At 64.1% G+C, this 57,299-nt stretch carries 50 protein-coding genes (2 of these 50 cut by a window edge); 24 read left to right on the plus strand and 26 right to left on the minus strand.

What is annotated here, in order from left to right; genetic code table 11:
• Positions 1–1,059: the 3' portion of a 4-hydroxyphenylpyruvate dioxygenase gene (hppD, locus tag CAF70_RS07290; protein WP_085623173.1), read on the plus strand. 18 nt of this gene lie to the left of the window's left edge; 1,059 of the gene's 1,077 nt are visible here — the last part of the coding sequence; its start codon lies beyond the left edge, outside the window; the stop codon is at positions 1,057–1,059.
• A gap of 22 nt (positions 1,060–1,081) precedes the next feature.
• Here hppD and CAF70_RS07295 read toward each other — a convergent pair whose 3' ends face one another.
• Together CAF70_RS07295 and CAF70_RS07300 are read right to left on the minus strand one after the other, a co-directional pair.
• Positions 1,082–1,888 (minus strand): CSS-motif domain-containing protein, encoded by an 807-nt coding sequence (locus CAF70_RS07295; protein WP_085623172.1) that lies wholly within the window; start codon positions 1,886–1,888, stop codon positions 1,082–1,084.
• A 133-nt stretch (positions 1,889–2,021) separates the two neighbouring features.
• Entirely contained in the window at positions 2,022–2,708 is a 687-nt protein-coding gene (locus CAF70_RS07300; protein ID WP_085623171.1) for a type 1 glutamine amidotransferase domain-containing protein, read from the minus strand.
• Positions 2,709–2,884: 176 nt separating this feature from the next.
• Between CAF70_RS07300 and CAF70_RS07305 the strand changes: the two genes are divergently transcribed.
• Positions 2,885–4,942, plus strand: a complete 2,058-nt coding sequence (locus CAF70_RS07305) for a PAS domain-containing sensor histidine kinase (RefSeq protein ID WP_085623170.1) — start codon at positions 2,885–2,887, stop codon at positions 4,940–4,942.
• 6 nt (positions 4,943–4,948) lie between these two features.
• Here the strand turns inward: CAF70_RS07305 and CAF70_RS07310 are convergent, their stop codons facing one another.
• From CAF70_RS07310 to gspG, 7 genes are all read right to left on the minus strand, one after another.
• Positions 4,949–6,565, minus strand: coding sequence for a response regulator (locus CAF70_RS07310; protein WP_085623169.1), 1,617 nt, complete (start codon positions 6,563–6,565; stop codon positions 4,949–4,951).
• Positions 6,566–6,645: 80 nt separating this feature from the next.
• Entirely contained in the window at positions 6,646–7,701 is a 1,056-nt protein-coding gene (locus CAF70_RS07315) for a tetratricopeptide repeat protein (protein WP_085661645.1), read from the minus strand.
• A gap of 275 nt (positions 7,702–7,976) precedes the next feature.
• Positions 7,977–9,392 carry an efflux transporter outer membrane subunit gene (locus CAF70_RS07320; RefSeq protein WP_085627006.1) on the minus strand — a complete coding sequence of 472 codons (1,416 nt, stop codon included), beginning with the start codon at positions 9,390–9,392 and terminating at the stop codon, positions 7,977–7,979.
• Entirely contained in the window at positions 9,389–12,568 is a 3,180-nt protein-coding gene (locus tag CAF70_RS07325) for an efflux RND transporter permease subunit (protein ID WP_085627008.1), read from the minus strand. The genes CAF70_RS07320 and CAF70_RS07325 overlap by 4 nt, the downstream gene beginning before the upstream one ends.
• A gap of 12 nt (positions 12,569–12,580) precedes the next feature.
• Positions 12,581–13,822, minus strand: a complete 1,242-nt coding sequence (gene mexE, locus CAF70_RS07330) for a multidrug efflux RND transporter periplasmic adaptor subunit MexE (RefSeq protein WP_085627010.1) — start codon at positions 13,820–13,822, stop codon at positions 12,581–12,583.
• A gap of 303 nt (positions 13,823–14,125) precedes the next feature.
• Entirely contained in the window at positions 14,126–15,316 is a 1,191-nt protein-coding gene (locus CAF70_RS07340; protein ID WP_085627014.1) for a type II secretion system F family protein, read from the minus strand.
• A gap of 11 nt (positions 15,317–15,327) precedes the next feature.
• Positions 15,328–15,753, minus strand: a complete 426-nt coding sequence (gspG, locus tag CAF70_RS07345) for a type II secretion system major pseudopilin GspG (RefSeq protein WP_085627016.1) — start codon at positions 15,751–15,753, stop codon at positions 15,328–15,330.
• 185 nt (positions 15,754–15,938) lie between these two features.
• Here gspG and CAF70_RS07350 point away from each other — a divergent pair, with 185 nt between their 5' ends.
• From CAF70_RS07350 to CAF70_RS07365, 4 genes are all read left to right on the plus strand, one after another.
• A complete protein-coding gene (locus CAF70_RS07350) occupies positions 15,939–16,523 on the plus strand; it encodes a lytic transglycosylase domain-containing protein (protein ID WP_085627018.1) in 585 nt (194 codons plus the stop codon).
• A gap of 237 nt (positions 16,524–16,760) precedes the next feature.
• Positions 16,761–18,224, plus strand: a complete 1,464-nt coding sequence (locus CAF70_RS07355) for a HAMP domain-containing sensor histidine kinase (protein ID WP_085627020.1) — start codon at positions 16,761–16,763, stop codon at positions 18,222–18,224.
• Between the two features lie 293 nt (positions 18,225–18,517).
• Positions 18,518–20,011, plus strand: a complete 1,494-nt coding sequence (locus tag CAF70_RS07360; protein ID WP_085627022.1) for a HAMP domain-containing sensor histidine kinase — start codon at positions 18,518–18,520, stop codon at positions 20,009–20,011.
• Positions 19,980–21,407, plus strand: a complete 1,428-nt coding sequence (locus CAF70_RS07365; RefSeq protein WP_085627024.1) for a sigma-54 dependent transcriptional regulator — start codon at positions 19,980–19,982, stop codon at positions 21,405–21,407. Before CAF70_RS07360 ends, CAF70_RS07365 begins: the two co-directional genes overlap by 32 nt.
• A gap of 11 nt (positions 21,408–21,418) precedes the next feature.
• On the opposite strand, the gene CAF70_RS07370 is transcribed toward CAF70_RS07365, so the two are convergent.
• Positions 21,419–21,619 carry a hypothetical protein gene (locus CAF70_RS07370; RefSeq protein WP_085627026.1) on the minus strand — a complete coding sequence of 67 codons (201 nt, stop codon included), beginning with the start codon at positions 21,617–21,619 and terminating at the stop codon, positions 21,419–21,421.
• Between the two features lie 132 nt (positions 21,620–21,751).
• Here CAF70_RS07370 and CAF70_RS07375 point away from each other — a divergent pair, with 132 nt between their 5' ends.
• Complete coding sequence (locus CAF70_RS07375) at positions 21,752–22,111, plus strand: hypothetical protein (protein ID WP_085627028.1); 360 nt, start codon at positions 21,752–21,754, stop codon at positions 22,109–22,111.
• Between the two features lies 1 nt (position 22,112).
• Here the strand turns inward: CAF70_RS07375 and osmE are convergent, their stop codons facing one another.
• Together osmE and CAF70_RS07385 are read right to left on the minus strand one after the other, a co-directional pair.
• The gene (gene osmE / locus CAF70_RS07380) at positions 22,113–22,469 is read right to left on the minus strand and encodes an osmotically-inducible lipoprotein OsmE (protein ID WP_085627030.1); all 357 of its coding nucleotides are present in this window, start codon (positions 22,467–22,469) and stop codon (positions 22,113–22,115) included.
• Positions 22,470–22,663: 194 nt separating this feature from the next.
• Positions 22,664–22,870: a hypothetical protein gene (locus CAF70_RS07385; RefSeq protein WP_085627032.1), complete on the minus strand. Its 207-nt coding sequence runs from the start codon at positions 22,868–22,870 to the stop codon at positions 22,664–22,666.
• 229 nt (positions 22,871–23,099) lie between these two features.
• On the opposite strand from CAF70_RS07385, the gene CAF70_RS07390 reads away from it, so the two are divergent.
• The 7 genes from CAF70_RS07390 to CAF70_RS07420 all read left to right on the plus strand — a co-directional run bounded on the left by CAF70_RS07390 (position 23,100) and on the right by CAF70_RS07420 (position 29,536).
• Positions 23,100–24,080, plus strand: a complete 981-nt coding sequence (locus CAF70_RS07390; protein WP_085627034.1) for a quinone oxidoreductase — start codon at positions 23,100–23,102, stop codon at positions 24,078–24,080.
• A gap of 13 nt (positions 24,081–24,093) precedes the next feature.
• Positions 24,094–24,942, plus strand: a complete 849-nt coding sequence (locus CAF70_RS07395) for a TauD/TfdA family dioxygenase (RefSeq protein ID WP_085627036.1) — start codon at positions 24,094–24,096, stop codon at positions 24,940–24,942.
• A gap of 54 nt (positions 24,943–24,996) precedes the next feature.
• Complete coding sequence (locus CAF70_RS07400; RefSeq protein ID WP_085627038.1) at positions 24,997–26,049, plus strand: 3-keto-5-aminohexanoate cleavage protein; 1,053 nt, start codon at positions 24,997–24,999, stop codon at positions 26,047–26,049.
• Positions 26,050–26,236: 187 nt separating this feature from the next.
• A complete protein-coding gene (locus CAF70_RS07405) occupies positions 26,237–27,550 on the plus strand; it encodes an MFS transporter (RefSeq protein ID WP_085627040.1) in 1,314 nt (437 codons plus the stop codon).
• The gene (locus CAF70_RS07410) at positions 27,547–28,200 is read left to right on the plus strand and encodes a DsbA family protein (RefSeq protein WP_085627042.1); all 654 of its coding nucleotides are present in this window, start codon (positions 27,547–27,549) and stop codon (positions 28,198–28,200) included. Before CAF70_RS07405 ends, CAF70_RS07410 begins: the two co-directional genes overlap by 4 nt.
• Positions 28,197–28,523 (plus strand): Rieske 2Fe-2S domain-containing protein, encoded by a 327-nt coding sequence (locus CAF70_RS07415; protein WP_085627043.1) that lies wholly within the window; start codon positions 28,197–28,199, stop codon positions 28,521–28,523. The genes CAF70_RS07410 and CAF70_RS07415 overlap by 4 nt, the downstream gene beginning before the upstream one ends.
• Positions 28,520–29,536 (plus strand): YeiH family protein, encoded by a 1,017-nt coding sequence (locus CAF70_RS07420; RefSeq protein ID WP_085627045.1) that lies wholly within the window; start codon positions 28,520–28,522, stop codon positions 29,534–29,536. Before CAF70_RS07415 ends, CAF70_RS07420 begins: the two co-directional genes overlap by 4 nt.
• Positions 29,537–29,607: 71 nt before the next feature.
• On the opposite strand, the gene CAF70_RS07425 is transcribed toward CAF70_RS07420, so the two are convergent.
• The gene (locus tag CAF70_RS07425; RefSeq protein WP_085627047.1) at positions 29,608–30,636 is read right to left on the minus strand and encodes an AraC family transcriptional regulator; all 1,029 of its coding nucleotides are present in this window, start codon (positions 30,634–30,636) and stop codon (positions 29,608–29,610) included.
• 221 nt (positions 30,637–30,857) lie between these two features.
• Here CAF70_RS07425 and CAF70_RS07430 point away from each other — a divergent pair, with 221 nt between their 5' ends.
• The 8 genes from CAF70_RS07430 to CAF70_RS07465 all read left to right on the plus strand — a co-directional run bounded on the left by CAF70_RS07430 (position 30,858) and on the right by CAF70_RS07465 (position 42,640).
• Complete coding sequence (locus tag CAF70_RS07430; RefSeq protein ID WP_085627049.1) at positions 30,858–31,436, plus strand: alpha/beta hydrolase; 579 nt, start codon at positions 30,858–30,860, stop codon at positions 31,434–31,436.
• Positions 31,437–31,511: 75 nt separating this feature from the next.
• On the plus strand, positions 31,512–33,467 hold the full coding sequence (locus CAF70_RS07435; protein ID WP_085627051.1) for a DUF1302 domain-containing protein: 1,956 nt from the start codon (positions 31,512–31,514) through the stop codon (positions 33,465–33,467).
• Between the two features lie 38 nt (positions 33,468–33,505).
• Complete coding sequence (locus CAF70_RS07440) at positions 33,506–34,864, plus strand: DUF1329 domain-containing protein (protein WP_085627053.1); 1,359 nt, start codon at positions 33,506–33,508, stop codon at positions 34,862–34,864.
• Between the two features lie 21 nt (positions 34,865–34,885).
• Positions 34,886–35,881, plus strand: a complete 996-nt coding sequence (locus CAF70_RS07445) for a YCF48-related protein (protein ID WP_085627054.1) — start codon at positions 34,886–34,888, stop codon at positions 35,879–35,881.
• Positions 35,882–35,896: 15 nt separating this feature from the next.
• Positions 35,897–38,461, plus strand: coding sequence for an RND family transporter (locus CAF70_RS07450; RefSeq protein ID WP_085627056.1), 2,565 nt, complete (start codon positions 35,897–35,899; stop codon positions 38,459–38,461).
• A complete protein-coding gene (locus tag CAF70_RS07455) occupies positions 38,454–40,232 on the plus strand; it encodes an acyl-CoA dehydrogenase C-terminal domain-containing protein (protein WP_085627058.1) in 1,779 nt (592 codons plus the stop codon). Before CAF70_RS07450 ends, CAF70_RS07455 begins: the two co-directional genes overlap by 8 nt.
• Before the next feature lie 11 nt (positions 40,233–40,243).
• Positions 40,244–41,884, plus strand: coding sequence for a fatty acid--CoA ligase (locus tag CAF70_RS07460; RefSeq protein ID WP_085627112.1), 1,641 nt, complete (start codon positions 40,244–40,246; stop codon positions 41,882–41,884).
• Positions 41,885–42,139: 255 nt separating this feature from the next.
• Positions 42,140–42,640, plus strand: a complete 501-nt coding sequence (locus tag CAF70_RS07465) for a methylated-DNA--[protein]-cysteine S-methyltransferase (protein WP_085627060.1) — start codon at positions 42,140–42,142, stop codon at positions 42,638–42,640.
• 4 nt (positions 42,641–42,644) lie between these two features.
• Here the strand turns inward: CAF70_RS07465 and CAF70_RS07470 are convergent, their stop codons facing one another.
• From CAF70_RS07470 to CAF70_RS07480, 3 genes are all read right to left on the minus strand, one after another.
• A complete protein-coding gene (locus CAF70_RS07470) occupies positions 42,645–42,887 on the minus strand; it encodes a hypothetical protein (RefSeq protein ID WP_085627062.1) in 243 nt (80 codons plus the stop codon).
• Entirely contained in the window at positions 42,884–43,627 is a 744-nt protein-coding gene (locus CAF70_RS07475) for a carbon-nitrogen hydrolase family protein (RefSeq protein ID WP_085627064.1), read from the minus strand. The genes CAF70_RS07470 and CAF70_RS07475 overlap by 4 nt, the downstream gene beginning before the upstream one ends.
• A 75-nt stretch (positions 43,628–43,702) precedes the next feature.
• Complete coding sequence (locus CAF70_RS07480; RefSeq protein ID WP_085627066.1) at positions 43,703–44,218, minus strand: DUF3016 domain-containing protein; 516 nt, start codon at positions 44,216–44,218, stop codon at positions 43,703–43,705.
• Positions 44,219–44,292: 74 nt separating this feature from the next.
• On the opposite strand from CAF70_RS07480, the gene CAF70_RS07485 reads away from it, so the two are divergent.
• Positions 44,293–45,018 carry a metallophosphoesterase gene (locus CAF70_RS07485; protein WP_085627068.1) on the plus strand — a complete coding sequence of 242 codons (726 nt, stop codon included), beginning with the start codon at positions 44,293–44,295 and terminating at the stop codon, positions 45,016–45,018.
• On the opposite strand, the gene CAF70_RS07490 is transcribed toward CAF70_RS07485, so the two are convergent.
• Positions 44,966–45,580 (minus strand): LysE family translocator, encoded by a 615-nt coding sequence (locus tag CAF70_RS07490; RefSeq protein ID WP_085627070.1) that lies wholly within the window; start codon positions 45,578–45,580, stop codon positions 44,966–44,968. The genes CAF70_RS07485 and CAF70_RS07490 overlap by 53 nt on opposite strands.
• A 116-nt stretch (positions 45,581–45,696) precedes the next feature.
• Positions 45,697–46,506 carry an AraC family transcriptional regulator gene (locus tag CAF70_RS07495; protein WP_085627072.1) on the minus strand — a complete coding sequence of 270 codons (810 nt, stop codon included), beginning with the start codon at positions 46,504–46,506 and terminating at the stop codon, positions 45,697–45,699.
• 132 nt (positions 46,507–46,638) lie between these two features.
• Here CAF70_RS07495 and CAF70_RS07500 point away from each other — a divergent pair, with 132 nt between their 5' ends.
• On the plus strand, positions 46,639–47,262 hold the full coding sequence (locus CAF70_RS07500; protein ID WP_085627074.1) for a LysE family translocator: 624 nt from the start codon (positions 46,639–46,641) through the stop codon (positions 47,260–47,262).
• Here CAF70_RS07500 and CAF70_RS07505 read toward each other — a convergent pair.
• From CAF70_RS07505 to CAF70_RS07540, 8 genes are all read right to left on the minus strand, one after another.
• A complete protein-coding gene (locus CAF70_RS07505; protein WP_085627076.1) occupies positions 47,259–49,745 on the minus strand; it encodes an autotransporter outer membrane beta-barrel domain-containing protein in 2,487 nt (828 codons plus the stop codon). The genes CAF70_RS07500 and CAF70_RS07505 overlap by 4 nt on opposite strands.
• Before the next feature lie 114 nt (positions 49,746–49,859).
• The gene (locus CAF70_RS07510; RefSeq protein ID WP_016715601.1) at positions 49,860–50,135 is read right to left on the minus strand and encodes a peptidylprolyl isomerase; all 276 of its coding nucleotides are present in this window, start codon (positions 50,133–50,135) and stop codon (positions 49,860–49,862) included.
• Positions 50,136–50,339: 204 nt separating this feature from the next.
• The gene (locus CAF70_RS07515; RefSeq protein ID WP_085627078.1) at positions 50,340–52,289 is read right to left on the minus strand and encodes an acetoacetate--CoA ligase; all 1,950 of its coding nucleotides are present in this window, start codon (positions 52,287–52,289) and stop codon (positions 50,340–50,342) included.
• Between the two features lie 148 nt (positions 52,290–52,437).
• The gene (eco, locus tag CAF70_RS07520) at positions 52,438–52,917 is read right to left on the minus strand and encodes a serine protease inhibitor ecotin (protein ID WP_085627080.1); all 480 of its coding nucleotides are present in this window, start codon (positions 52,915–52,917) and stop codon (positions 52,438–52,440) included.
• 55 nt (positions 52,918–52,972) lie between these two features.
• Entirely contained in the window at positions 52,973–53,743 is a 771-nt protein-coding gene (gene hbdH, locus CAF70_RS07525) for a 3-hydroxybutyrate dehydrogenase (RefSeq protein ID WP_085627082.1), read from the minus strand.
• A gap of 10 nt (positions 53,744–53,753) precedes the next feature.
• A complete protein-coding gene (locus CAF70_RS07530; RefSeq protein WP_085627084.1) occupies positions 53,754–55,145 on the minus strand; it encodes a GntP family permease in 1,392 nt (463 codons plus the stop codon).
• Between the two features lie 278 nt (positions 55,146–55,423).
• Positions 55,424–56,824, minus strand: coding sequence for a sigma-54-dependent Fis family transcriptional regulator (locus tag CAF70_RS07535; RefSeq protein ID WP_085627086.1), 1,401 nt, complete (start codon positions 56,822–56,824; stop codon positions 55,424–55,426).
• 135 nt (positions 56,825–56,959) lie between these two features.
• Positions 56,960–57,299, minus strand: partial view of an ABC transporter permease gene (locus tag CAF70_RS07540; protein WP_085627088.1) — the 3' end only. 677 nt of this gene lie beyond the right edge of the window; 340 of the gene's 1,017 nt are visible here — the last part of the coding sequence; the start codon falls outside the window, past its right edge; its stop codon occupies positions 56,960–56,962.

A 57,299-nucleotide genomic window follows, 5' to 3' on the forward strand; every position in this document is an offset into this window, starting at 1 on the left:
AATCCGATGGGCCTGATGGGCTTTGAATTCATCGAACTGGCTTCGCCGACGCCTGGCGTACTCGAGCCGGTATTCCAGATGCTGGGCTTCACCAAGGTGGCTACCCACCGTTCCAAGGATGTGCACCTGTATCGCCAGGGTGATATCAACCTGATCCTGAACAACGAACCCAAGAGCATTGCCTCGTACTTCGCCGCCGAACACGGCCCGTCGGTATGCGGCATGGCGTTCCGCGTGCGCAACGCCCATGAGGCCTATGCCCGCGCTTTGGAGCTGGGCGCCCAGCCGGTGGAAATCGAAACCGGCCCGATGGAGCTGCGCCTGCCGGCGATCAAGGGTATCGGCGGTGCGCCGCTGTACCTCATCGACCGTTTCGAAGAGGGCAGCTCGATCTACGATATCGACTTCAAGTTCATCGAGGGTGTGGACCGCAACCCGGTGGGTGCCGGCCTGAAGATCATCGACCATCTTACCCACAACGTCTATCGCGGACGCATGTCGTACTGGGCCGGCTTCTACGAGAAGCTGTTCAACTTCCGTGAAATCCGCTACTTCGACATCAAGGGTGAGTACACCGGCCTGACTTCGCGGGCCATGACCGCACCGGATGGCATGATCCGCATCCCGCTGAACGAAGAGTCCTCCAAGGGCTCCGGGCAGATCGAAGAGTTCCTGATGCAGTTCAACGGCGAAGGCATCCAGCACGTGGCCTTCCTGACCGATGACCTGCTCAAGACCTGGGACGCCCTCAAGGGCTTCGGCATGCGCTTCATGACTGCACCGCCGCAAACCTATTACGAAATGCTCGAAGAGCGCCTGCCAGGTCACGGCGAGCCGGTAGACCAGCTGCAAGCACGTGGCATCCTGCTTGATGGTGCCTCGCAGCCGGACGACAAGCGCCTGCTGTTGCAGATTTTCTCCGAAACCCTGCTGGGCCCGGTGTTCTTCGAGTTCATTCAGCGCAAGGGTGATGACGGCTTTGGCGAGGGCAACTTCAAGGCCTTGTTCGAATCCATCGAACGCGACCAGGTGCGCCGTGGTGTGCTGAGCACCGACTGATCCACTTGGAGTACCGCCGCTGTCATGCATGGGTGGCGGCGGTACCACGCCGGTTGGCCCGCGCCCTGAACAGGGTCAGATAGACAATCGAGCCCGTCACGATGCCCACCAGCATCAGCGAAGGCAGGATTTGCAGCATCGACTGGCGGGCCTCGCGTGCGGTATAGCCGTGGCCGTAGCCACCCTTGACCTGATATCCATATTTGGCCGAAAGCGCACTTTCAGGGAATTCGGACTGGGAGGGCGGTTGCCGGCCGCGGCTGTCCCCATGGCTCCAGATGTACCGCTCGCCAAACTCCAGCAGCAGCGTGAAGCCGTCCTGGAACCCGTCCAGTTCGTTGCGCAGTTGCATGGCATAAGCGGTCACTATGACGCCGTTATCGTTGCTACCCAGGTAAAAGTTGACCAGCAATTCGCTGGCCTCAGCCCCTGAGTCATAGGCCAGTTCGACCTGGCGGCCGGACGCGGCAAAGGACGACAACTCAGCCAGTGAATCCGATGTGGTGCTGCAATAGGCCTGGTTGCCCTTGATCAGGGTCAACGAGCGCACCAAGGAGCGGCTGGCCACCTGGTCCAGCAACGTGCCGATGACGTTATCGCAAGGTCTGCCCGTGAAGGGCAGGGCTTGAAGCGCGGTTTCGTGCAAGCGGTTCAGCGCCTGATCAACACTGTAAACTGCCTCCTGGACCGAAATTTTCGCGTTTTCCGCGAGTTTCGCTTCCAGCTGGAAAACCATCACCAGCAACCCGGAAATCACAGGCACCAGGCCCAGGGCGATGAGCAGCAGCAGTTCCAGCAAGCTGCGCCCGGCATGCATGATTTTAGACATAGGCCAATTGCTCTCCGGTCCGAAACTGTTCGTGGTGAACAGTTGAACGGTGAGCCTATGTATTCAATGACCGGCCGGCTGTAGGCCGGATGCAGTGCGCATTATGGGAAAGCCGGAAGCCCGGGGTAGGCCGCTAACAGCCCTTGAGTTTCGCGAGCACTTTCTCGGCCAGCAATGCTGTGGAGGCAGGGTTCTGCCCGGTGATCAGCCGACCATCGGCAACCACGTACGGCTGCCACGGGTCATCATGCTTGCCGTAGTTGCCGCCGCGGGCGCCCAGCTCGTTTTCAGTGAGAAAAGGGACCACCTTGTCCAGTTCGGCCAGTTTTTCCTCGGTGTTGGAAAAACCGGTCACCTGACGGTCCTTCAGCAACAGGCTGTTGTCGCTAAGCTTGATGTTCAGCAGGCCGACAACGCCATGGCAGACTGCTGCGACAATACCCTTGTTCTCGTAGACCCGGCGCGCCAGCTCTTGCAGCGGCTGATTGTCGGCAAAGTCATACATTACCCCATGCCCGCCGGTGTAGTAGATGGCGCAGTATTCTTCGGCCTTCACCTGGCCAGGGCTCAAGGTGTTGCCCAGGCGGCTCATGAAGCGCTTGTCGTCATACCACTGCCAGTCCAGGTCAGGGGCCATTTGCAGGCTGTGCGGGTCGACAGGTACGTAGCCGCCCAACGGGCTGACATAATCGACTGTATAGCCGGCCTTTTCGACTTTTTCGACAAAGTGCACGGCTTCCCCCAGCCACAAACCGGTCGCCCGCTTGAGGGTCGGGTACTTGGCTGTATTGGTCAGCACCACCAGCATTTTCTTGCTCATGAGCACGCTCCCGTCGCAACCTGAAAGGGCCGTTGCTCCCTGGCCCGAGGGAAAACCTAATGAGCATAGCTGCCAGGGGCGAGGACGCCATAATTGCGTGGCGTGTGTTGTGCTAACGTGAACCACATCCATGGGGGCGCCCGTACGCGTTCCTGAACCATTCTGGAGTCACGATAGTGGTCGTAAACGGTACGCCGCAGGAGCAGGTCATCCAGCAACCGCCTGTGTTGGAGCCGATCGACCGAATGGGCGAACGGATTGCACGGTTCGACTGGGGGCGTACATCGCTCGGGCCATTGCCGCGCTGGCCGGCCTCGTTACGCATTGCCGTCGATATCATGCTCTTGTCACCGTTCCCGTGTGCCGTGGTGTGGGGGTCGGACCTCAGCGTGGTGCACAATGATGGCTACCGGACGTTGCGGCCCATTGCCCCGGACGGGTTGGGCAAGGCCTTCGATACGCTGTGGAGCGATGTCTGGCCGGCGATGGGGCCTTGGGTGTTCAAGGCGCTTGAAGGGCACTCGAGTTTTGTCGAGGACCCATCACTGCGTATCACCTGCGGCAAGGGCATGGAACCGTTGTGGTGTGCGTGCGGTTATGCGCCAATACGTGATGAGCTGGGCAGTGTGGCTGGCTTTCTGCACACGGTGATCGAGACCACCGCGAGCATTGAGGCGTACCACCATTGGCGCGAGCAGGCGCAAGGCTTCGAGCGACAGGTCGAACAGCATGTGGCCGAGCGCGAGCAGTTCTGGCAATTGTCGCGTGATGCGATGATGACGGTTACTCCCGAGCTGAAGGTGCATGCCGCCAACCCCGCCTGGTACCGCATTCTGGGATGGACCGAGGAGCAGGTACGCGGCGCACCGGTACTGGAACTGGTGCATCCGGCGGATCGCGCCGAAGTGCAGGTGGCGGTATCCGGGTTCCTGCAGTACAGCAACACCGAGCAGTTGGAGACCCGCCTGCGTCATCGCGATGGCCATTACCACTGGTTCCGCTGGAGCGCGCGCTTCGATGGCAGCCTGCTGACTGCGGTCGGCCGCGACATCACCGAGGACCGTGAAGAGGCCGCTCGTCAATCCGAAGCCCTGATGCGCAACAACGAACGCCTGGAGATGGTTGGCCAGTTGGCCGGCGGCATGGGCCATGAAATGAACAACTTGCTGTCCGGGATCGGTGGCAGCCTCGAATTGCTGCAACGGCGCCTGCAGGAAGGACGACTGGAGCGGGTAGAGGCCTATGTCGCGGTGGCGCGCGACTCGGTGCAGCGTGCCATGGAGCTGACCCATCGCTTGCTGGCGTTTTCCCGCTTTCAACCATTGGCACCCAAACCGCTGGATCTCAACCGTCAACTGAGGCTGATCGAACCACAGTTGCTGAGGACGCTAGGCCCCGAGATGCGCCTGGACTGGCAGCTGGATGTCACGCCGTGGGCAGTGAACCTGGACGTACCCCAGCTGGAAAATGCCTTGATCAACCTGTGTACCAATGCCCGTGAAGCCTGCCTGGAGCGCGGTACTGTCACTCTTCACAGCGTCAACAGGCGGCTGACGGCGTGGTTCCCGGATGAAAGCGGCCTGCCGCCAGGCGATTATGTGGCCTTGCATGTCGAGGATGATGGGCACGGCATGTCGGCGCTGGACATTGCCAGGGCCTTTGAGCCGTTCTACACCACCAAACCTGTCGGGCGTGGGTCAGGGCTTGGCCTTTCAATGGTGTATGGCTTTGTCGGCCAGTCCGGGGGCTACGTGTGGATCGAGTCGACACAAGACCTGGGGACCAAGGTGTGCATGCTGTTCCCAAGGTGCCATGATCCGGTACCCGAGGAGCCCAAGCTGTTGCAGCGTTCACAGCGCATGGCCCGGGGCGAGCGGTTGTTGCTGGTCGATGACGAGCTCGGATTGCGTACAGTCATGCGCGAGTACCTGACCGAGTGTGGTTTCGATGTGACCGAGGTGGGCGACGCCAATAGTGCGCTGGAGCGCTTCCGTCATGGCGGCCCGTTCGACCTGGTGATCACTGACATCGGCTTGCCGGGAGGTTTCAGTGGTCGCCAGGTGGCCAAGGCCATGCGCATGCAGCTGCCGCAGCAGAAGATTCTGTTCATCACCGGTTACGCTGATCAGTCGATCGAAGCGCAGTTGCTCGATCAGCCGGGCACGGCATTGATGAACAAGCCGTTCCCGCTGGCGGACCTAGCCGACCAGACGTTACGCATGCTTGAGGCGTAATGCGTTTCAGGGCTTGCCCAGAATCTGCGCCACCTGCGCCTGCAGTTGCTTCAGCTCGAAGGGTTTGCAGATCAGGTGCATGCCCGCCTCGAGAAAGCCCTCGCGGGCCATGGCCGTTTCCGCGTAGCCGGTGATGAACAGCACCGGCAAGCGTGGGCGCAGGCTGCGCGCAATCTCGGCCAACTGGCGGCCATTCATGCCGGGCAAGCCGACATCGCTAACCAGCAAATCCACCGGTTGTGTCGAGCGTAGCACCTTCAGGCCTTCGCTGGCGTTGGCGGCGCTGTGGCAAGCGAAGCCATCCTCGCGCAGGGCATGGCACAGTAATTGGCGAACATGCGGGTCGTCCTCGACCATCAGCACGTGATGGCCCCGGCTACCTTGCACAGGCTGCACGGGTTTGTCCGGCGCCTGGGCCTGGCCGAGGTGGCGCGGCAGGTACAGGTCCACCCGGGTCCCTTGGCCGATCTGGCTGTGCAAGCTGACATGGCCATGGGACTGCTTGCTGAAGCCATACACCATCGACAGGCCCAGGCCGATGCCTTGGCCGATGGCCTTGGTGCTGAAGAACGGCTCGAAGGCATGCTCCAGCGTGCTTTGCGCCATACCCTGGCCGTTATCGATGATGCGCAGGAGCACATAGTCACCGGCGCACAGGGCGCCGCCAGAAAATTGCCCGGCACCGATCTGCTGGTTGCTCGCCTCGATGCGTAGCTGGCCGCCACTGGGCATGGCTTCGCAGGCATTGAGCAGCAGGTTGTCGAGGGCTTCCTGTAATTGCTGGTCATCGGCTTCAACTGGCCACAGGCCCTTGGCGATCTGCACCTGCAGGGTCACTGTCGGGGTCAGGCAAGTCTTCAGGCGCTTTGCCTGGAGCAGCTCGTGCAGGTCGACCTGCTGGCTGTGCAGCGATTGCCGGGAAGAAAAAGCCAGCAGGCGGTGGGTCAGGCGGGCGGCGCGGGCCACCGCCTCACGACCCATCTGCAGCACACTGTCCAGGCCATCGCTGCGGCCTTGGCGCAGGCGCCGGTCGATCAGCTCGAAACTGCCGCCGATGCTGGTGAGCAGGTTGTTGAAATCGTGGGCGATGCCCCCGGCCAGTTGGCCAATGGCTTCCATCTTGCGCGTCTGGTGGCGGGCAAACTCGCTGCGCTCATGGTCTTCGCCGAGAGGCGTGGCTTGGGCGTCCAGGCGTTGCTGCAGGTCAAGCAACTGCCCGCGTGCCAGGTACTGCCGGCGTCTGCTGCGCTGGGCGGACTGGGCCATGTGCAGCAGTTGGGCGTCTTCGAACGGGGTGGCCAGCTGTAGCACGTTACCAACCGGGTGGTTGGTCGAACCCATGGTTGCCTGGTGGCCTTGGGTGAGGAGCACGATGGGCAGGTCCGACCAGCTCGGTTGCTGGTCGAGAAATTCCTGTAGCCATGCGCTTGGCCCTTGGTCGAACACTGACTCGGCAATGATCACCAGGCCTGCGCCTTCGGCCAGGCAGGCGTGCAGGTTGGCCTGGTCGATCGCGCACAGGCTGCCGATGCCGACAGAGGCGAGCACGCGGGCAGTATCTGCTGCCAATGGGGGCGGCGCCAGGATCAACGCACGTTCGTCCAGCGCCAACGAACTGGCCAAGACGGCTCTCCTGTAGGGTGGTCCGATATCCACTGGACCCAGGGCGCCGTACCAAGGTTCAACAAAATTGCGGGCGTTGCCTACAGGCCCTGTTGCAGCACGGGATCGTCCGGGTTCTGCCGCTCCAGTTCGGCCAGCAGCACCTGCACGTTCTGCAGCTGGCCGGTTTCCTTCCAGTACCGGATCAGCAACACCCGTGCCCGGCGATTGGCCGGTTGGCGGCTGAGCACGGTTTCCAGTTGTTTTTGCGCGGCGTCGATTTGCTCCAGTTCATGCAGGGTAACTGCCAGTGTATAGCGGTAGTCGGTGTTGTCCGGGTCCAGCTCGACGGCGCGGGAAAAGGCCAGCAAGGCGTATTCGCGCTGCTCGTGGCGGTTCAGCCAGAGCCCTAGCTCGTACTGCAGAAAGGCTGAAGCGGGGCTCAGTGCCAAGGCTTTGCCCAGCACCTGGCGCGAAGCGTCGTGATGGCCCTGGCGCTCCAGCAGGCGTACCTGGGTAGCCAATGCGTCGAGGTTGCCGGGGGCTACCGCCAGGGCTCGTTGCAGGGCGCTGGCAGCTTGGGTGTAGTCGTTTTCGTGCAGGTACAGACGCGCCAGGTGCACCTGGGCGTCGGCGTCTTCGGGTTGTTGTTCCAGGGCCTGCTGGTATTGCTCCAGGGCGACCTGCAGGGGGCCGAAATACAGGCCGATGTCATCCGGGTCGAGACCGAGCAGGGCATCTACTGCGGCAAAACGCACGCTTTGCTCGTCGTCGTCCAGCAGTGGGCCGAGTACCAGGCTGCGCTGCGCTGCCGGCAGCAGGCGACGGATACCGCCGATGGCAGCACGGCGCACCAGCGGGTCGGCATGCTCCAGGTCCTGGCGGGCGAGTTTCAATGCCTGCGGCGAGGGGTAATTGGGCAGCTCGGCGTACAAGGCTGCGCGGCGGATGGGTGGCAGGTCGGTGCGTTGCAATTGTTGGTACAGCACCCGCGCAGCGCCGGGTTCGCCGTCATGGGCCTGGCGCAGGGCCTTGGCGTAGCTATGCGCAGGGAGGGTGGGCTGGGCTGGCGGAGTGTCGCGCCACAGGTAGCCGAACAGGGCCGATACCAGGATCAACAGCACAAGGGCGATCAGGTAGCGGTTGCGTCTGGGCATCGGACGATCCGTGGCGGCGGGAAGGGCAGAGCTTGGGCTAGCCGGGGGGTAAATGCAACCGAGTGGGGGCTGACAGGTGCTTGTCTCGGGTTATGCGGTGGGGCACAAATCGAGCGCCGCCCGCGCGGCGCTCGATCTCACAGGCAATGAAAAACTTGTGGCGAACACCCCAAAAACACACACTTCCAAAAACATAAAAAAGCCCCGCGGACCAAGGCCTGCGGGGCAAACGGTTGGGGGAGGAGCCAACCAAAGGAGTCGTCGAAACGGGGTATTCAGTGCGCGCTGGCTACGGTCTCCGGCTGCCAGCCGCCACCCAGGGCCTTGTAGATCGAGACGATGCCGCGGTACAGCTCGACCTCACCCTGGGCTTGCGCATCTTCGGCACTCAGCCGCTCACGCTCGGCGTCGAGCAACACCAGGTAGTCCACCGTGCCCTCGCGATAACGAATCGAGGCCAGGTCCGCCGCCTTGCGGCTGGCGTCGCTCTGGCGTATCAGCGACAACAGCCGCTGCTGGGTCTTGTCGTAATCGCTGAAGGCGTTGGCCGATTCTTCCAGGGCCAGCAGAACTTGCTGTTCATAGTTGGCCAGCGCCCCTTCGGCATCGGCCTTGGCACCGCGCAGGCGGGCGCGCACGCTGCCCAGGTCGAAGGCGGCCCAGGTGATGCTCGGGCCCAGCGCCCAGGCATTGGCTGCCGAAGAGCCGATCTGCGAGCCGCGGGCGGCAGTAAAGCCAAGGAAGCCGCTGAGGCTGACACGGGGGAACAGGTCGGCGGTGGCCACGCCAACATTGGCAGTGGCGGCCGCCAGCTGGCGTTCGGCGCTGCGGATGTCCGGGCGGCGGCGCAGCAGTTCGCCCGGGTCACCCACCGGCAGCGCCTTGGCAATCGCCGGCAGGGCTTTGGGCGACAGGTCTACACTGAGCGCATCCGGGCGCTGGCCGAGCAGGGTGGCAATGCGGTGCCGCGCACGCGCCTGTTCCGCCTGCAGTTGCGGTACGGTGGCTTCAACCCCGGCCAGGCGCGCATCGGCACGCACCACGTCGAGGTCGTTGCCGACACCGGCATCGCGCAGGGTTTCGGTGATGGCCCGCGATTCCTGCTGGGTCTTGAGGTTGGCCAGGGCGATCTTCTCGCGCAGCTGCGCGCCGCGCAGCTGGCCATAGGCATCGACCAGCTCGGCGATCAGGCTGACCTGCAACTGCTGCAGGTCGGCCGCGGCCACCGCTTCCTGGGCTTCGCTGGCTTCGATCTGGCGCTGGATGCGGCCAAACAGGTCCAGCTCCCAGGCCATGTCCAGGCCCAGGTCGTAGCGCTCACTGTTCACCCGTTGTGCGGTCTGGCCGGGGATCTGGCCCTTGCCGATGTCGCTGCTGACGCGGCTGGTGACCACCGGGAACTGATCGTTCTCGGCGTCTTCACGGATCGAACGGGCCACTTTCAGGCGGGCGAAGGCCACGCGCAGGTCACGGTTGCCATCCAGCGAAGCCTGCACCAACTGATTCAGCACCGGGTCGTCGAACTGCTTCCACCACAGGCTTTCGAAGCGGCTACGGTCGTAGGCCTTGGCCTGTACATCGCTGGCCAGCTGCGCGGGCTCGGTGGCCGGGGCCTGGTAGTCCGGGCCTACCGCGCAGGCCGCCAGGGCCAGCGCCAGCAGGCTCGGGGTCAAGGGTTTGAGCAGGTTCATGCATGGTTCTCCAGCACTTGAACGTGTCCGGCCTTGCGGGCCTGGCGACGCTCGACGAAACGGCGGATCAGGAAGAAGAACACCGGGGTCAGGAACAGGCCGAACACGGTCACGCCGATCATCCCCGAGAACACCGCCACACCCATGGCATGGCGCATTTCGGAACCTGCACCGGAGCTGAACACCAGCGGCACCACACCCATGATGAAGGCGATCGAGGTCATCAGGATCGGCCGCAGACGCAGGCGGCAGGCTTCCAGTACCGCAGCCAGCGGGTCGAGCCCCTTGGCCTGTTCGTCCTTGGCGAACTCGACGATCAGGATGGCGTTCTTGCACGCCAGGCCGACCAGTACGATCAGGCCGATCTGGGTGAAGATGTTGTTGTCACCACCCGACACGATCACCCCGGTAATGGCCGAGAGCAGGGTCATCGGCACGATCAGGATCACCGCCAGCGGCAGGCTCCAGCTTTCGTACTGGGCGGCAAGCACCAGGAAGGCCAGCAACACGCACAGCGGGAAGACGAACAGTGCAGTGTTACCCGAGAGGATCTGCTGGTAGGTCAGGTCGGTCCACTCGAAGGTCATGCCGTTGGGCAGTTCCTCTTTCAACAGCTTCTCGATTGCGGCTTCGGCCTGGCCGGAGCTGTAGCCCGGTGCCGCGGCGCCGTTGATCTCGGCGGTAATGAACCCGTTGTAGTGCATCACCCGGTCAGGCCCGGAGGTGTCGCTGACCTTGAGGAAGGTCGCCAGCGGGATCATCTCGCCGAGGTTGTTGCGCACCTTCAGCTGGCCGATCTGCTCGGCATCGAGGCGGAACTGCTGCTCGGCCTGGACGTTGACCTGGTAGGTACGGCCAAAGCGGTTGAAGTCGTTGGTGTACAGCGAGCCCAGGTAGACCTGCAGGGTGTCGAAGATGTCGGTGATCGCCACGCCGTGGGTCTTGGCCTTTTCCCGGTCGATGGCTGCATCGACCTGGGGCACGTTGACCTGATAGCTGGTGAACAAACCCGCCAGTTCCGGCACGTTGTGGCTCTTGGCGATGATGTTCTGGGTTTCCTTGTACAGCGCTTCGTAACCCAGGTTGCCACGGTCCTCAATTTGCAGGCGGAAGCCGCCAATAGTGCCCAGGCCTTGTACTGGCGGAGGCGGGAAGATGGCGATGTAAGCGTCCTGGATGTCGGCGAACTGGGCATTCAGTGCGGCAGCGATCGCGGCGGCCGACTGGCTTGGGTCCTTGCGCTCGTCAAACGGTTTCAGCGGGGTGAACACGATGCCGCTGTTCGGGCTGTTGGTGAAGCCGTTGATCGACAGGCCCGGGAAGGCCACCGAGTCGGCCACGCCAGGCTGCTTCAAGGCGATTTCACTCATGCGCTTGATCACCGCTTCGGTGCGGTCGAGGCTGGCGGCGTCAGGCAACTGGGCGAAGGCTACCAGGTACTGCTTGTCCTGGGCCGGCACGAAACCGGTCGGGGTGGACGAGAAGCCCAGGTAAGTCAGGCCCATCAGGCCGGCGTACACGAACAGGGCAATGCCGCTGGAGCGGATGACCCGACGCACGCCGCCGACGTAGCGGTTGGAAGCGCGGTCGAAGAAACGGTTGAACGGGGTGAACAGCCAGCTGCCCAGCAGTTTTTCCAGAAACCGCGAGAAACGGTCCTTGGGCGCGTGATGGTCCTTCAGCAGTACGGCAGCCAGGGCCGGCGACAGGGTCAGCGAGTTGAACGCCGAGATGACCGTGGAAATGGCGATGGTCAGGGCGAACTGCTTGTAGAACTGCCCGGTAAGGCCGGAAATGAACGCGGCAGGTACGAACACGGCGCACAGCACCAGGGCGGTGGCGATGATCGGCCCGGTCACTTCGCCCATGGCCTTCTGCGTGGCTTCCAGCGGCTTGAGACCCAGGCCGATGTTGCGCTCGACGTTTTCCACCACGACGATGGCGTCGTCCACCACGATGCCGATGGCCAGGACCAGGCCGAACAGTGACAGCGCGTTGAGCGAAAAGCCGAACAGGTGCATCACGGCAAAGGTACCGATCAGCGATACCGGCACGGCCATCAGCGGGATGATCGAGGCGCGCCAGGTCTGCAGGAACAGGATGACGACCAGCACGACCAGCACCAGCGCTTCGAACAGGGTGTGCACCACTGCTTCGATGGAACCACGGACGAACACGGTCGGGTCATAGACGATGCTGTAGTCCATGCCCTCGGGGAAGTCCTTCTTCAGCTCGGCCATCTTCGCCCGCACTTCGTCGGAGATCTCGATGGCATTGGAGCCTGGGCGCTGGAAGATCGGGATGGCCACCGCCGGCTGGTTGTTCAGCAGCGAACGCAGGGCGTACTGGCTGGAGCCGAGTTCGACCCGGGCGATGTCCTTCAGGCGGGTGATTTCGCCATCGGCACCGGCGCGGATGATGATGTTCTCGAACTCTTCCTCATTGACCAGGCGGCCCTGGGTGTTGATCGACAGCTGAAAGCTGGTCGAACCCGGGGCGGGCGGGGCGCCCAGCTGGCCGGCGGCCACCTGACGGTTCTGCTCGCGGATCGCAGCCACCACATCGCTGGCGGTGAGGTTGCGCGAAGCGGTCTTGTTCGGGTCCAGCCATACACGCAGCGAGTAGTCGCCCATGCCGAACAGCTGCACGTCACCCACGCCGCCCAGGCGCGCCAGTTCGTCCTTGATGTTGAGGATGGCGTAGTTGGACAGGTAGAGCATGTCGTAGCGGTTGTCCGGCGAGGTCAGGTGCACGACCATGGTCAGGTCGGGCGAGGCCTTGTCGACGGTGATACCGATGCGGGTCACTTCCTCCGGCAGCTTGGGCTGGGTACGGGTGACGCGGTTCTGCACCTGCACTTGGGCGTTGTCCAGGTCGGTGCCCAGGGCGAAGGTGATGGTCAGCGTCAGCTTGCCGTCAGCGGTGGACTGCGAGGACATGTAAAGCATGTTCTCCACGCCGGTAATCGCCTGCTCCAGCGGCGCGGCGACGGTTTCGCCGATGACCTTGGGGTTGGCGCCAGGGAAGTTGGCGCGCACCACCACGGTGGGCGGCACCACTTCGGGGTATTCGCTGATCGGCAGCTGGAACAGCGAGATCGAGCCCGCGATCAGCAGCACCAGCGACAGCACCGCGGCGAAGATCGGCCGGGTAATGAAGAATTTCGAGAAGTTCATCGGTATGGTCCCTTAACCGCGTGGCGCCTGGGCGCTGGCGACTTTCACGTTGTTGCCCGCCACCTTCGGCGCCGGGTTGCTGGCCTCCAGGGCCTGGCGCTGCTGGGCGAGGGCGGCGAGGGTCTGTTCGCTGGCCATCGGCGTCTCCTCCGGGGTCACCGGTGAGCCAGGGCGCACGCGCTGCAGGCCCTTGACCACGATGCGGTCATCCTTGCCCAGGCCGCTGCGCACGATGCGCAGGCCTTCCAGCTTCGGGCCCAGCTCCACGGCGCGGTAGGCGGCCTTGTTGTCCTTGTCCATGACCAGCACGAACTTCTTGCCAAGGTCGGTGCCCACGGCTTCGTCGTTGATCAGCACGGCCTGGTACTGGGCGCTGCCCACCAGCTTCAGGCGTGCGTACAGGCCCGGGGTGAACTGGCCGTCGCGGTTGTCGAACACCGCACGGCCACGGATGGTGCCGGTGCGCGGGTTGACCTGGTTGTCGACGAAGTTCATCTGGCCCAGGTGCGGGTTACCGGTTTCGTTGGTCAGGCCCAGGTACACCGGGGTGCTTTGGCTGCGCTGGCCTTCTCGGGCCAGCTGGGTGTACTTGAGGTACACGCGCTCGTCGGCGTCGAAGTAGGCGTAGACCTTGTCGGTGGAGACCACGCTGGTCAGCGGGGTGACATCGGCGGTGACGATGTTGCCGGCGGTGAACTGGGCGCGGCTGACACGGCCACTGATGGGCGCGGTGACGCGGGTGAAGCTGAGGTTCAGGCGTGCCAGATCGAGCTGGGCCTGGATCGCATCGACCCCGGCGCGGGCTTCGGCGGCGGCACTGCTGCGCGATTCGGCCAGTTCTGCGGAAATGGCGTTGCTGTCACGCAGGCGTTCGCCACGGCGGGCTTCGTTGGCGCTGCGGATGGCGGTGGCCTTGGCCTGCTGCAGTTGGGCTTCGAGGCGGCGGACCTCGGCCTGGAACGGGCGTGGGTCGATCTGGAACAGCAGGTCGCCTTTCTTGACCTGGGCGCCTTCGGTGAAGGCCACCAGATCGATCTGGCCGGAAACCCGTGGCCGCACCTCGACGGTTTCCGGGGCTTCGAGGCGGCCGGTGAACTCGTCCCATTCGTTGATCGGTTGCTCGATCACCTTGGCCACACTGACCTTCGGCGCGGCGGGAGCCTGCACCGCGTCGGGGGTTCGACCGCAAGCGCTGATCACCACCACTGCCAGGGCAGCGAGGGGCAAGCGCAAGGGTTTGAGTGATTGTTCCATGGAGAACTCCGCCAATGTATTAGTAGTGGGCGGAGTGTGAGTGTGTTGCGCGTGATGCACGAATCGAACGGGCCGAAGGTTATTATCACGATGAATGATATGTGTGGATCAGTCATCGATGCGCGGCATGGTTGCGCAAGATCTGAAAGCTTGTGCAATCTTTGTGGGAGCGGGCAAGCCCGCGAAAAAGGCGACGCAGTGGCTGACACCGGCTTTGCCGGTGTTCGCGGGCACGCCCGCTCCCACAGGGTACCGTGCAGGGATTTACGTCGGCGATACCCGCCTTCAGGGCAGTTCAGCAATTCAATGAATACTTGAGGCCAGCTCGAAGATCGGCATGTACATCAGGATCACGATCACACCGATCAGCAGGCCGATGAAGGTCATCAGCAGCGGTTCGAACAGCTTGACGAACCATTCCACCCAGCGGCCGATTTCCTGGTCATGGAAGTCGGCGCAGCGCTCCAGCATTTCGCCCAGGTTGCCGGACTGCTCGCCGGCCCGCAGCAGGCGCAGCGATACCGGCGTAACCAGCTGCCCGGCCTCCAGTGCGTCGGACAGCGGCAGCCCTTCGCCGACCCGCTGGCTGGCGTGTTCCAGGCGCTCGGCCGCCGCGCTGCCGAGCAGGCCGCGGACCATGCCCATGGCGGTGAGGATGGGGATACCGCCTTGCAGCAGGATGCCCAACGAGCGATAGAAGCGCGCCAGTTCGTACATCATCAGGCGTTGGTGAAGTGCCGGCAGGCGTCGCAGCTGGCAGGCTGCCCAGCGCCGTACCCATGGCTGGCGGCGCAGCAGCCACAGCGCAGTGACCGCACCGAGGGCGCCCAATGCCAGCGGTAGTTGTCGGGCATGCAGGAACAGGCCGATCTGCATCAGCAGCCGAGACAGCCACGGCAATTCGCTGCCCATGCCCTCGAATACCTGGCTGAAACGCGGCACCACGTAGCCGAGCAGGAACAGCACCACGCCACCGCCCACCAGCAAAAGCAGCAACGGGTACACCGAGGCGCCCACCAGTTTCTGCCGTACCAGGTCCAGGCGCTGGCGGTAGCTGATGTAGCGGGCCAGGGCATCGCCGAGCGCGCCGGTACGCTCGCTGGACTGCACCAGCGCCACGTACAGTGGCGGGAACACCCGTGGCTGCTGGCCCAGGGCCTGGGACAGCGAACGGCCTTCGTACAATTGGCGGACCAGTTCGGCGAGCACCTTGCGCGTTGCGGCTGCGGGGGCCTTTTCGGCCAGGCTTTCCAGTGCGTCGATCAGCGGCAGGCCGGCGTTGAGCAGGGTCGAAAGTTCCTGGCTGAACAGCACCAGGTCAAAGCTGGCTGCGCGGCGCCAGGCCAGGCCGCGCAAGGCGCCGCCGTGGCCGTGAAGGCTTAGCACGCGCAGGCCTTGGTCCTCCGCCTGGCGGCGGGCCTGATCGGCGTCCTCGGCGTCGATCTGCAATTGCACCACACCCTGCCTGCCCAGGGCCTTGAGGCTGTAGCGCATGGCCGTTCTCCTTACTGCCAACTGGTGATTTCGGCGTTTTCCCCGTCGCCACCGGGCTGGCCGTCCTTGCCCATCGACAGCAGGTCGTACTCGCCGCCGTTCTCGCCGGGTTGCCGGTAGATGTAGGGGCGCCCCCACGGGTCTTGGGGCACGGCTTTCTGAAGATACGGGCCGGTCCAGCGCGCCTCGCCACTGGGGGCGACCACCAGGGCCTGCAGGCCTTGCTCACTGCTGGGGTAGTGCCCGACTTCCAGGCGGTACAGGTCCAGGGCCTTGCTCAGCCCCTCTATCTGCGCCCGCGCCACCTTGGCCTCGGAGCGGCCGAGCTGGCTGAAGTACTTGGGCGCGACGATACCGGCCAACAGACCGAGCACCACCAGTACCACCAGCAGTTCGAGCAGGGTGAAGCCACGTTGAGGGTTGTTTCTGCGCTGCATGGTGAAGCCCTCCGCTGCATGGGGACAAGCTTTTGCAGGCTCCATGCAACAGCCGTGCACGCCTGCCCCGGCACCTTGCAGCATGCGGCACGCAAAGCGGCACAGTGCTTGCGTCGTGGTCATCGACCCCGGGATTTCCGGGGTATATCCCCCAACATCGGGGGAACCACGAAGAGGCGACCGACATGCGTGGACTCATTCTCGGTTTGATCTGGCTGGTGGCAGGTGCTGCCCAGGCCGATGTGTACATTTCCATCGACGCCAAAGGCAGCTACATACTGACCAACGTCCATCGACCCGGGCGCCTCTATGAAACGGTGATCAGCGAGCCGAAGGCCCAGGCCGGCCCGGCCAACGCGCAGCTCATCACCGGCCGCCCCTACGCCAAGCTGGTCGCCGCGGCGGCGCGCACCCACGACGTACCCCCGGCGTTGCTGCATGCGGTGATCAAGGCCGAGTCCGGCTACAACCCCAAGGCCCGTTCGCCAGCGGGCGCGGTGGGACTGATGCAACTGATGCCGGATACCGCCCGCGAGATGGGCGTGGAAAACCGCCTGGACCCGGAAGACAACGTGCAGGGTGGGGCCCGCTACCTCAAGCGCATGCTCGACCTGTTCGACAATGACATCACCCTGGCCGTGGCGGCTTACAACGCCGGCCCCGACGCGGTACTGCGCCGGGGCGGCGTACCGCCGTTCGCCGAGACCCGGCGCTATGTGCCCAATGTGCTGCGCGAGTACCGCAGGTTGCAGGGGGTGGTGGGTGATTAGCCTCTGCAATTTTCTCTGTGGGAGCGCGCGTGCCCGCGAAGCAAGCGACGCGGTAAAAGGCACCGGCTGCGCCGGTGTTCGCGGCGGTTCGACGCCTCGACACGCCCGCTCCTACAGCGTCGACGTACTTCGAATGACCGTGAACCATACCCTTCGGCGGATGCCAGCAAGCCGACCCGATGGTTTCCCCAACTCTGGGCTATAACCTTCTGAAGGTGCCCAGTTGTGGAGTCCGTCATGGACATCGCCCCTCGTTCCGACGCTATTGAAGTGCCTGCCGGTAGCGAGTTGCCCGCCTCACGCAAGCCGTTCAACATGCTGCGCTGGTATGCCTGGGTCAGCCTGGCCATCATCCTTTCGGTAGCGGTCGGGCTGGGGGTGATCTCCAGCCGTTTCATCATCAACGAGAGCATCGAACGCGACGCCTTGCTCACCGCACAGTTCATCACCTCCATCGCCGATGCCGAAGTGCGCCATGTGTCGATCCCGAATGTGCGCACCATGGGTGAGCTGCTTGACCCGCGCACCGACCACGCCAACCTGCTCGACGTCGACCCGGACGCCCGGCGCAGGGCGCGTGGCGAGTTTCTCGACCACATCGCCCACCTGCCCGACATGCTGCTGGCCAACATCTATGCTCCGGACCGTACGGTGATCTGGTCCAGCAACCCGGCGCTGGTCGGCAAGCTGATAGTGGGCGACAACGACCTGGAGCAGGCCTTCGAATACAAGATGCGAGTCTCGGCCAGCTACCACAACTTCGAACAGGCCCGCGCCGAGCAGAAGTTCGTCACCCCGCCCGAGCAGTTGTTCATCGAGAACTACATTCCGCTGTTCGATGCCGATGGCGAGCAGGTCACGGCAATGGTCGAGATCTACAAAGAGCCCCACGACCTGATCGTGCGCATCGAACATGGCCTGATCCTGATCTGGCTGGCGATCACTGTCGGTGCCGGCCTGGTCTACGTCGGCCTGTACGGCATCATGCACCGCGCTGCGCGCCTGCTGGCGGTGCAGCAGAAGCGCCTGATCAGCAACGAAACCTATGTGGCACTGGGTGAGGTGTCGTCGGCGGTGGCCCACAGCCTGCGCAACCCGCTGGCCAGCATCCGTTCCAGTGCCGAACTGGCCCAGGCGTTCGACGATGGCCCGGCGCAGCGCAATGTCAACGACATCATCGGCCAGGTTGACCGCATGTCGCAGTGGATCCGCCAGATGTTGCAATCATTGCGTCCGCTCAACGATGAGGCAGTGGCGGTGGATTTGCCGCTGGCATTGCAGGAAAGCCTGCAGGCCTATGCGATGCCGCTGGCACGCGGCGGCGTGAGCCTGGATCTGCAACCGTTACCAGTGGTACAGGTGCTGGGGCACCCGGCTTTACTGCGGCAGATTTTCAGCAGCCTGATCGCCAACGCCCTGGAGTCGATGGAGCACGGTGGGCGGTTGCGTGTCGAGGTGGTGCGTCACGACCGGCGTAACCTGACACTGCGCCTTTCCGACAACGGCAAAGGTATGAACGAAGAGCAGCAGCGCATGGCGTTCCGACCTTTCTTCACCACCAAGCAGGGTGGGTTGGGCGTGGGGCTGGTGTTGGTAAAACGCATCATGGAACGCTTCGGTGGCAGTGTCCGGCTCAGCAGCAGCGAAGGGCATGGCACCCGGGTTTCGCTGAGTTTCCGGCTGGCAATACCTTCTGATTGACATTAATAAATGTTCATATCTTCTTGTTTATAAAGGTTTGTTGTTTATTGGGTAATAAATCCCCAAATGTGGGGAATTCATCTCCATTCAGGTTCATGAAAAGCCGGTAAGTCCATGATTCATAAGAATTAACAAAATGTTTGAAGTTGCTGGCTGGGTTTTTGCTACGTAACAGGCGGAGCGCAACACACGACAAATGGCAGCTGCGGCTGCACGGGTGGAGTGCTATCAATTGGCTACTGTTCGTCGCCTTGATGCATTTCTCAACGGACGCCCTGCGCGGGAAGCACGCGATGCAGATGCTTGATAATCAAGTTCCCGACAAGGCCAGTACTACCGCCAGCAGTGTGGCCGTGCCATTGCGCGAATTCAATCTGCTGCGCTGGTTCTCGGTCATCAGCCTGCTGATCATCGCCTCGGTGGCAGGCGGGCTGGGTTATGTGTCGACGCGTTTCGTTGTGCGCGACAGTGTCGAGCGCGATGCCATGCTCACGGCCCAGTTCATCCAGGCCATGGCCCAGGCCGAAGTGCGTCATTCGCAGTTGCCGCCGGGCACCACCATGGGCGAGTTGCTTGACCCGCGCCTGGACCAGCAGCACTTGCAGTTTACCCCGGCGCTGGCGGAATCGACCCGGGTCGAGTTTCTCGACCATGTCGAGCACCTGCCTGACACCTTGCTGGCCAACGTCTATGCACGCGACCGCACCATCGTCTGGTCGACCAACCGGGAGCTCATCGGCAAGCGCATCGAGGCGGATGGCGACCTCGACCGCGCCTTTCGTTCGCGCAAGGCGGTGTCGGCCAGCTATCACCAGGCCGAGGATGACCGCGAGGAGCAGAGGTTCCAGCGTGAGCCACGTTACCTGTTCATCGAGAACTACATCCCGTTGTTCGATAGCCAGGGCGAGCAGGTGCTGGCCATGGTGGAAATCTACAAGGAGCCGCAAGACCTGGTCAGACGCATCCAGCGCGGTTATGTGCTGATCTGGTCTTCGACCCTGGTGGGTGGTGCGCTGGTCTACTTCGGCCTGTTCTGGATCGTGCGCCGCGCGGCGCAACTGCTGCACCTGCAACAGGACCGCTTGGTCGCCAGTGAAACCTATGTGGCCCTGGGCGAAATGTCCTCGGCGGTGGCGCACAGCTTGCGCAACCCGCTGGCCAACATTCGCTCCAGCGCCGAACTGGCACAGGAAATCGCCAACCCCGCGGCGCAGAAGAACATCACCGACATCATCAGCCAGGTCGACCGCATGTCGCGCTGGGTGCGTGACCTGCTGGTGTCGCTGCGCCCGACCAGTGACGACGCCGAGGCCGTTGACCTGGTGATGGCCATCGAGGACACCCACCTGGCCTTCAGCCAGCAGATCGAACGCAACGGTGTGCGCTTTTGCTACGAAGGCCCTGGGTCACAGTGGGTGGCCAGCCAGCCGCTACAGCTCACGCAAATTCTCAATACCCTGTTCTCCAATGCCCTGGAAGCCATGCCTGACGGCGGTATGCTGCGCGCCCAGGTCAATGTGCAGGAGGGGCAGCGGGCCGAGTTCGTCCTTAGCGATACCGGCAAGGGCATGAGCCAACAGCAGGAGCGGATGGTGTTCAAGCCGTTCTACACCACCAAGCAGGGCGGCCTCGGCGTAGGCCTGGCCCTGGTCAAGCGCATCATGGAGCGTTTTGGCGGCTCGGTCAGCCTGAGCAGCCGCGAAGAGGAAGGAACCCGCGTAAGCCTCACATTCAATATTGCAGCGGGAGGGGACCATGGAGCACAGCATCCTGGTAGTCGAGGATGATGAAATCCTTGCCGATAACATTCGCACCTACCTCAGCCTCAAGGGCTTCGAGGTCACCGTGTGCCACAGCGCGGAGCTGGCGCTGGAGCAGATCAAGCGGGCCCAGCCCGATGCGGTGCTGACCGACAACTCGCTGCCGGGCATGAGCGGGCACGACCTGCTGCGCACCTTGGTGGCGCAGGTGCCGGGGCTTAAAGTGATCATGATGACGGGTTACGGCAATGTCGAAGATGCCGTGCAGGCAATGAAGGAGGGCGCCTTCCATTACCTGTCCAAGCCGGTGGTACTGGCTGAGCTCAAGCTGACCCTGGACAAGGCACTGGCCGCCGAGCGCATGGAGCGTACGTTATCGTTCTATCAGGAGCGCGAGGCGCAGAAATCCGGGTTGCAGGCGTTGATCGGCGAATCACCGACGATGCTCACCCTCAAGCACACCCTGCGCCAGGTGCTGGATGCCGAGCGGCGCATGGCCAGCGACGACCTGCCACCGGTGTTGATCGAAGGCGAGACCGGTACCGGCAAAGAGCTGGTGGCCCGCGCCTTGCATTTCGATGGCTCGCGCAGCAAAGGGCCATTTATCGAGTTCAACTGCGCCTCGATCCCGGCGAACCTGCTGGAGGCCGAACTGTTTGGCCACGAGAAGGGCGCCTTTACCGATGCCAAGGAGCGCCGGGTGGGCCTGGTGGAGGCTGCTGATGGCGGCACGTTGTTCCTCGACGAGATTGGCGAGATGGACCTTGTGTTGCAAGCCAAGCTGCTCAAGTTGCTGGAAGACCGCAGCATCCGTCGGATCGGCGCGGTGAAGGAGCGCAAGGTCGACCTGCGGGTGATCAGTGCTACCAACTGCAACCTGGAGCAGATGGTGCAGCAGGGCAAGTTCCGCCGCGACCTGTTCTTCCGACTGCGCATCATTGCCCTGAAGGTGCCGCGTCTGTATACCCGCGGGCAGGACGTGCTGCTACTGGCGCGGCATTTCCTGGCCCATCATGGTCGGCGTTATGGCAAGCCGAACCTGCGCTTTTCCGCCGAGGCGGAAAACCTGATGCTCGGTTATAGCTGGCCGGGCAATGTGCGCGAACTGCGCAATATGCTGGAGCAGACCGTGCTGCTGGCGCCCAACGAAGTGGTGCAGGCGCATCAATTGAACCTGTGCATGACCCTGATCGACGAGCCACTGGTGCAGCAGGCCGCGCCTGCGGTGTACGAGATACCCCGGCACGAACCAGAGCCCGGCACCAGTCTGCCGGACATGGAGCGTGACCTGGTCTGCAAGACCCTGGACCGCACGGACTGGAACGTGACCAAATCGGCACGCATGCTTGGGCTGTCGCGGGACATGCTGCGTTACCGGATCGAAAAGCTGGGGCTGACCAGACCGGACAAACGCCAGTGGTAAGCAACGTACGGTCAGGTGTGTTCCTGCACGTTCAGCACTGAACCGCTGAGGTCCGTTCCCAGCAGGGCGGTGGAGGACGTACCTTGCGTTTGTTGCTCGGCAAGCGGCACTTCGGCAGTACGAAAAATGCTGCGGCCTTGTTCGCCTGTCTTCAGGGTGATGAGTTTTCCATTCTGATAGAAGAAGTGCGTTCTGTCGGTGTTGTTTTGCATGGTGCGTGCTCCGAAGGCAATTGACAGCCCCACTTTCCCAGCCTTCACTCATTCATGCTACTGGCAGAAATGTCAGGTGCAGCCTGCAGCGCGACGTTGGTTGATTGGTAAGCCGGCACAACCCTGGTTAAAATGCAGCGTATCGTTGATGGCCAATTGCAAATGTCTACGTTTCGCATCTTTGTCGCCGCTGTGCTGGTCGCCGGCCTTGCCGGCTGTGCAACCCCTGGCAAACCCACTGCCAGCAAACTGACCCACAAATCGCCCCAGCAGTATGCCGCCTGCGTACTGCCCAAGTGGCAAGCGCTGGCACCACAGGCCACGCAGAAATCGATCGCCCACGGCTACCGGTTGACGGCACCCAGTGCCGTGGCATCCGATGATGTGCTGGACGTAGTCGATTACCGCGAGGGTAGCCGCGCAACGTTCTACAAGGGCAGCTTCCTGTCTGGCGATAAACTGCGCCAGGCTGCCAAGGAATGCCTGGACTGAATCAATAGCCCGAGCCGCTTGAGCCACCCATGCTGGGCAGGCGTGCCCGGCGCTGGGCATTGCTCCACTCGGCGCAGGTCATGAAAGCGGTATTGTCCACTTTGCCGGTGGCGTCGAAGCTGACGCTGTAGGGTTGTCGGTTTTCGCCCTTGGTCAGCATATAGTCCAGGCAGGTGCCGGGCACCACGGTGCGTTCGGTCACCGCATCGGGTTTGCCGCCAACTTGCATGACCTGGTCTCTGCTCATGCCATTGGCGACTTTCGCCACCAGCGGCTGGTCGTGGTATAGCGCGGAATTGGACGAGCAGGCTGAAAGCGCTGCCAGGGCAAGGAGCAGCGCGTGAAAGGGTTTGTGCATGGCAGTACTCCAGTAGAGGACGCCCATTCTCAAAGCTGGTGCGAGCCTTGTGGGAGATCACCCAGCCCTTTGGGCTGCGCTGTCGCGCAGAGAACCGAGTTCGCAAGCGGTTTTTGGGAGTGGCTTTCGCGGTGCATGGCACCGGCTTCGCCGGTGTTCGCGGCTAAAGAATCTCCCACGGCTATCGCCCGCGATCAGCCTGCATCACCGCGCTTGTTCATCTGCTCACACTGCACCTGCGCAGCCGTCCTGCTGGGATAACTGGGCTTGAGCCGCTCCTTCGCCTGGTTGTCGTAAATGTCGAATCCCCCACAAACAGTAGCGGCGTAATAGCGGCTACCCACGCGGAACGACTCCTTTTCGATTGGCACAGCGGGAACGATAACGAATCTTGGTTGCATTTTTCGTGCCTCCCCAGGCAGAGATTTAAGTATTAGTCTGGGCATGGGTAAGCATCAAGGAAACTCATGAAGAAAACGCGATTTTCGTGAACGGCAGGTCATCGCCCAGGTTGTCATCAAATGAAAACTCGCTGTCGTCCGATGCGAAGCGCCCCGCCGACCAAGGGCATACAGTCCAATCACCCAGAACTGACGCCATGCGTCCAGATCGATGATTGGAGAGACAAGCATGTCCAAAGTCGTACGTTTCCATCAGACCGGTGGCCCCGAGGTGTTGCGCTACGAGGAAGCCGAAGTCGGCGAGCCCGGCCCGGGGCAGGTGCGCTTGCGCCAGGTGGCGGTGGGCCTGAACTATGCCGATACCTATTTCCGCAACGGCACTTACCCGATTCCGCTGCCCAACGGCATCGGTGTGGAAGCGGCTGGCGTGGTAGAAGCGGTGGGCGAGGGTGTGACCCAGGTGGCAGTGGGTGACCGGGTTACCTACACCGGTTTCCTCAACACCCTGGGTGCTTACTGCACCGAGCGCCTGATCCCCGCCGCCGCGCTGATCAAGCTGCCGGATACCATCGCCTTCGAAACTGCCGCCGCCATGACCATGCGCGGCCTGACCTCTGCCTACCTGCTGCGCCGGCTGCATGATTTCAAACCTGGCGACAGCGTGCTGCTGCATGCTGCTGCTGGAGGGGTTGGTCTGATCGTCGCGCAGTGGGCGCAGCTGCTGGGGCTGAACGTGATCGGCACGGTGTCCACCGAGGCCAAGGCCGAGGTAGCTCGCGCCCATGGCTGCAACCACGTCATCAACTACAGCGTCGAGGACGTGGCCACGCGGGTGCGTGAGCTGACCGACGGGGTAGGGGTGAATGTGGTGTTCGACAGCGTTGGCAAGAACACCTTCATGGGCTCGCTTGATTCGCTCAAGCGCCGTGGCCTGATGGTTTGCGTCGGTACGGCGTCGGGCACCATCCCGCCGTTCGACCCGCAGTTACTGGCGATCAAGGGCTCGTTGCAGCTCACCCGCCCGGCACTGGCCGACTTCATCGCCGACCCGGCGGAAAAGGCCGACCTGGCCGGCGAGCTGTTCGATCACGTCGGTAGCGGGCGCATTCGTATCGAGATCAACCAGCATTACGCGCTGCAGGATGCCGTCCAGGCCCACCGTGACCTGGAAGCGCGCAAGACCACCGGCTCGTCGATCTTCCTCATCTGAAGGGGGCAGCAGCATGCACATCGAACAACTGACTTGCGCGATCGGTGCCGAGGTAAGTGGGGTCAACCTGGCCGACGCGATCCACGACGACGACCTGTTCGCCCAGCTTCGCGCGCAGTTGCTCCGGCACCGTGTGCTGTTCCTGCGTGATCAGCACTTCAGCCGCGCCGAACACGTGGCGTTCGCCCGCCGCTTCGGCGACCTGGAAGACCACCCGGTGGCCGGCAGCGACCCGGAACACCCTGGGCTCGTGCAGATCTACAAGCGCCCGGACCAGCCCAACGACCGCTATGAAAATGCCTGGCACACCGACGCCACCTGGCGCGAGGCACCACCGATGGGCTGTGTGCTGCGCTGCATCGAATGCCCGCCCGTGGGCGGTGACACGATGTGGGCGAACATGGTCTTGGCCTACGAGAACCTGCCAGCCGATGTAAAGGCCAGGATCGAAGGCTTGCGCGCCCGCCACAGCATCGAGGCCAGCTTTGGCGCCGCCATGCCGCTGGAAAAGCGCCTGGCGCTGAAGGCGCAGTTTCCCGATGCCGAGCACCCGGTGGTGCGCACCCACCCGGAAACCGGCGAGCAGGTGCTGTTCGTCAACGCTTTCACCACCCACTTCAGCAATTACCACACCCCGCAGCGGGTGCGCTTCGGGCAGGACGCCAACCCCGGTGCCAGCGACCTGCTGCGCTACCTGATCAGCCAGGCCTACCTGCCGGAGTACCAGGTGCGCTGGCGCTGGAAGCCCAACAGCGTGGCGATCTGGGACAACCGCAGCACCCAGCACTACGCCGTCATGGACTACCCGCCGTGCCACCGCAAGATGGAGCGCGCCGGGATCAAGGGCAGCCCCACGTTCTGAGTTCGTCGCCGTCGCTGGCGGCAACCGCACAATAACAATAGCGAGGACTACAGCATGCAATTCTTCGACGATTCGTTGCACCCGGAAAACATGGAAAAGGTGGTGATCACCGTGGCCCCCTATGGCCCGGAGTGGATGCCCGAAGACTTCCCTGAAGATATCCCCCTGACGATGGACGAGCAGGTGCAGAAGGCTGTCGACTGCTATGAGGCCGGTGCCACCGTACTGCACCTGCACGTGCGCGAACTGGACGGCAAGGGCTCCAAGCGCCTGTCCAAGTTCAACGAGCTGATCGCCGGGGTGCGCGAAGCGGTGCCGGACATGATCATCCAGGTTGGCGGGTCGATTTCCTTCGCCCCGGAAAGCGAAGGCGAGGCGGCCAAGTGGCTGTCGGACGACACCCGGCACATGCTCGCCGAGCTGACGCCGCGCCCCGACCAGGTGACCGTGGCCATCAACACCACGCAGATGAACATCATGGAGCTGCTGTACCCCGAGTACCTGGAAGGCACCTCGCTGGCCAGCCCGGCGATTCATGCCGCCTACAGCGAAATGACCGTGCCGGCCGGCCCGGCCTGGGTACGTGAACACCTGCGCCGTCTGCAGGCCAGCAACATCCAGCCGCATTTCCAGCTGACCGGCATGCATGCCCTGGAGACGCTCGAGCGCATCGTCCGCCGCGGTGACTACATGGGCCCGCTGAACCTTACCTGGATCGGCATTGGCGGCGGCTTCGACGGGCCCAACCCGTTCAACTTCTTCAACTTCATCCACCGCGCGCCGGACGGTTGCACCCTGACCGCCGAATCGTTGCTCAAGAACGTGCTGCCGTTCAACACCATGGCCCTGGCCATGGGCCTGCACCCGCGCTGCGGCAACGAAGACACCATCATCGACCAGCAGGGCAAGCGCTTCACCTCGGTGCAGCAGATCCAGCAGACCGTGCGCGTGGCCCACGAGCTGGGCCGCGAGATTGCCAGCGGCAAGGAAGCTCGCGCCATCTACCGCATCGGGCAGCAATACGACAGCATCGAGCAGACCCTCAAGGCCAACGGCATGGCACCGAATCGCCAGCCGGGTGTGAAGGGCGTGCCGCAGCGCGGCTGATACTGATACGGCAGGCCCGGCCTCTTCGCGGGCATGCCCGCTCACACAGGTGCGGCACTGGCCAAAGGTCCGCGCTGTCCCTGTGGGAGCGGGCGAGCCCGCGAAGAGGCCCGCAAAAGCAACATGAATGTTGGCTGTAACCCATAACAACAAGAACAACCTTACGCCCCACACCCAAGGAGGCAACATGGCCACCTACCTCGCCAGTGCCGAAGATTCCGGCACCGACACTGCCCACAGCGTCCCGCGGCGCTATGCCTGGGTGGTCTTCGCCCTGACCTTCGGCCTGTTGATCTCCGACTACATGTCGCGCCAGGTGCTCAATGCGGTCTTCCCGCTGCTCAAGGGCGAATGGGCCTTGAGCGACAGCCAGCTCGGCCTGCTCAGCGGTATCGTCGCGCTGATGGTCGGCCTGCTGACGTTCCCGCTGTCGCTGCTGGCCGACCGCTTCGGCCGGGTGCGCAGCCTGGTGCTGATGGCAGTTCTGTGGAGCCTGGCCACCCTCGGCTGCGCCCTGGCAGAAAACTACCCGCAAATGTTCATCGCGCGGTTTCTGGTCGGAGTCGGCGAGGCTGCCTACGGCAGCGTCGGCATTGCCGTGGTGGTCGCCGTGTTCCCCCGCGACATGCGCTCGACCCTGGCCGGTGCCTTCATGGCGGGCGGCATGTTCGGCTCGGTACTGGGCATGGCCCTGGGCGGTGTGCTGGCCCAGCACCTGGGCTGGCGCTGGGCATTTGCCGGCATGGCGCTGTTCGGCCTGGTGCTGGCGATGTTATACCCGCTGATTGTCAAGGAGGCGCGTATTGCGCCTCGATGCGCGCAGCAGGCGCAAGGCAGTGCCGGCCGCCCGCTGCGCACCCTTTACAGTAGCCGTTCGGTCCTTGCGGCCTACGTCGGTAGCGGGCTGCAACTGTTTGTCGGCGGCACTGTGATCGTGTGGATGCCCAGCTACCTGAACCGCTATTACGCCATGGGCACTGACCGCGCCGGGGCGATTGCCGCCGTCATCGTGTTGTGCAGCGGCATTGGCATGATCCTCTGCGCGATGCTCTGCGACCGCCTCGGGCGGCAGCGCCCGGATCGCAAGATCAGCCTGGCCATTGCCTATTGCCTGGGCAGTTGCGCACTGTTGTCCCTCGCGTTCGCGTTGCCAGCCGGCACCGCGCAACTGGTGCTGATCTGTCTGGGCATGATGATCGCCGCCGGCACCAACGGCCCGTCCAGTGCCATGGTCGCCAACCTCACCCACGCCGCGGTACACGGCACCGCGTTCGCCACCCTGACCCTGGCCAACAACCTGTTGGGCCTGGCCACCGGGCCGCTGATCACCGGGCGCGTTTCTGACCTGATCGGCCTGCATGCCGCCTTTCAGCTGGTGCCGCTGATGAGCATTGGTGCGGCGGCAGTGTTTTTCCTCGCCAAACGCCATTACCACCGCGACATGGAACGTCTGCATGCACCGGCAGGCGACGCTGCCGCACCCCGGGAGATGAAACCGTGAAACAGCTTTTGTCCGTCGAAGTGTTCTTCGATTTCGTCTGCCCGTGGTGCCTGATTGGCCAGCGGCACCTGCAGGCTGCCCTGTTGCTGTTGCAGCGCGAACAGCCGCAAGTGCAGGTACAACTGCAATGGCGAGGTGTGCAGTTGTTGCCTGGCCTGCCCGCCAGTGGCGAGCCGTTCCATGCCTTTTACCTGCAACGCCTGGGCAGCGAGGAGGCCGTGCGCGAGCGCCAGGCCCAGGTGCGCGCCGCTGCCCGCGTGGTAGGCGAGGACATCGACTTCTCGCGTATTCGCCGCATGCCAAACACCGGCAATGCCCATCGGTTGCTGCAACGCGCTACTCAGTTGCTTGAACCATCGCAGCTGGAAGCCCTGCTGGCACAGTTGTTCATCGCCTATTTTCACCAGGGGCGCGATCTGGGGGATAGCCGAACCTTGCTCGACATCGCGCAGTGTTGCGGGCTGGACGCCGTACAGATAATCGACTGCTTGCGTGACGACGGTAGCCCGTTCCTCGGTGGGGCAAGGCGCGCAGGCAGTGCCGTGCCGCGTTTCCGTTTCAATCAAGGGCCGCTCATTGCGGGTGCCCAGCCTGCCGAGGTGCTGTTTGCAGCCATGACCGAAGCGCTGCAGGAGGTTGAGAAGGCATGACCCGGCGTATTGCACTGGCCCCTCATCAGGTGCCGGAACGTGACGGCCGTGTGCTGTTGTCCTGCGAAGGGCGCAGCGTGGCGCTGTTCAACGTTGCCGACTCGCTCTATGCCATTGAAGACAGCTGCCCGCACCAGGGCGCGTCGTTGTGCGGCGGGCGGCTGGAGGGCCGTGTCATCCAGTGTTGCGCGCATGGCCTGCGTTTTGACCTGGCCAGCGGTTACCTGGTCAATTCCAGGGCCTTGAAGGTTGCCAGCTACCCGGTCGAGCAGCAGGGCGGGCAGGTCTACATCGTGTTTGACAGTGAGGAAGCAGGGCAATGAATACACTGGCACTGAGCGCTACCCATCAGCGTATCCGCACCCTTGCCCCGGGCGTGGTGGTCAGCCTTATCGTTGGCGCGGCCGCCAGTTTCCTCAGTGAGCACTACGCAGCGCCGGTCATGCTGTTTGCCCTGCTGCTGGGGATGGCGCTGAACTTTCTCGCGGTTGACGGCCCCTGCAAGGCCGGTATCGAGTTCACTGCCCGCACGGTACTGCGCCTGGGGGTGGCGCTGCTTGGCATGCGCATCACCCTGGACCAGATCGCCAGCCTGGGCTGGAAGCCCGTGGCCTTGGTCGTGGCCCTGGTGGTGGTGACGATCCTGGTTTCGGTGGTGGTGGCCAAGGCCCTGGGGTTTTCACGGCTGTTCGGCATGCTCACCGGCGGTGCCACGGCCATTTGTGGTGCCTCGGCGGCGCTGGCGCTGGCAGCCGCCTTGCCCCAGCACCCGCGCAAGGAGCATGCAACGCTGTTCACCGTGATCGGCGTGTCGGCGCTGTCGACCGTGGCGATGATCCTGTACCCGATGATTGCCCAGTGGCTGCACCTGTCCCCGGCGCAGGCCGGGGTCTTCCTCGGTGCGACCATCCACGACGTGGCGCAGGTGGTGGGGGCCGGCTACAGCATGTCCACCGAGACCGGCGACATCGCCACCGTGGTCAAGCTGATGCGGGTGGCCATGCTATTGCCGGTCATCGTCTGCGCGGCCATGATCACTCGGCGCCAGGGCCTTGAGGCCGGTGGCCAGCGGCCGCCCTTGCTACCCTGGTTCGCGGTCGGCTTTCTGCTGCTGGCGTGTGTCAACAGCACTGGCTGGGTGCCCGCTGCGGTGCAGGGCGGCATCAACGACCTGTCGCGTGGCTGCCTGGTAGTGGCGATCAGTGCCCTGGGCATGAAAACCCAACTCAAGGCGCTGGCCTCGGTCGGGCTCAAACCTATTGCGCTGATGGTGGGGGAGAGCGTGTTTCTTGTTCTTTTGGTGCTGGCGTTGATGCATTGGGTGGGTTCGGCTTGAGATGTGTGACGCCTGTGATATCGAGCGCCGCCAGCGCGGCGCTCGATATCACAGGTGCCACACATCTCAGCTCAGCCGCCTGGCGGCCCCGACACAATCTGCTCATCCCGCTGCGCCCGCCAGCTGGCCGGCGGCATGCCGAACTGGGCGATGAACCAGCGGGTGAACGAGCTGGGCATCGAGTAACCGAGCATGTCGGCAATACGCCCCAGTGAATAGCCGGGGTTTTCCAGGTAGCGCATCACCAGGTCACGGCGCACGCTGTTGATCAGGTCCTTGAAGGTCAACCCGCTTTCTTCCAGGCGCCGCTGCAGGGTGCGCACGTTCATGCCCTGGGTCTGCGCCACCTGCTCTATGGTGGCGCGGCCCATGGGCAGCAGCAGGTAGATGGTCTTGCGCAACTCCAGCTCCAAAGACGGCGTGCCGCCCGCCGGCAGGCTGTCCAGATAGCGCTGCGCCAGACGCGCCATGGCCTCGTTGGCCTGCGGGCTGGCGCTGTCGAGATCGGCGGCCGGGCAGACGATGCCGTTGAACTCGCTGCCAAACACCAGCGTGCAGCCGAAGATGCGCCGGTGGGTGGCCAGGTCGGCAGGCGCCGCGTGGGTGAAATTGGCGCTGATCGGGTGCCAGTGGGCGCCCAGCAGCGCCGCGCACAGGCGCATCATCACGCCAATGGCCAACTCGGTGGCCTGGCGACTGCAAGGCGCGCGTTCGTTGATCACCTCCTCGCGAATGACCACCGTCTTGCCGGCTTCCTCGATATGAATGGCCAGGGCGTCATTGAGCAGGTGGCGGTACTGCACGATCACCTGCAGCGCATCGCGCAGGGTGCGTTGGTGGCTGAGCAACAGGCTGATTTCGCCAAAGTCCGACAGTTGCCGCAACTCGGCCATGCGCAGGCCGAAGCTTTCGCAACGGGTGGCGCTGGCGGAGGCCTCCAGCAAGGTGATGACGCTGGCAACCGGGATGCGCCGGTTGGGGTCATCGAGCAACGCGGCACTAAGGCCAACCTGTGCCAACAGCGCATGGGGATTGAGGCCCAGGTGACGGGACACTTCAAGGTAATTGGTCAAGCTGGCGGCACGGACCAGGGCAGGCATTTTTATTGTTATCCATGTTTTCCAGGCTAACTGCTGCTTTTTGCAGGAGCAAAAAGCGAGCGGCTGATTGGTTTTATAGCCTGCGTGTCATGAATTGAAAAGCAAAGCCCTGTGTTGGCCATTGTCATCAAATGAAAAGCCCCTGACGCCCAATGTGAAGCACCCGGTGGGTGGGCTGTTTACTGTGGACCTCAAGAGCTACACCGCACACGAGGTTCACCGTGGAAAAACTGCAAACCGCTGCCACCGTGCTGATCGTCCCCGGCCTGCGCGACCATGTCGCCGAGCACTGGCAGACCCTGCTCGCAAGCCGCCTGGCCAAGGTGCGCAGCGTACCGCCGCTGCAGGTCGACGGCCTGTGCTGCAGGGCCCGGGTCGGGGCGATCCAGCGCGAACTGGACCAGATCGAGGGTGAAGTGATTCTGGTGGCGCACAGCGCCGGCGTACTGATGGTCGCCCACTGGGCGGCGCGCCACTGGCGGCCGATCAAGGGGGCATTGCTGGCGGCGCCACCCGACCTGAACGCGCAATGGCCGGCCCACTACCCAAGCCCGGCCAGCCTGGCCGAGCACGGCTGGACGCCATTACCCCAGCAGCCGCTGCCGTTCCCCAGCATTGTCGCGGCCAGCAGTAACGATCACCTGGCCAGCTTTGCCGCAGCCAGCACCCTGGCTCAAGGCTGGGGGAGCGAACTGGTCGCACTGGGGGCCGTCGGCCACCTCAACCCGGCCTCCGGCTTTGGCCCTTGGCCGCAGGCCGAGGTTTTCATCCAGCGACTGGATCAGCCCAACCTGCAATAAGCGCATGGACGCCCCAGCCACGCTCGCAAAAGACGAGCGGCGTTAAAAACAATAACAATACGTGGAGCCATCGTAATGCCAGAACACCGCATTCACCGTGCTGTGAAACCACAGCGCTGCCTGCTCGCTTGCGCCATCGGCCTGCTCACGCTGCCCGCTGCCCAGGCGTTCGAAGTCGATACCAGCAATGAAAACTGGGCCGTGCGCTTTGACAACACCCTCAAGTACAACTACGGCGTGCGCACCGAAAGCGCCGACAAGCGCATGCTGGGCACGCCCAACAGCAACGACGGTGACTACAACTTCCGCAAGGCGGGTACCAACATCACCAACCGGGTCGACTTGCTGACTGAACTGGACGTGGTCTACCAGGGCAACACCGGGTTCCGCGTCAGCACCGCCAGCTGGTACGACAAGGCCTACGACAACACCGGTTCGAACAGCAACCCGTTCGTCAACGGCAACGGTGACCAGTCCGGCATCAACCCCAGCCTCAATGGCCTGCCCGGCACCGGTGTGCCGTTGGGCAGCCCGCACCTGAGCAACTACGCCCAGCGATACTACAGCGGCCCGTCCGGTGAAGTGCTGGATGCCTTCGTGTTCTTCAGCCGTGAAGTCGGCGAGGCCTCGCAGGTCAGCGCCAAGCTCGGCCAGCACAACCTGTTCTGGGGCGAAACCCTGCTCAACCCGGTGCACTCGTTGAGCTATGGCCAGTCGGGCCTCGACCTGGCCAAGCTGGCCGCCTCGCCGGGCACCGAGGCGAAGGAGCTGTTCGTGCCGCGCAACCAGCTGTCGACCTCGTTCCTGGTCAACTCTGAACTGACCCTGGGCGCCCAGTACTTCTTCGACTGGGACGCCGCCCGCTTGCCCGAAGCCGGAACCTACTACGGTGGCTCGGACGTGGTAGGCGAGGGCGCCCAAAGCTTCCTGCTCGGCCACACCGGTACCCCAGGGTTGATCCCGGTACGCGGCGCGCTGACCACCATCCGCCGTGGCCACGACCTGAAACCGGGCAAGAGTGGCGACTGGGGCATCATGGCCAAATGGTCACCCGAATGGCTCGGCGGCACCCTCGGTTTCTACTACCGCAAAACTTCCGAGATCCTCCCGCAGGCCTGGCTCGACACGCGCGGCATGACCGTCGCCAACGGCCCGTTCGGCAACCCGCCGGGCAGCCGCCAGGGTGCGGTCGGCAACCTGTACAACTCGCTGCAAAGCACGACTTACCAGTTCGCCTACTCCGACGACATCGACATCTATGGCCTGAGCCTGTCCAAGGATGTAGGCGGCATCAGTGTCGGCAGTGACCTGAACATCCGCCACAACATGCCGCTGGCGAGCATCCCGGCAATCGTCAGCGCCCCCGGCCAGGGTGGCCTGGGCGGCGGCTTCGGCCTGCTGCCGGCACGCCTGCCTGCCAGCGGCGTGATCTATGACGTGCCCAAGGATGGCGACAGCCTGAGCGCCACCGGCGATACCCTGCACTGGACCTTGAACGGCCTGATGACCATTGGCGATACGCCGCTGTTCGATTCGGCAACCCTGCTTGGCGAGCTGTTCTACAGCAACCTGCTCAAGCTCGATAGCCACAACGAGGCCTTGTACAAGGGCAAGAGCAGCTACCACGGCATCGACAAGGCCACCCGCGACAACTGGGGCATCGCTGTCAACTTCACCCCGACCTGGTACCAGGTGCTGCCGGGCATGGACCTGAGCATGCCGCTGTCGGTAAACGTCGGCCTCGACGGCGTGTCGCCGGTGCAGGGCGGCGGCGCCGAGAACACCGGCAACTATGCGGTGGGTGTGAGCGCCGCGATCTACAACCAGTACTTCGTCGACCTCAAGTACGTCGACAGTTTCGGTGAGACCAAGGCCTGCAAGGACGGCCAGACCGACGGCAGCACCCCCAACGCCCTGGACGGCGAACAGGATTACACCTGCTACGGCGGCGGTTATGCCTCCTTCTCCGGCGGTGGTGCCACCACCGAGGACCGTGGCGCCCTGTACCTGACCGTCAAGACGACCTTCTGAGTCATGTTTCCTACAGCCTACACAGGAAGACAACCATCATGAATTTCGTACGTACCCTGCTGGCCTCGTGCCTTTCACTGGCCGCGCTGAACGCTGCCCAGGCCGCCGTCTCCACTGACCAGGCCGCGCGCCTGGGCACCAGCCTGACTGCCATCGGCGCGGAAAAGGCCGGCAATGCCGATGGCTCGATCCCGGCCTACCAGGGCGGCCTGCAGACCCCGCCAGCCAGCTACCAGAGCGGCGCCAGCATGCGCCCAGACCCGTTCGCCAGCGACAAGCCGCTGCTGGTCATTGATGCCAGCAACGCCGAGCAGTACAAGAGCCAGCTGACCGCCACCACCCTGGAACTGCTCAAGCGCTACCCCAGCTACCGCGTCGATGTGTACCCGACCCACCGTAGCGTGGCGCTGCCGCAAGCGGTACTCGACAACACCCGCAAGAACGCCACGGCAGCCAACAGCAAGGAGGGTGGCACCGCGGTGGACAACGTGCTGCCGGGCATCCCGTTCCCGATTCCGCAGAACGGTGCCGAGGCCATGTGGAACTTCCTGCTGCGCTACCAGGGCGTGAGCATGACCGCCAAGTACGACTCGTGGAACGTCGATGCCGCCGGCAAGCCATCGCTGTCGACCACCGGCCAGGCCAATATCAGCTACCCGATCTACGAGGACATGGCCAAGCCGATTGGCGCCAAGGACACCTACTACCAGATGAAGCTGGTGTACACCGGGCCCGCCCGCCGTGCCGGCGAAGCGATGATGCTGCGCGATGCTGCCAACCCGCTGGTGCAGCCACGCAGCGCCTGGCAGTACCTGCCGGGCCAGCGCCGGGTCAAGCTGGCACCGAACCTGGCCTACGACACGCCCAACCCGGGCACCTCGGGTTCGGGTACCTACGATGACGTGTTCGTCTTCAACGGCGCGCTGGACCGCTACGACTGGACCCTGGTCGGCAAACAGGAAATGTACGTGCCATACAACACTTACCAGCTCACCTACAACACCGACGTCAAGCAGGTGATCACACCCAACCACCTGGCGCCGCAGTTCGTGCGCTGGGAGAAGCACCGGGTGTGGGTGGTGGAAGGCAAGCTCAAGGACGGCGCGCGGCACATCTACCACAAGCGCCGCTTCTACCTCGACGAAGATAGCTGGATCGCCCTGGCTTCGGACCAGTACGACGCGCGCGGCCAGTTGTACCGCGGCTCGTTCGCCTTCCTCACCCAGAGCTACGACAAACAGACCCCCGACGCCACGCCGTTCATGATCTACGACCTGATCGGCGGCACCTACAACCTCAATGGCGTGGTCGGAGCCTACGGCGGCATCCGCTACATCGACCCGCTGTCGAAAACCCAATGGTCGCCCGAGTCGCTGGCCGGCAACGGCATTCGCTGAACGCACACAGCAGAGGTGGCAATGTCTGTCTTCAAACGATGCAGCGTGGTAGTTCTGGCCTTGGCCACGCTGCAGGGCGCGGCTCACGCGGCACCCTTCACCGATGTGCTGGACTTGCCCGCGATGCCCAGCGCCCTGGTCGCCAGCAGCGCCTTGCGTGATGTAACCCTGGCCGGGCAGCGCCTGGTCGCGGTTGGCCCACGTGGGCACATCCTGTACTCCGACGACCACGGCGTGCACTGGCAGCAGGCCCAGGTGCCGGTCAGCGCCGACCTGAATGCCGTGAGCTTTGCTACGCCTGAGCTGGGCTGGGCAGTTGGCCACGATGGCGTGGTGCTGCACAGCCGCGATGGCGGAGTGCACTGGCAGAAGCAGCTCGATGGCCGGGTGCTGGCCGAACAACTGCCGGGTACGGGCAGCGACAATGCCTTGCTCGACGTGTGGTTCAGCGATGCCCGCAATGGCTATGCGGTCGGCGTGTTCAACCTGCTGTTGCGCACCGTTGACGGCGGCGAGCACTGGCAGCCTTGGCTCGACCACAGCGATAACCCGCAAGGCCTGCACCTGACCAGCCTGGCCGCAGTGGGTGACGAGCTGTACATCACCGGCGAGCAAGGCCTGCTGCTGAAGCAGGACGGCGAACGCTTCAGCCGCGTCGAAACACCTTACGCCGGCACACTGTTCGGTGCTGTCGGCAAGCCCGGTGTGCTGCTGGTCTACGGCCTGCGTGGGCATGCCTACCGCAGCACCGATGGCGGCCGGCAGTGGCAACCGGTCAGCACTGGCGTGAACACCAGCCTCACCGCCGCCGGTGTCGACCGTGACGGCCAGCTGTGGCTGGCCAGTCAGGCTGGCGACCTGCTGCTAAGCCGGGATGACGGCGCCAGCTTCAGCCCGGTGCCGCAAGGCGCCCGTGGCCCGGTGACTGCGCTCGCCACCGATACCGGCAATGGCCTGGTCCTGGTCGGCGAGCGGGGCGTCCGCAACCAGCCTGGCAACCCCACGCTGCACCCATAACAAGAGAAGACCCCGATGGCCGCTACCCGCCAAGACACCCTGCCGGTAATCCGCAACCTCGACGATTTCGACCCACGCTCAGGCAATGCCCTGGAGCGCCTGGTGTTCAACCATCGCCTGCCGTTCCTGCTGTGCATGCTGCTGGCGACCCTGGTGCTGGGCTACATGGCGCTGACCCGCCTGGAGCTGCGGCCCAGTTTCGACAAGATGCTGCCGCAGAGCCACCCCTACATCCAGAACTACCTGGAAAACCGCCCATCGCTGCGCGGCCTGGGCAACGCAGTGCGGGTGGTGGTTGAGAACACCCAGGGCGACATCTTTGACCCCGGCTACCTGCAGACCCTGCGCCACATCAACGACGAGCTGTTCCTCAGCCAGGGCGTGGACCGGGCCTGGGTGAAGTCGCTGTGGAGCCCGGCGGTGCGCTGGACCGAGGTGACCGAGGAGGGCTTCCAGGGCGGCCCGGTGATGCCCGACGGCTACCAGGGCGCGGCGGCTGACATCGAGCAACTGCGGCAGAACATCGAGCGCGCCAACATCGTCGGCAGCCTGGTGGCGCGCGACTTCAAGTCGAGCATGCTGGTCGTGCCGTTGCTCGACCAGGACTCGGCCACCGGCAAAGGCCTCGACTACCACGCCTTCTCGCAAAAGCTCGAACAACTGCGCAGCCAGTACCAGGCCAGCGGCCAGTACCGCATCCATGTGATCGGCTTCGCCAAACTGATGGGGGATCTGATCGACGGGCTGATCCAGGTGATGGCGTTCTTCGCCCTGGCGGTGCTGACCAGCCTGCTGATCATCTATTGCTATACCCGTTGCGTGCGCAGCACCTTGCTGGTGGTGCTGTGTTCGCTGACTGCGGTGGTGTGGCAGCTGGGCATCGTCGCCTGGCTGGGCTACGCCATCGACCCGTATTCGATCCTGGTGCCGTTCCTGATCTTCGCCATCGGCGTATCCCACGCGGCGCAGAAGATGAACGGCATCCTTCAGGACATCGGCCGTGGCACCCATCGCCAGGTGGCCGCGCGCTATACCTTCCGCCGCCTGTTCGTGGCCGGGGTGACTGCGCTGCTGGCCGATGCGGTGGGTTTTGCCGTACTGATGCTGATCGACATCCCGGTGATCCAGGACCTGGCCATCACCGCCAGCATCGGCGTGGCCGTACTGATCTTCACCTCGCTGCTGTTGATGCCGGTGGCGCTGTCGTATGTAGGGGTTGGCCGCAAGGCGGCCGAGCGAGCCCTGGAGATTGATGCTCGTTGGGGCCGCTCTGCGGCCCTTCGCGGGCATGCCCGCTCCCACAAGTATCGCGATAGACTTGAAGCCGACGCGGTCCCTGTGGGAGCGGGCATGCCCGCGAAGGGCTGCAACGCAGCCCCAATCAATCCCTGGCGCGTGCTCGACCGCTTCACCGAACGCAAATGGGCCAGCGCCGCACTGCTGGCGGCCCTGGCCCTGGGCGCCCTTGGCATCTGGGGCAGCCTGCAATTGAAAATCGGCGATCTCGACAGCGGCGCCCCCGAGCTGCGCGCGGATTCGCGCTACAACCTCGACAACGCCTACATCACCCAGCACTACGCGCTGTCCAGCGATACCTTCGCGGTGATGGTCAAGACCGCGCCGGAAGGCTGCCTGCAATACCAGACACTGGTCCTCGCCGACCGTCTGGCCTGGGAACTGCAGCAATTGCCGGGGGTGCAGACCACAGTGTCGCTGGCCAACGCCGTGCGCCAGATCACCGCCGGCACCTACGAAGGCAACCCGCGCCTGAACAGCCTGCAGCGCAACCAGGACGTGCTCAACTACGCCGCCCAGCAGGCCTCGGTCAACGCCCCGGAACTGTTCAACAACGACTGCTCGCTGATGCCGGTCATCGCCTACCTCAAGGATCACCGCGCCGACACCCTGGCCCAGGTGGCCGCGGTGGCCGAACATTTTGCCCAGGCCAACAGCAACGCCGACCACCAGTTCTTGCTCGCCGCCGGTAGCGCCGGCATCGAAGCCGCCACCAATGTGGTGGTCCGCGAGGCCAACCACCGCATGCTGTTGCTGGTGTACCTGGCGGTCACCCTGTTCTGCCTGATCACCTTCCGCAGCTGGCGCGCCACGCTGGTGGCGATCCTGCCACTGATGCTCACCTCGGTGCTGTGCGAGGCGTTGATGGTGGCCATGGGCATTGGCGTGAAGGTCGCCACCCTGCCGGTAATCGCCCTGGGCGTTGGCATTGGCGTGGACTACGCGCTGTACCTGCTCAGCGTGCAGCTGCATTACCAGCGCGCTGGGCTGAGCCTGGCCCAGGCCTACCAGAAGGCCGTGGCCTTCACCGGCCGAGTGGTGGGGCTGGTCGGCATCACCTTGGCGGCCGGCGTGGTGGGCTGGGCCTGGTCGCCGATCAAGTTCCAGGCCGACATGGGCCTGCTACTGACCTTCATGTTCCTGTGGAACATGCTCGGCGCGCTGGTGCTGATCCCGGCGTTGTCGCATTTCCTCCTGCGTGGCCAGACCGCCCCGGCGCCTGCCGAGGCCCAGGCCACGTCGCTTTCGCAAACCCAAGAAACCGAGTGCTCGCCTCATGTCTGATTACCTTCCGCCACTGCGCGACATGGATTTTCTGTTCAACGAAGTGTTCGACATCCCGGCCTGGTGGGCGCAAACGCCCGCCCTGGCCGAGCAGGTCGATGGCGAAACTGCCCGGGCGGTGCTCGAACAGGCCGGCAAGCTGATTGCCGAGGTGGTGGCGCCGCTCAACCGCAGTGGCGACGAGCAAGGCTGCCGCTGGGAGGCCGGCAAGGTGCGTACCCCCGATGGCTTCGCCGATGCTTACCGGGCATTTGCCGCCGATGGCTGGGTCGGCGTGGCCGGTGCCCCGGAGTACGGCGGCATGGGCATGCCGAAAGTGATCGGTGCCCAGCTTGAGGAAATGCTCAATGCCGCCAACCTGTCGTTCGGCCTGTACCCGATGCTGACCGCCGGGGCCTGCCTGGCGCTGCTCAACCATGCCAGCGAGCCGTTGAAGGCGCTGTACCTGCCGCCCATGTACCAAGGGCGCTGGACCGGTTCGATGTGCCTGACCGAGCCGCACGCCGGCACCGACCTGGGCTTGATCCGCACCCGCGCCGAGCCGGTGGCCGATGGCCGCTACCGCATCAGCGGGACCAAGATCTTCATCACTGGCGGTGAGCAGGACCTGACCGAGAACATCATCCACCTGGTACTGGCGCGGCTACCGGATGCACCCGCCGGGGCCAAGGGCATTTCGCTGTTTCTGGTGCCCAAGGTGCTGGTCGACGCTGACGGCGTGCTGGGTGAGGCCAATGCAGTGAGTTGCGGTTCGATCGAGCACAAGATGGGCATCAAGGCCTCGGCCACCTGTGTGATGAACTTCGACGGCGCCATCGGTTACCTGGTCGGCGAGCCGAACAAGGGCCTCAACGCCATGTTCACCATGATGAACTACGAGCGCCTGGGTGTGGGTATCCAGGGCCTGGCCCTTGGCGAACGTTCCTACCAGGGCGCTATCGCCTATGCCCGTGATCGCCAGCAGGGCCGTGCGCCGAGCGGCGCCGAAGCACCTGGTCAGAGTGCTGATCCGATCATCGTCCACCCGGACGTGCGGCGCATGCTGCTGACCATGAAGGCGCTGAACGAAGGCGGGCGGGCTTTTTCCACCTATGTGGCACTGCAGCTGGACCTGGCCAGGTACAGCGAAGCCCCGGTCGCACGCGCGCAAGCCGAGGCCAAGGTCGCGCTACTGACGCCGGTGGCCAAGGCCTTCCTCACCGACATGGGGCTGGAGACCACCGTGCACGGCCAGCAGGTGCTGGGTGGCCATGGCTATATCCGTGAGTGGGGCCAGGAGCAGCTGATCCGCGACTGCCGCATCACCCAGATCTACGAAGGCACCAATGGCATCCAGGCCCTCGACCTGGTGGGGCGTAAACTGTTCGCCGATGGCTGCGAGGCGTATCGCTGCGTGTCCCACGAAATTACTGCCTTTGCCGAGGTGCTGCCCGCGGCGTGCGCGGAGTTCGGCGCGCCGCTGCTGGCTGCAGTGCGCAACCTGGACGAACTGACCGCGTGGTTGCTCGATCGTGCCCAGGGCAACCCGCGTGAGCTGGGCGCCGCGGCGGTGGAGTACCTTCAGGTATTTGGCTACACCTTCTACGCCTACCTGTGGGCACGCATGGCCTTGGTTTGCCAGTGTCATGCGGCTCCGGAGCCGTTCCACCTGAGCAAGCTGGGCACCGCGCGTTTCTACTTTGCCCGCCTGCTGCCACGCATACATTCGCTGAGCGCCAGTGTGAAGGCCGGTAGCGACAGCCTGTACCTGCTCGAGGCCGGGCAACTGTGAAGGCCGCCGACATGATCACCACTCGCATCATGCCCGCGGCGGAGCAGGCTTATGCCTATCCGCTGCTGATCAAGCGCCTGCTGCTGTCGGGCGTGCGCTACCAGCCCAACCAGGAAATCGTCTACGCCGACAAGCTGCGCTACACCTACACCACCTTGCTCGAACGCATCCAGCGGCTGGCCAACGTGCTGACCGCCGCCGGGGTCAAGCCAGGTGACACCGTAGCCTTGCTCGACTGGGACAGCCACCGGGCGCTGGAGTGCTTCTTTGCCGTGCCGATGCTGGGCGCGGTGCTGCACACGGTTAACGTGCGGCTGTCCACCGAGCAGGTGCGCTACACCATGAACCATGCCGAGGACTGCCTGGTGCTGGTGCATGACGACTTCCTGCCGTTGATGGCACAGCTACGCGATGAGTTGCCGACGGTCGAGGGTTTCATCCGCCTCAGCGATGGCGGCCACGCAGCGCAGGCCGTGCCGTTGCTCGGCGAGTACGAAGCGTTGCTGGCGGCTGCCGAGCCGCAGTTCGACTTCGCCGATTTCGACGAGCATTCGCTGGCCACGCTGTTCTACACCAGCGGTACCACCGGCAACCCCAAAGGCGTGTACTTCAGCCACCGGCAACTGGTGCTGCATACCCTGGTCGAGCAAGGCACCCTGGCGGCCTGCGGCGAAGTGCCGCTGCTGCGCAGCGGCGACGTCTACATGCCTATCACACCCATGTTCCACGTGCATGCCTGGGGCGTGCCCTACGTGGCCACGGCGCTGGGCATCAAGCAAGTCTACCCCGGGCGCTACGAGCCCAATCGCCTGGTGCGTCTGTACCGTGACGAGGGCGTCACGTTCTCCCATTGCGTGCCCACGGTGCTGCAGATGATGCTGGACAGCGAGGAAGGGCGGTGCGGCGACCTGCGCGGCTGGAAGATGCTGCTGGGCGGCAGTGCCCTGACCCTGGGCCTGGCGCAGCGTGCCAGCGAGCGTGGTATCAGCGTGCACTGCGGCTACGGCATGTCGGAAAGCTGCCCGCTGCTGAGCATCACCCACCTGAGCGCCGAGCTGCTGGCACTGCCCATGGCGCAGCAGCTGCCGCTGCGTATCGATGCCGGTGTGCCGATTGCCCTGGTAGACCTGCGCATCGTCGATGCTGAAGGCAATGATGTGCCACATGATGGTGAAAGCCAGGGCGAGATCGTGGTGCGTGCGCCTTGGCTGACGCAGGGCTATCTGCACGAACCGGAGCAGGGCGCCGCGTTGTGGCTGGGGGGCTGGATGCACACCGGCGACCTGGCCTGCATCGACCCGGCGGGTGTGCTGCGGATTCGTGACCGGATCAAGGATGTGATCAAGACCGGTGGCGAGTGGGTCAGCTCGGTGGCGCTGGAGAACCTGATCAGTCAGCACCCGGCTGTCGCTTCGGTAGCAGTGATAGGCATCCCGGACCCGCAATGGGGTGAACAACCGTTGGCCTTGGTGGTTCGTCGTGACGGCATGCTGTTCGACCAGGCGGCATTGGCCGGGCACCTGCAGCCGTTTGTCGACAGCGGCCACCTGAACAAATGGGCGATACCGCGGCAGCTGCGTTGCGTGGACGAGATCCCCAAGACCAGCGTTGGCAAGATCGACAAGAAACGGATCCGGCAGGCATTTCTCTGAATGGTGGCAGAACCGGCTGATGGCACCGGCTGCGCCGGTGTTCGCGGGCGCGCCCGCTCCCACAGGTATGGCGCATTCCCTCAGCTGATGGGGTCCCTGTGGGAGCGGGCATGCCCGCGAAGCAGGCGACGCGGTGCAGGGTACTCTGGTCCGGGCAATATGCCGACGCCGAGCGATTACCTGAGCAAGAAAGCGGATGCAGCCAGGGCTGTGGATGCGTACAGTAGATTGATCGCAACCTGGCAGGAGCCTGTTATGTCCAGCGCATTCACTTTAATGCAGTCGCCCGTCGGCACCTTGACCCTGGTCGCACGTGGCGAGTGCCTGGCTGCCGTACTCTGGGAAGAGGAGCGGGAAAACCGCGTGCGCCTTGGCGCCATGCACCGTGACGACCAGTGCCCGGTGCTGCTGGAAAGCGCCCGCCAGCTCGGCGAGTACTTTGCCGGCAAACGCCAGCGCTTCGACCTGGCGCTGGATTTTGCCGGCACCCAATTCCAGCGCCAGGTGTGGGCCGCGCTGTTGGCGATACCGTTCGGTGAAACCCGCAGCTACAGCGACATCGCCCGGCAGATCGGCAACCCCAGTGCGGTGCGCGCGGTCGGCGCCGCCAATGGTCGCAATCCGATCTCGATCATCGCGCCATGCCATCGGGTGATCGGGGCATCGGGCAGCCTGACCGGCTTTGCCGGCGGCCTGGCGGCCAAGCAGTACCTGCTGGCGCTGGAGGGCCGGCAAAGCCTGGCACTGGACCTGTAAGCCGTCAGCCGAACCAGCTGGCGACCAGACAGGCCAGCAGGGCCAGCGCCGAGCCAGCCATCAGGGTGTACTGCCGTTGGGCACGGCGTGCATGAGGCTTGACGGCGCGCAGGTACTCGCCGGGGGTCGGCGCATCGGGACGGTGGCGTAAACCCTCGACCACATCGGCCATTTGCCCCTGGATGAGCAAACCCGTCAGGTAGTAGGTACAGCCATAGCTCAGCACCGCCAGAAACAGATAGATCATGCCGGGTGGGGCGCCAGGGGGGCGGTCACGGCCCTGGCGGTGGCGGTGTCCAGCACGATCAGCCCTTCGCTATGATCATCCAGGCTGGCCAGCAAGCGCCCCTGGCTGTCCCAGGCCGCCGAGCCGCCGGCGCCAATGAAGGTGTCGGCCGGCCCCACGCAGTTGGCCAGCAACACCGGCATGCCCAGCTCGCGCGCCACCTCGGGGTAGTGCAGGTACCCCTCGCGGATGCCCTTGGCAGTTTTCGCCACGCTGACCAGGTACAGGTCGGCACCGTGTTCCCGCGCTGCGGCCGCATGCGCCATGAACATCGATTCGTAGCAGATTGCAGGCGCTACCCGGTGCGTCCCCACCTGTAGCAGCAAGGCTTGGTCGCCAGGGGTGAACCAAGGCAGTTCATCATCATGCAGGCGCCGTTTGGCATAGGCCTGGCGCGGTGCCCCGGGGCTGAAGATCGGCATGCCAATGCGGATGCCATCGGGCGATGGCAGTGGCAGGCCGACGGCGGCAGTGATACCCAACCGGTCGCAGGCTGCCTGCAACGGGTCCAGTTGCGCCGAACTGACTGGCAGGGCGGCCTGGCGCGCGATGCCTGGCTCATAGCCGCTCAGCGACAGTTCGGGGAACACCACCAGTTCGGCGCCCAGGGCCGCGGCTTGCTCGATGCAGGCCAGGTGGCGTTGGAGGTTGGCGTGTACATCGCCCTTGAGCGACGCCAGCTGCACGGCGCACAGTTTCATGAAAACCCTTCCCTGGTACAGGTTGAAGAGCCGAGCATACTACCGGCAGCAACACCTGTTCCAGTGAAGGGATTTTCAGGATGCCGGATGGGCGGCGAAGCGCTGGCGGAACCAGTCGTTGAGCATGGCCTTCTCGGCATACAGGCGGTCGCTGCTACTGGCGACCCGGCCCGGGCGGCTGAGGTACATCTTGTCGCTTACCCGCTCCTGCGCCTGCTGGTCGGGTTTGCCCGGTTGGCTGAGGGTGTAGCTGAGGTCGATGGTCGGCCAAGTGATTTCGCGCATGAAGCGTACATCGTAGGCCTGGCTGTGCCAGGGCTCGAAGCGCCCGGCCAGGTCGATGTCGCGGATGTCGATGAGCAGTTGCTGGCCGGGTTGCAGGTAGCGTTGGCCAAGCTTCTGCAGGTATTGGGCCAGGGTGTTCATTACATAGGCGTCGGCGCCACGCTCGTAGCCGTGGCTGTCGAGGCTTGCATCGCGGAATTTTTCCGGGTGGTCGAAACGCACCTCGACCTGCGCGGCCGGGGTACCTTGTGCCATGCTGTCCAGTGACAGCGCCATCAGCACGGCACACACGAGGGCAGTACGCATGATGCACCTCCGGGGCAGATTGCGTGTGCTTCCATTTTACCCCTGGCATGGCGCTACAGCAGAGGAAGATTGCAATGGCACGGTTTCGGCGTCTGATCGCCAATCTGCGGGGACGTGACCTGGCGGTGGGCGATATCCATGGTCACTTCCAGCGCCTGCAGCAATGCCTGGATGCGGTGGGGTTTGATCCGGCCGTGGACCGGCTGTTCAGCGTGGGTGACCTGGTCGACCGTGGCCCGGACAGCGAGGCGGCGCTGGAATGGCTGGCGCAGCCCTGGTTCCATGCCGTACAGGGTAATCATGAGGCCCTGGCAATTACCCGGGTACGTGGCGGGCGGCTCGACCTGGACATGTATCGCGCCGCTGGCGGTGGCTGGTTTCTCGACCTGCCGCGGATCCGGCAGTTGCGTTTCGTGGAGCGGTTCGAGCAAATGCCGATTGCGATAGAGGTTGAAAGTGCGGCGGGCCTGGTAGGCCTGCTGCACGCCGACAGCCCCTATGCCGATTGGACGGTGCTGAGGACCTGGCTGGAGCTGGATGACGACCCCGAGGTAAGGGAAGTGTGCCAATGGTCAAGGCGGCGGCTGAAAGTAGGCGATACCCAGCCCGTGCAGGGCCTGCGAGCCTTGTTGGTGGGCCATACGCCGGTGCTGGAAGCCAAGCTGCTGGGCAACGTCTGGCACCTGGACACCGGGGGCTGGGCCAGCGGCCATTTCACCTTGATGGACATGCGGACCCTGCAACTGGTCAGCCCCAGGCCAGGTGAAACAACAGCGCCGCAGCCAATAGCACCAGCATGACCCCCGAGGCCCGCTCCAGCCACGGCAGACAGCGAGCGAAGCGCCGCAGCACCAGCGGGTTGCCGATGGCCACCGCTACCAGCAGGTCCCACAGCAGCACGATGCTGAACATCCACAGGGCGTAGGTTGCCTTCCAGCCAATGCTGGCGTTGGCGACCATGCTGACCAGGCTGGCATAGAACAGCGCGTTCTTGGGGTTGAGGATGCCGGACAGGAACCCCATGCCCAATCCCCGCCACCACCCTTGGGCGGTTTGCTCGCCAACGACGGAGCCCAGGCTGTTTTGCCCGGCATGGCGCAGGAACAGAGTGCCGATGTACAGCAGGTAGCCGGCGCCGGCCAGTTGCAGAAGGGTGAACAGCAGGCTGCCTTCCTGTAGTACCGACAGCCCGGTGAAAGCCATGGCGATGAACAGGCCATTGGCCAGGGCGATACCCAGGCAGGCGCCGCTGGCAACCCGCCAGCCACTGCTGACCGAGGTGCGCGCGACCAGGAAGAAGTCCGGGCCGGGTGAGAGCAGGGCGAGGAAGTGGGCAAGGGCGATGATCAGGAATTGTTGCATGGGCGGGGCGGCTCTGAGGGAAAAACCGCAGTCTGCTGCCGGGCCAGGCAGGCGTATTGAAGAATATTGCAAATCCCGAATGCTGACTCGGTCTCCTACAGGGATCGCGCAGGTCTTCAGTCTCCTCGGTACTGCCCCGGCGTCACCCCCACATGGGCTTTGAACACCCGCTGGAAATGGCTCTGGTCGGCAAAGCCGAGCTGGTAGGCCACCTCTGCCAGCGCCTGCCCTTCACCCAGTAGCTGCCGGCCACGGGCGACCCGGGCGTTGAGCAGATAGGCATGCGGTGTAAACCCGGTAGCGGCACGAAACGCCCGGATCAACTGATAACGCCCAAGCCCGGCCTCCCGCGCCAGTACCTCCAGGCTCAACTGCGCCGGGTCCTGGCCTTCGACCCGCGCGATCAGCCCGCTCAAGGCCGTCGCCGGCAAAGCCGGTGCCGCCGCCAGTGGCGGCTGCGCGGCAAAGTCCAGGTCCCCCAGAAAAGCAATCAGCGCCTCATCCTTCTCGCTGTGGCTGGCACTGGAAAACAGCAAGTTGTTCAGCTCGCAGAACTGCGTATACACCAGTGGATCCCGACAAATACGCGCCGGTTCACCAGCCTGCGCACCGCCCGGGCCCGACTCCAGGCGCAGCTGTGCCAGCCAGTCGGCATCCACATGCAGCATCTGATAGCTCCACGCCAGCCCGGGCTCGGGGTTGCAGGCATGTACCCGGCGGGCCGGTACCAGCACCAGCGTGCCGGGCGTCAGGCGTTGCTGGCCAGTGCCGGCACCGGTGAAATGACTGTGGCCGGCATCGACCACACCGATGGAAAACGTCGGGTGGCTGTGTGCCTTGTAGCAGGCGCGGCTATGGCAGGCGCGGCGGCTTTCGACATGCGGCAGGGCCGGGTCGCGCCACAGCGCGGCATGGGAGCGGGGCATCACTGGGTCCTCGGTATGCCCGGCAGCTTATCAGGCGCCGGGCACCCATACAGTTTTTTCCGCTGGCTGTAACTTGACCCCAAGGCACGGTAACCGCCGAAATAGGCGCTCGTTGCCAAAGGAAAAACAATAATGGACCTTTCAAGCCTGCTGCTTTTCATTCCGGCCTGCTTCGCCCTGAACATGGCACCGGGGCCGAACAACCTGCTGTCGCTGCACAATGCCAGCCGCTACGGCCTGCGTACGGCTTGCTTGGCCGGCGGCGGGCGCATCGTCGCCTTCAGCGGCATGATCGCCCTGGCGGCGATGGGCCTGGCCGTGGTGCTGCACACCAGTGAATATCTGTTCCTGGCGATCAAGGTGGTGGGCGCGGCGTATCTGTTCTACATCGCCTGGCAATTGTGGCGGGCACCGGTGGGCGAGGCTGTGGTGGCAAGCGATCACCCGCGCGGCACCTGGCGCCTGGCACGTCAGGAATTTTGGGTGGCCGCCGGCAACCCGAAGGCGATCCTGATCTTCACCGCGTTCCTGCCGCAGTTCGTCTCGGTCGGCAGCGCCACCCCGGTGAGCGAGCAGTTCCTCTGGCTGGGTGTACTGTTCCTGTTGCTGGAATGGGCTGCCATCGCCATCTACGCCGGCCTGGGAGCTTACATGCAGCGCTGGTTCAGCCAGCCCGGCCCGCGCCGGTTGTTCAACCGGGTCAGTGCCTCCTTGCTGGGCTGCGCCGGCCTCGGGCTGCTGGCTGCGCGGCGCTAGAACTGCCAGCGCAGGCCCAGGTTCACGCCGCTGGCTTCCTGCTGGCGGCTGTCCAGGTTGGCGGTGTACTGCACCCCGCCATGCAGGCTCAGCGCTTCGTTGACCTGCGCGACCACGCCGCTTTCAAGTTGCACCGAGGTATAGCGGTAGTCTGTCCTGATCTTGTCGACGCCATCGAAGGTCAAGGTATCGCGGCCACCGTCGCCGTGCCAAAGGTTGACTTGCGCATAGGGTTGCAACAGGTGGTTGCTACTGTCTTTGAAGGCCCCCTCGACACGTAACCCCAGCCGACCGATCAGCTCGACCTGGGCGTCGTGGCTGATGTGCGAGACGCTATCGCTGGCGCTGTCGAGCGAGACTTTTTGCGCGATCAACTGAGCCTGCGGCTCCAGTACCCAGCGTTCGGACAGGGCGACGGGATAGCCGGACTCCAGTGAGGCGGTCCGGGCGTGGCCGTCGATGTTCAACTTGCCACCCCGGTCCGAACGCGCCCGACCATCCAGGTTGGTGTACTGCAGCACGGCGTCGAGGTAGCCGCCTTGCGGTCCGACCAGCGTCCAGTAGGCGCCGACGCTGTCGCCATCAAGCTCCAGGTCACCGACGCTGCGGTTCTCCACCGCGAGGGCGAAGCCTTTGACGTTGGCGTCCAGGCGGCTATGGCTGACATAGATACCGACATGCTGGCGGTATCCGCTGTCGCCAACCTTGGTGTACAGGTCCTGGCCGACCTTGAAGCCGTACAGGTCGCCATCCAGGCTCGGGCTGACCGTACCGCTCCATTGCTGACGTAACGCGCCGCCGTAGGCCTGACCCCAACTGGCGGGCAGGACGCCTTCGCCTTTGAGCAACTGTTGGTCGCCCTGGCGTTGGTGAAACGTGCCCAAGGCCTGGCGGGCGATGATCGCGGCGCCCCTCGGTGCAGCGGCGTACACCGGGACCTCAGGACGGTACAGCGGCAGGCTCTGGCCTTGGATCGGGGTAGGCAGCTCGACCTGGCCGGGCGCTGGAGCGGCGACAGGTGGCGTGGCAGCCGGGGCGATCACTGGTGGCTCGCCGGGTTGCGACGGCTGCCCGGGTTCCGGGACAGGAGCGGGCGCAGCGACCAGCGTCGAGCGCAGGTACCAGCTGTTTTCACTGCCAGCGGTTACACCACCTTTGAACAGCCGGTAGTCGTAGGCGCCAACAGACAGCGTTTGTACCTGCACAAAGGCGGTGGCGCTGCTGGTGGCGCCGTTGCGGGCCTCGACGACCTGTATACCGTTTTGCGCCGTCGCCGCGCCAGCGCCGTTGAGGTTGTTGATGAGCAGCTGGGTAGAGCCGCCAATCGCACCGCGGCTGACCACCAGGCGATCGGAGGCGGCGCCGTCACCGGCAAGCACGCTGTTCAAGCGCAGGGTGCCGTTGTTGCCGGTGTAGTCGCCCTGGACGGTCAGTCGGCCCAGGGTGTCACCGCTGCCCAGATCGATGGTGCCCGCGTTGTTCAGCGCAACGCGCTGGTCCGGGCCAAAGGCAGCGATTACACCTTGGCGTGACGTGACGGTACTGCTGGCGTCTATGACGAAGCTGCCGGTGGTGCTGTTGGTATCCCCTAGCACCAGCGTGTCATCGAGTGCGAGCTGGCTGCCGTTGTTCAACGCCATGCGCTCCCAGTTGACATAGCGGGCGCCGCCAACTGCCTGGCTGGCGTCAAAGGTCAGGCTGTCGTTGCCCTCACCACCGTCCAGGGCAATGGCCAGCACCTCGGGTTTCAGCCCTTTAAGCAGTGCCGCGTCATCACCCGGTCCCGCATCGACTCGACCAACGATGCGGCCATCGTCCCAGGTGAAGCGGTCATTGCCAGTGCTTAGCAGCACATCGCCGCCTACCTGGCCACCATGCACCAGCACCTGGTCATCGCCACCGCTGACGCTGATATTGCCGCCGATGCTGCCGTCGAAGATTTCCACGTAGTCCTTGTCAAAGGCAGTGATCACGTTCCTGTCGACACTGCCGCCGCGCATGATGAAGGTGTTCTGGTCCAGGCGCATGTTGACGTTGCCGATGCGCCCGGCGTCCATTTCGGCATAGTCGCCGCTATCGAATGTGCCCTTGATCCAGCCGCCTTTCATATGAAAGGTGTCCAGGCCATCGCCCTGGTTGAGGTTGCCCTCGATGACGCCACCGCTCATGACGAAGTCGTCGATGCCCGAGCCTTGGTTGACGTTGCCGCCGATACTGCCGGAGGCCATATCGATACTGTCCCTGCCCGCACCGAAGGTGACGTTGTCGGTAACCGCGCCGCTACCGTTTGCGGGGAACACCAGGCGGTTGTTGCCGCCGGTATCCACCAGCGAAGGCGCGGTACCGCTGTCACAGGTGTAAGTGTCGTTACCCGGGCTGGGTGTGAAGGTGCAAGCTGCTTGTGCGGCGGGCAGGGCCATGCCTAACAGGGGTAATGAGCCCAGGGTCAGCATCAGGCGTAGACGCATCAGGAAAGCCTCCATACTCCAGGAAGTCCTGCGCGTCACACGTGGCCCGCAGGGTTACCGGAGTTGTATAGAGGAGTGCGTCGTGGCCACAACTGGCAAAAATGTCAGGTGGCCAAGGGATACTGGGGGTCAGTCGCGGTAGAACGTCTGCACCAGGTGGTAGCCGAACTTGCTCTTGATCGGCCCGTGTACCACGCGCAGCGGCTTCTTGAAGATCACCTGGTCAATGGCGCCGACCATCTGCCCGGGGCGGATCTCACCCAGGTCGCCGCCGCGCTTGCCCGAAGGGCAGATGGAGAATTTTTTTGCGAGCACGTCGAAAGCCTCACCATTGGCGATACGCTGCTTGAGCTTTTCGGCTTCGTCAGCGGTCTTGACCAGAATGTGGCGGGCTTGGGCTTTCATGGGGTTACCTGTGCTTCGGGGGGGGCAAAAGGGGCGCATTATGCCTGACTCGGTCAGGTTGAGGCCATCGGGGCCGCCAGGCGGCCCAATCGCCGGCAAGCCAGCTCCCACAAGGACAGCGCCAACGCTCAGTTATGCGCTGTACCTGTGGGAGCTGGCTTGCCGGCGATTGGGCTGCGCAGCAGACCTGGGCAATCACACTGGCTAGCGCAGTTCCTCGCGATTGCGAAATTGCTCCAGCGCCTCGGGGTTGGCCAGGGCATCGGTGTTCTTCACCGGCAAGCCATGCACCACGTTGCGAATCGCCAACTCCACCAGCTTGCCGCTGATGGTACGCGGGATGTCATCGACCTGGGCGATCACCGCCGGTACATGGCGGGGCGTTGTGTACTGGCGGATCACCTGGCGGATGTGCTGGCGCAGGGCCTCATCCAGCTGCAGGCCGTCACGCAGGCGAACGAACAGCACCACCCGCACATCACCTTGCCAGTCCTGGCCGATGGCCACGCTTTCCAGCACCTGCTCGACCTTTTCCACCTGGCGGTAGATCTCCGCGGTGCCAATACGCACCCCGCCAGGGTTGAGCACGGCATCGGAGCGGCCATGAATCACCAGCCCGCCGTCGGCTCGCTGCTCGGCATAGTCGCCCTGGGCCCACACCCCAGGGAACTGGCTGAAGTAGGCATCGTGGTATCGGCTGCCGTCCGTATCCTTCCAGAACCCCAGCGGCATCGACGGGAAGTTGCGTGTGCACACCAGCTCGCCTTTTTCGCCCTGCACCGGCTGGCCATGCTCGTTCCATACCTCCACCGCCATGCCAAGGCCCTTGCACTGGATTTCGCCACGGCGCACTGGCAGGGTCGGGTTGCCCAGCACGAAACAGGAGACGATATCGGTGCCGCCGGACATCGACGCCAGGCACAGGTCGGCCTTGATCTTGCGGTACACATAGTCGTAGCTGTGTGGCGACAACGGCGAGCCGGTAGACAGCAGCAGGCGCAAGCTGGTCAGGCGGTGGCTTGCCGCGGGCTCCAGGCCCGCCTGCTCCAGCGCCGCCAGGTACTTGGCGCTGGTACCGAAGGCCTGGATGCCCTCGGCGTCGATCAGGTCCAGCAGCCGCTCGGGGCCGGGGTGGAAGGGCGAGCCGTCATACAGCACCAGCGTGGCGCCCACTGCCAGGCCGCTGGCCAGCCAGTTCCACATCATCCAGCCGCAGGTGGTGTAGTAGAACAGCACATCATCGGCCTTCAGGTCGTTGTGCAGGCCGTGTTCCTTCAGGTGCTGCAACAACACGCCGCCAGCGCGGTGGACGATGCACTTGGGCACGCCGGTGGTGCCGCTGGAATACAGGATGTACAGCGGGTGATCGAAAGGCAGCGGGGTGAAGCGGGGCTCGCCGCCAGGCTGATAGAACTCGTCCCACAGGCTGACATTCGCAGCCTGGAATTCGTCGACACGCGTTCCGCTGCGGGTGTGGGGTACCACGATCAGCTGTTCCAGCCCGGGCAGCTGCGCGCACACCTGGTTGACCTTGTCCACCTGGTCGATGGCTTTGCCGGCGTACTGGTACCCGGCGCAGGCGATCAGCAGCTTGGGTTCGATCTGGCCGAAACGGTCGATGATGCCGTGTACGCCAAACTCGGGCGAGGCGCTGGACCACACCGCACCGAGGCTGGTGCAGGCCAGCATGGCCACCAGCGTCTGCCAGGTATTGGGCATGATGGCGGCAACCCGGTCGCCGGGGACGATGCCGGCGGCCTTGAAGGCTGTTTGCAGGCCGGCTACCTGGGCGGCCAGCTGGGCATGGGTGAACTGCTGGCGTTGCCCGTCTTCGCGCACGGCGACCAGGGCCGGGCGATCGTCACGGCGGCGCAGCAGGTGTTCGGCGAAGTTGAGGGTGGCGTTGGCGAACCACTGGGCATCGGGCATCTGCGGCCCCTCGCTGAGCACCTGGCTTGGCGGGGTATGCCAGTGAACGTGGAAATAGTCGGCAAGGGTTTGCCAGAAGGCAGGGCGCTGTTCGATGCTCCAGCGGTGCAGCGCAGGGTAGTCGCCGAGTTGCAGGTTGTAGCGCAGGTTGACCCGGCGGCGGAAGGCATCCATCCGGCTGGCCTCGATCTGCGCCGTGGAGGGGCGCCAGAGCACATCGTTCATGCCGAACCTCCAGATGATCATTTGGATTCGAGGGCTTCTTCGCGGGCTTGCCCGCTCCCAAAGGTACAGCGTAGATGTCCAGCCTGGTGATAGCCTGTGGGAGCGGGCGTGCCCGCGAAGAAGCCCCCTGGCAGCAGGGGCTTGCGCGTTACTCTACTTTAGCCTTTTGCACGTCCTGCGACGCGGTCCAGACGCGGTAGCGCACTTCGACATCCTTGGGCACATACACCACCACCGGCAGCTTGCTGTTGTAGCGCAGCATGAAACCTTCACCGACCACCGGCACGAAGGCCTCGGTCTTCTTGCCATCTGGGCAGGCCATCAGTGTGCTGGCCGGGCCGCTGACCTTGTCCAGGCGGTAGTAGCTATAGCCCCAGCCTTCCAGGGTACGTTCCTCCAGGCTGCCGCCCAGGCGCTGGCGATTGCAGTCTACCTTCAGGGTCTTGCCGGCGAGAATTTCCAGTTGATAGGCCGACTCGTCAGCCTGGGCCGGCAGGTGGATGACCTGCCGGTTAAAGCCTTTTTCCGCCTCGGGATAGGGCGCGACGTCCTTCAGGCTGGCTGCCATCGCGGGTGCGGCGGCAGCCAGGGTCAGGGCCAGGATCACGGTCATCGGGGTTGGGCGCATAGGGCCTCCTTGCAGATAAACGAATGCAAGACCGCCGCCAGGCCCAGGCCGCCCGTCACTGGGCCAACCAGCCACCATCGACGTTCCAGGCGGCACCGCGAACCTGGCTACCGGCCTCGCTGCACAGGAATAGTACCAGTTCACCCAGGTGTTCGGGGGTGACGAAGGCCAGCGATGGCTGTTTTTCTGCCAGCAGATCGTGCTGTGCTTGCAGTGGATCGCCACCGTTGGCAGCACGATCGTCGATCTGCTTCTGCACCAGCGGGGTCAGCACCCAGCCAGGGCAGATGGCATTGCAGGTAACGTTGCTGGTGGCGGTTTCCAGGCCTACCACCTTGGTCAGGCCGACCACGCCGTGCTTGGCCGCCACATAGGCCGCCTTGCCGGTGGAGCCGACCAGGCCATGCACCGAGGCGATGTTGATGATGCGCCCCCAGTTGCGCGTGCGCATGCCGGGCAGGGCCAGGCGCGTACCGTGGAACACGGCCGACAGGTTTAGGGCGATGATCTTGTCCCAGCTTTCCAGCGGAAACTGCTCCACCGGCGCCACGTGCTGGATACCGGCGTTGTTGACCAGGATGTCGACGCCGCCGAACTCGCGTGCGGCCAGGGCGAACAGCGCTTCGATCTGGCCCACGTCCGACAGGTCGGCCGGGTGATGGATTGCCTTCACCCCGTGCCGGGCGATCTCGGCCAGCGCCGGGGACGGGTCGCCAAAGCCGTTGAGCACGATGTTGGCGCCTGCACGGGCCAGCACCTGGGCAATGCCCAGGCCGATGCCGCTGGTGGAACCGGTGACCAGTGCGGTCTTGCCTTTTAGGGTCATGCAAAGCTCCTTAGACGATGCCCGTGGCGTAGAACGTGGCGATGACCACGAACACCGCCAGGGTCTTGATCAGGGTAATACCGAAAATGTCCTTGTAGGCCTCACGGTGGGTCAGCCCGGTCACGGCCAGCAGGGTGATGACTGCACCGTTGTGCGGCAGCGTGTCCATGCCACCACTGGCCATGGCGGCCACCCGGTGCAGCACTTCGAGCGGGATGTTGGCGGCATTGGCGGCGGCGATGAAGCTGTCGCCCATGGCCGCCAGGGCGATGCTCATGCCGCCCGAGGCAGAGCCGGTGATACCGGCCAGCAAGGTCACGGTGATGGCTTCGTTGACTAGCGGGTTGGGGATGCCGCGCAGGGCGTCGGCCAGTACCAGGAAGCCCGGCAGCGAGGCGATTACCGCGCCAAAACCGTATTCCGAGGCGGTGTTCATGGCCGCCAGCAAGGCACCGCCCACGGCGCTCTTGGTGCCTTCGGCCAGGCGGGCACGGATGGCGCCGAAGGCACACACCAGCACCATCAGGATGCCCACCAGCAACGCCGCCTGCACTGCCCAGATGGCTGTGAGCTTGGCCACATCGCTTTGCACCGGCGCGCTCATGCCGGGCAATTGCAGGCTGTGGCTGGGGCCGTACCACTGCGGAATCCAGTGGGTGAACAGCAGGTTCATCACCCCGACCAGCAGCAGCGGCGACAGAGCCAGCCAAGGGTTGGGCAGGGCCAGGTCGGCAGCGGTTTCCGGTTCGTTGCGCAAGTCGCTGCCGTAGCCTTCACCAGCGCGCTGGGCCTTGTTGCGCTGGCGCTGCAGGTAGGCCATGCCGGCGCAGAACACGAACAGCGTACCGATCAGGCCCAGCCAGGGTGCGGCCCAAGCGGTGGTGTTGAAGAAGGTGCTGGGGATGATGTTCTGGATCTGCGGGGTGCCGGGCAGGGCGTCCATGGTGAACGAGAACGCGCCCAAGGCAATGGTTGCCGGGATCAGGCGCTTGGGGATGTTGCTCTGGCGGAACATTTCGGCGGCAAACGGGTACACCGCGAAAACCACCACGAACAGCGACACGCCGCCGTAGGTGAGCAGGGCGCAGACCAGCACGATCACCAGCATCGCCTGGCGGGTGCCGAGCACACGGATGGCGGCGGCAACGATCGAGCGCGAGAAGCCGGACAGCTCGATGAGCTTGCCGAACACGGCGCCCAGCAGGAACACCGGGAAGTAGAGCTTGATGAAGCCGACCATTTTCTCCATGAACACCCCGGTGAATGCGGGGGCCACGGCGGACGGGTCGGTGAGCAGGACGGCGCCGAGGGCGGCGATGGGGGCGAAAAGGATTACGCTGTAGCCGCGATAGGCAGCCAGCATCAGCAGGGCCAGCGCGGCAAGGGCGATGAGCACGGTCATCGGGGTGGGTCTCCTGGGGTGAGTCTTGTTTTTATCGGCGAGCAGGAGATAGCGGGAATCGTGCCAAACGCTAAATAATTGATTTTTATGATTTATTTTCTTGTTATTGAAAATGTTGTCTACATTTTGAGACTGCAGGGGGCTGCTTTGCAGCCCATCGCCGGCAAGCCAGCTCCCACAGGATTACCCATAAGTCTGAAATCGGCGCATAACCTTGTGGGAGCTGGCTTGCCGGCGATCGAGGGCGACGTCCTCGCAGCAATCTCAAATCAGAAACATCAGTCTCCAATTGGAGACGAAAGCCCCAGCGCCACCATCTTCTTGTACAAGGTCGATCGCCCCAATCCCAATGCCTGCGCGGCCTGCGGCACATTTCCCTCATGCTCGGCCAATGCCCCGGCAATCAACTTGCGCTCGAACTCAGCGCAGGCTTCGCGGTAGCTCTGCCGCACTGGCGCAGCCGCCACCGGGCTCAACGGCCCCAATGCCGCGCGCAAATCCGCTACCCCCAGCCGCGGCTGATCTGCCAGCAGCGTGGCCCGCTCCAGCACATTGCGCAGCTCGCGGATGTTCCCCGGCCATGCATGCCGCGCCAGTAACTGCTGCGCTTCGGCCTCCAACTCGTACTGGCTGCCCAGTTCGCCGAGGATGGCCTCGCACAGCGCCGGCAGGTCCTCCAGCCGTTGCCGCAGTGGCGGCACCTCGATCGGCAGCACATTCAGCCGGTAATACAGGTCGGCGCGGAATGCCCCGCGGGCGATGGCGGCCGGCAGGTCGATGGAAGTGGCGGCAATGATGCGCACATCACTGCGCAGCATCTGGTTCGAGCCTACCGGCTCGTATTCCTTCTCCTGCAACACCCGCAGCAGCTTGCTCTGCAGGGCCAGCGGCATATCGCCGATCTCGTCGAGGAACAGCGTGCCGCCTTCGGCCAGTTGCAGCTTGCCGCTGCGGCCTTTGCGGTCAGCCCCGGTAAAGGCGCCGGGGGCGGTGCCGAAGAACTCGGCTTCCAGCAGTGTCTCGGGGATTGCCGCACTGTTGATGCTGACAAACGCCTTGTGCGCCCGCGCCGAGGTCGCATGGATGGCATGGGCCAGCAGTTCCTTGCCGGTGCCGGTTTCGCCCAGCAGCAATACCGGCGAATCACTGCTCGCGCCACGCCGGGCGCGGCGCTTGGCCTCCAGGCTGGCGGTGCTGCTGCCGACGAACTGGGCGAAGCTGTACCTGGCCTGGCGGGCACGCAGTTGCGAGCGGGTCGAGGCCAGCTCCTGCTGCATGCTGGAGTAGCGTTTAAGCAGCGGCGACAGGCTGCGCAACTCATCGAACAGGGCAAAGCCGATGGCGCCGATCAGCGCGCCCTGGTCGTCGTGGATGGGCAGGCGCATTACTACCAGCGGCTCGTTCGGGGTGTCGAGCATGTCCAGCAGGATCGGCCGGCCATTGCTCACCACCTCGCGCATCAGGCTGCCCGGGATCACCGCTTCGCAGGGTTGGCCGATGGCACTGGCGGCGTCGGCCAGGCCAAAGCGCCTGGCGTAACGCTCGTTCATCCAGACGATGCGCGCCTGGCGGTCGACAATCACCGTACCTTCGCTGGACTGCTCGATGATCTCGAACAGCGAGCGGATCGCCAGTTGCCGCACCTGGGGGTAGTCCTTGAGGCTGTCGCTGTCGTGCATGGGTAAATTCCAAATCATTAAAAACAGTGCCGGCCTCTTCGCGGGCTTGCCGCTCTCACAGGTACCCCACAGTCCCCAGATTGGTGGTGAGCCTGTGGGAGCGGGCAAGCCCGCGAAGAGGCCAGAGCTGAAAACCTATCCCCTGGGGTCGAACGCCTCGCGCAAGGCATCCCCGATAAACACCAGCAGCGACAGGATCACCGCCAGCGCAAAGAATGCAGTAAAGCCCAGCCAGGGTGCTTCAAGGTGCTGCTTGCCCTGGGTCACCAACTCCCCCAGGGAGGCACTGCCAGCCGGCATGCCGAAACCGAGAAAATCCAGCGCAGTCAGGGTAGTGATCGCCCCGGTCAGCATGAACGGCACATAGGTCAGCGTGGCGTTCATCGCATTGGGCAGGATGTGTCGCAGCATCACCTGGGTGTCTGGCAGGCCCAGCGCCCGGGCGGCCTTCACGTACTCCAGGTTGCGGCCGCGC

Source organism: Pseudomonas sp. B19(2017), from assembly GCF_002113165.1.
Taxonomy (GTDB): domain Bacteria; phylum Pseudomonadota; class Gammaproteobacteria; order Pseudomonadales; family Pseudomonadaceae; genus Aquipseudomonas.

Bases quoted from the DNA above. Each gene is read 5' to 3' on its own strand.
- CAF70_RS07295 (WP_085623172.1), bottom strand. From the start codon at position 1,888: ATGTCTAAAATCATGCATGCCGGGCGCAGCTTGCTGGAACTGCTGCTG.
- CAF70_RS07300 (WP_085623171.1), bottom strand. From the start codon at position 2,708: ATGAGCAAGAAAATGCTGGTGGTGCTGACCAATACAGCCAAGTACCCG.
- CAF70_RS07315 (WP_085661645.1), bottom strand. From the start codon at position 7,701: ATGCCCAGACGCAACCGCTACCTGATCGCCCTTGTGCTGTTGATCCTG.
- CAF70_RS07320 (WP_085627006.1), bottom strand. From the start codon at position 9,392: ATGAACCTGCTCAAACCCTTGACCCCGAGCCTGCTGGCGCTGGCCCTG.
- CAF70_RS07325 (WP_085627008.1), bottom strand. From the start codon at position 12,568: ATGAACTTCTCGAAATTCTTCATTACCCGGCCGATCTTCGCCGCGGTG.
- mexE (WP_085627010.1), bottom strand. From the start codon at position 13,822: ATGGAACAATCACTCAAACCCTTGCGCTTGCCCCTCGCTGCCCTGGCA.
- CAF70_RS07340 (WP_085627014.1), bottom strand. From the start codon at position 15,316: ATGCGCTACAGCCTCAAGGCCCTGGGCAGGCAGGGTGTGGTGCAATTG.
- gspG (WP_085627016.1), bottom strand. From the start codon at position 15,753: ATGCAGCGCAGAAACAACCCTCAACGTGGCTTCACCCTGCTCGAACTG.
- CAF70_RS07350 (WP_085627018.1), top strand. From the start codon at position 15,939: ATGCGTGGACTCATTCTCGGTTTGATCTGGCTGGTGGCAGGTGCTGCC.
- CAF70_RS07355 (WP_085627020.1), top strand. From the start codon at position 16,761: ATGGACATCGCCCCTCGTTCCGACGCTATTGAAGTGCCTGCCGGTAGC.
- CAF70_RS07360 (WP_085627022.1), top strand. From the start codon at position 18,518: ATGCAGATGCTTGATAATCAAGTTCCCGACAAGGCCAGTACTACCGCC.
- CAF70_RS07365 (WP_085627024.1), top strand. From the start codon at position 19,980: ATGGAGCACAGCATCCTGGTAGTCGAGGATGATGAAATCCTTGCCGAT.
- CAF70_RS07370 (WP_085627026.1), bottom strand. From the start codon at position 21,619: ATGCAAAACAACACCGACAGAACGCACTTCTTCTATCAGAATGGAAAA.
- CAF70_RS07375 (WP_085627028.1), top strand. From the start codon at position 21,752: ATGCAGCGTATCGTTGATGGCCAATTGCAAATGTCTACGTTTCGCATC.
- osmE (WP_085627030.1), bottom strand. From the start codon at position 22,469: ATGCACAAACCCTTTCACGCGCTGCTCCTTGCCCTGGCAGCGCTTTCA.
- CAF70_RS07385 (WP_085627032.1), bottom strand. From the start codon at position 22,870: ATGCAACCAAGATTCGTTATCGTTCCCGCTGTGCCAATCGAAAAGGAG.
- CAF70_RS07390 (WP_085627034.1), top strand. From the start codon at position 23,100: ATGTCCAAAGTCGTACGTTTCCATCAGACCGGTGGCCCCGAGGTGTTG.
- CAF70_RS07395 (WP_085627036.1), top strand. From the start codon at position 24,094: ATGCACATCGAACAACTGACTTGCGCGATCGGTGCCGAGGTAAGTGGG.
- CAF70_RS07400 (WP_085627038.1), top strand. From the start codon at position 24,997: ATGCAATTCTTCGACGATTCGTTGCACCCGGAAAACATGGAAAAGGTG.
- CAF70_RS07405 (WP_085627040.1), top strand. From the start codon at position 26,237: ATGGCCACCTACCTCGCCAGTGCCGAAGATTCCGGCACCGACACTGCC.
- CAF70_RS07415 (WP_085627043.1), top strand. From the start codon at position 28,197: ATGACCCGGCGTATTGCACTGGCCCCTCATCAGGTGCCGGAACGTGAC.
- CAF70_RS07420 (WP_085627045.1), top strand. From the start codon at position 28,520: ATGAATACACTGGCACTGAGCGCTACCCATCAGCGTATCCGCACCCTT.
- CAF70_RS07425 (WP_085627047.1), bottom strand. From the start codon at position 30,636: ATGCCTGCCCTGGTCCGTGCCGCCAGCTTGACCAATTACCTTGAAGTG.
- CAF70_RS07435 (WP_085627051.1), top strand. From the start codon at position 31,512: ATGCCAGAACACCGCATTCACCGTGCTGTGAAACCACAGCGCTGCCTG.
- CAF70_RS07440 (WP_085627053.1), top strand. From the start codon at position 33,506: ATGAATTTCGTACGTACCCTGCTGGCCTCGTGCCTTTCACTGGCCGCG.
- CAF70_RS07445 (WP_085627054.1), top strand. From the start codon at position 34,886: ATGTCTGTCTTCAAACGATGCAGCGTGGTAGTTCTGGCCTTGGCCACG.
- CAF70_RS07450 (WP_085627056.1), top strand. From the start codon at position 35,897: ATGGCCGCTACCCGCCAAGACACCCTGCCGGTAATCCGCAACCTCGAC.
- CAF70_RS07455 (WP_085627058.1), top strand. From the start codon at position 38,454: ATGTCTGATTACCTTCCGCCACTGCGCGACATGGATTTTCTGTTCAAC.
- CAF70_RS07460 (WP_085627112.1), top strand. From the start codon at position 40,244: ATGATCACCACTCGCATCATGCCCGCGGCGGAGCAGGCTTATGCCTAT.
- CAF70_RS07465 (WP_085627060.1), top strand. From the start codon at position 42,140: ATGTCCAGCGCATTCACTTTAATGCAGTCGCCCGTCGGCACCTTGACC.
- CAF70_RS07470 (WP_085627062.1), bottom strand. From the start codon at position 42,887: ATGATCTATCTGTTTCTGGCGGTGCTGAGCTATGGCTGTACCTACTAC.
- CAF70_RS07475 (WP_085627064.1), bottom strand. From the start codon at position 43,627: ATGAAACTGTGCGCCGTGCAGCTGGCGTCGCTCAAGGGCGATGTACAC.
- CAF70_RS07480 (WP_085627066.1), bottom strand. From the start codon at position 44,218: ATGCGTACTGCCCTCGTGTGTGCCGTGCTGATGGCGCTGTCACTGGAC.
- CAF70_RS07485 (WP_085627068.1), top strand. From the start codon at position 44,293: ATGGCACGGTTTCGGCGTCTGATCGCCAATCTGCGGGGACGTGACCTG.
- CAF70_RS07490 (WP_085627070.1), bottom strand. From the start codon at position 45,580: ATGCAACAATTCCTGATCATCGCCCTTGCCCACTTCCTCGCCCTGCTC.
- CAF70_RS07495 (WP_085627072.1), bottom strand. From the start codon at position 46,506: ATGCCCCGCTCCCATGCCGCGCTGTGGCGCGACCCGGCCCTGCCGCAT.
- CAF70_RS07500 (WP_085627074.1), top strand. From the start codon at position 46,639: ATGGACCTTTCAAGCCTGCTGCTTTTCATTCCGGCCTGCTTCGCCCTG.
- CAF70_RS07505 (WP_085627076.1), bottom strand. From the start codon at position 49,745: ATGGAGGCTTTCCTGATGCGTCTACGCCTGATGCTGACCCTGGGCTCA.
- CAF70_RS07510 (WP_016715601.1), bottom strand. From the start codon at position 50,135: ATGAAAGCCCAAGCCCGCCACATTCTGGTCAAGACCGCTGACGAAGCC.
- CAF70_RS07515 (WP_085627078.1), bottom strand. From the start codon at position 52,289: ATGAACGATGTGCTCTGGCGCCCCTCCACGGCGCAGATCGAGGCCAGC.
- eco (WP_085627080.1), bottom strand. From the start codon at position 52,917: ATGCGCCCAACCCCGATGACCGTGATCCTGGCCCTGACCCTGGCTGCC.
- hbdH (WP_085627082.1), bottom strand. From the start codon at position 53,743: ATGACCCTAAAAGGCAAGACCGCACTGGTCACCGGTTCCACCAGCGGC.
- CAF70_RS07530 (WP_085627084.1), bottom strand. From the start codon at position 55,145: ATGACCGTGCTCATCGCCCTTGCCGCGCTGGCCCTGCTGATGCTGGCT.
- CAF70_RS07535 (WP_085627086.1), bottom strand. From the start codon at position 56,824: ATGCACGACAGCGACAGCCTCAAGGACTACCCCCAGGTGCGGCAACTG.